This window comes from Secundilactobacillus angelensis (assembly GCF_012641075.1).
GTDB classification, from domain to species: Bacteria; Bacillota; Bacilli; order Lactobacillales; family Lactobacillaceae; genus Secundilactobacillus; species Secundilactobacillus angelensis.
In genome coordinates, this window is record NZ_JAAXLJ010000007.1 from 57,672 (window position 1) to 115,342 (window position 57,671).

The 57,671-nt window shown below is 43.2% G+C and carries 60 protein-coding genes, 2 tRNA genes, 2 other RNA genes and 1 other annotated feature (1 of these 65 only partly in view); of the genes, 47 read left to right on the plus strand and 17 right to left on the minus strand.

Annotated features, from left to right (window positions below):
• The first annotated feature begins 27 nt into the window (after positions 1-27).
• Positions 28-399, plus strand: a transfer-messenger RNA (tmRNA) gene (gene ssrA / locus HC026_RS05570).
• A gap of 64 nt (positions 400-463) precedes the next feature.
• Here the strand turns inward: ssrA and HC026_RS05575 are convergent.
• Positions 464-1,237: a Cof-type HAD-IIB family hydrolase gene (locus HC026_RS05575; RefSeq protein WP_168925008.1), complete on the minus strand. Its 774-nt coding sequence runs from the start codon at positions 1,235-1,237 to the stop codon at positions 464-466.
• A gap of 239 nt (positions 1,238-1,476) precedes the next feature.
• Between HC026_RS05575 and HC026_RS05580 the strand changes: the two genes are divergently transcribed.
• The 4 genes from HC026_RS05580 (at position 1,477) to HC026_RS05595 (ending at position 6,111) form a co-directional block, all read left to right on the plus strand.
• Positions 1,477-2,220, plus strand: coding sequence for a response regulator transcription factor (locus HC026_RS05580; RefSeq protein WP_168925009.1), 744 nt, complete (start codon positions 1,477-1,479; stop codon positions 2,218-2,220).
• Positions 2,217-3,674, plus strand: a complete 1,458-nt coding sequence (locus tag HC026_RS05585) for a sensor histidine kinase (protein ID WP_168925010.1) — start codon at positions 2,217-2,219, stop codon at positions 3,672-3,674. The genes HC026_RS05580 and HC026_RS05585 overlap by 4 nt, the downstream gene beginning before the upstream one ends.
• Before the next feature lie 155 nt (positions 3,675-3,829).
• A complete protein-coding gene (locus tag HC026_RS05590) occupies positions 3,830-4,681 on the plus strand; it encodes a GRP family sugar transporter (protein WP_168925011.1) in 852 nt (283 codons plus the stop codon).
• Positions 4,682-4,764: 83 nt separating this feature from the next.
• Positions 4,765-6,111: a glucose-6-phosphate isomerase gene (locus HC026_RS05595; RefSeq protein ID WP_168925012.1), complete on the plus strand. Its 1,347-nt coding sequence runs from the start codon at positions 4,765-4,767 to the stop codon at positions 6,109-6,111.
• Between the two features lie 61 nt (positions 6,112-6,172).
• Here HC026_RS05595 and HC026_RS05600 read toward each other — a convergent pair whose 3' ends face one another.
• From HC026_RS05600 to HC026_RS05610, 3 genes are all read right to left on the minus strand, one after another.
• Positions 6,173-6,379, minus strand: a complete 207-nt coding sequence (locus tag HC026_RS05600; RefSeq protein WP_168925013.1) for a hypothetical protein — start codon at positions 6,377-6,379, stop codon at positions 6,173-6,175.
• 53 nt (positions 6,380-6,432) lie between these two features.
• Positions 6,433-6,939, minus strand: coding sequence for a CvpA family protein (locus tag HC026_RS05605; RefSeq protein ID WP_168925014.1), 507 nt, complete (start codon positions 6,937-6,939; stop codon positions 6,433-6,435).
• Between the two features lie 189 nt (positions 6,940-7,128).
• A tRNA-Glu gene (locus HC026_RS05610) sits at positions 7,129-7,201 on the minus strand.
• 191 nt (positions 7,202-7,392) lie between these two features.
• On the opposite strand from HC026_RS05610, the gene HC026_RS05615 reads away from it, so the two are divergent.
• Positions 7,393-7,465 (plus strand) — tRNA-Gln (locus tag HC026_RS05615).
• A gap of 194 nt (positions 7,466-7,659) precedes the next feature.
• Here HC026_RS05615 and HC026_RS05620 read toward each other — a convergent pair.
• Positions 7,660-7,989, minus strand: coding sequence for a hypothetical protein (locus HC026_RS05620; protein ID WP_168925015.1), 330 nt, complete (start codon positions 7,987-7,989; stop codon positions 7,660-7,662).
• Between the two features lie 197 nt (positions 7,990-8,186).
• On the opposite strand from HC026_RS05620, the gene HC026_RS05625 reads away from it, so the two are divergent.
• Together HC026_RS05625 and HC026_RS05630 are read left to right on the plus strand one after the other, a co-directional pair.
• Positions 8,187-9,224 carry a branched-chain amino acid aminotransferase gene (locus HC026_RS05625; protein WP_168925016.1) on the plus strand — a complete coding sequence of 346 codons (1,038 nt, stop codon included), beginning with the start codon at positions 8,187-8,189 and terminating at the stop codon, positions 9,222-9,224.
• A gap of 106 nt (positions 9,225-9,330) precedes the next feature.
• Positions 9,331-10,353 (plus strand): serine hydrolase domain-containing protein, encoded by a 1,023-nt coding sequence (locus tag HC026_RS05630; protein WP_168925017.1) that lies wholly within the window; start codon positions 9,331-9,333, stop codon positions 10,351-10,353.
• Positions 10,354-10,410: 57 nt separating this feature from the next.
• Here HC026_RS05630 and HC026_RS05635 read toward each other — a convergent pair whose 3' ends face one another.
• Both HC026_RS05635 and HC026_RS05640 read right to left on the minus strand, forming a co-directional pair.
• Positions 10,411-11,115, minus strand: coding sequence for a type 1 glutamine amidotransferase (locus HC026_RS05635; RefSeq protein ID WP_168925018.1), 705 nt, complete (start codon positions 11,113-11,115; stop codon positions 10,411-10,413).
• On the minus strand, positions 11,112-12,461 hold the full coding sequence (locus HC026_RS05640) for a Mur ligase family protein (RefSeq protein ID WP_168925019.1): 1,350 nt from the start codon (positions 12,459-12,461) through the stop codon (positions 11,112-11,114). Before HC026_RS05640 ends, HC026_RS05635 begins: the two co-directional genes overlap by 4 nt.
• A 228-nt stretch (positions 12,462-12,689) precedes the next feature.
• On the opposite strand from HC026_RS05640, the gene HC026_RS05645 reads away from it, so the two are divergent.
• The 14 genes from HC026_RS05645 to HC026_RS05710 all read left to right on the plus strand — a co-directional run bounded on the left by HC026_RS05645 (position 12,690) and on the right by HC026_RS05710 (position 25,297).
• Entirely contained in the window at positions 12,690-13,277 is a 588-nt protein-coding gene (locus tag HC026_RS05645; protein ID WP_168925020.1) for a thymidine kinase, read from the plus strand.
• A gap of 10 nt (positions 13,278-13,287) precedes the next feature.
• A complete protein-coding gene (gene prfA, locus HC026_RS05650; RefSeq protein ID WP_168925021.1) occupies positions 13,288-14,367 on the plus strand; it encodes a peptide chain release factor 1 in 1,080 nt (359 codons plus the stop codon).
• Complete coding sequence (gene prmC, locus HC026_RS05655) at positions 14,360-15,199, plus strand: peptide chain release factor N(5)-glutamine methyltransferase (protein ID WP_168925022.1); 840 nt, start codon at positions 14,360-14,362, stop codon at positions 15,197-15,199. Before prfA ends, prmC begins: the two co-directional genes overlap by 8 nt.
• A gap of 39 nt (positions 15,200-15,238) precedes the next feature.
• On the plus strand, positions 15,239-16,255 hold the full coding sequence (locus HC026_RS05660) for an L-threonylcarbamoyladenylate synthase (RefSeq protein WP_168925023.1): 1,017 nt from the start codon (positions 15,239-15,241) through the stop codon (positions 16,253-16,255).
• A gap of 160 nt (positions 16,256-16,415) precedes the next feature.
• A complete protein-coding gene (gene glyA, locus HC026_RS05665; protein ID WP_168925024.1) occupies positions 16,416-17,675 on the plus strand; it encodes a serine hydroxymethyltransferase in 1,260 nt (419 codons plus the stop codon).
• 247 nt (positions 17,676-17,922) lie between these two features.
• Positions 17,923-18,552 (plus strand): uracil phosphoribosyltransferase, encoded by a 630-nt coding sequence (gene upp, locus HC026_RS05670; RefSeq protein ID WP_168925025.1) that lies wholly within the window; start codon positions 17,923-17,925, stop codon positions 18,550-18,552.
• A gap of 266 nt (positions 18,553-18,818) precedes the next feature.
• Entirely contained in the window at positions 18,819-19,538 is a 720-nt protein-coding gene (gene atpB / locus HC026_RS05675) for a F0F1 ATP synthase subunit A (RefSeq protein WP_168925026.1), read from the plus strand.
• 92 nt (positions 19,539-19,630) lie between these two features.
• Entirely contained in the window at positions 19,631-19,843 is a 213-nt protein-coding gene (atpE, locus tag HC026_RS05680; protein WP_089088992.1) for a F0F1 ATP synthase subunit C, read from the plus strand.
• 50 nt (positions 19,844-19,893) lie between these two features.
• Positions 19,894-20,397: a F0F1 ATP synthase subunit B gene (atpF, locus tag HC026_RS05685; RefSeq protein ID WP_098825986.1), complete on the plus strand. Its 504-nt coding sequence runs from the start codon at positions 19,894-19,896 to the stop codon at positions 20,395-20,397.
• A gap of 1 nt (position 20,398) precedes the next feature.
• Positions 20,399-20,941 (plus strand): ATP synthase F1 subunit delta, encoded by a 543-nt coding sequence (atpH, locus tag HC026_RS05690; RefSeq protein WP_168925027.1) that lies wholly within the window; start codon positions 20,399-20,401, stop codon positions 20,939-20,941.
• 27 nt (positions 20,942-20,968) lie between these two features.
• Positions 20,969-22,507: a F0F1 ATP synthase subunit alpha gene (gene atpA / locus HC026_RS05695; protein WP_168925028.1), complete on the plus strand. Its 1,539-nt coding sequence runs from the start codon at positions 20,969-20,971 to the stop codon at positions 22,505-22,507.
• A gap of 25 nt (positions 22,508-22,532) precedes the next feature.
• Positions 22,533-23,420 (plus strand): F0F1 ATP synthase subunit gamma, encoded by an 888-nt coding sequence (locus HC026_RS05700; RefSeq protein ID WP_168925029.1) that lies wholly within the window; start codon positions 22,533-22,535, stop codon positions 23,418-23,420.
• A 22-nt stretch (positions 23,421-23,442) separates the two neighbouring features.
• On the plus strand, positions 23,443-24,855 hold the full coding sequence (atpD, locus tag HC026_RS05705) for a F0F1 ATP synthase subunit beta (RefSeq protein WP_168925030.1): 1,413 nt from the start codon (positions 23,443-23,445) through the stop codon (positions 24,853-24,855).
• A 13-nt stretch (positions 24,856-24,868) separates the two neighbouring features.
• Positions 24,869-25,297 carry a F0F1 ATP synthase subunit epsilon gene (locus tag HC026_RS05710; RefSeq protein ID WP_168925031.1) on the plus strand — a complete coding sequence of 143 codons (429 nt, stop codon included), beginning with the start codon at positions 24,869-24,871 and terminating at the stop codon, positions 25,295-25,297.
• A gap of 260 nt (positions 25,298-25,557) precedes the next feature.
• Here the strand turns inward: HC026_RS05710 and HC026_RS05715 are convergent, their stop codons facing one another.
• Genes HC026_RS05715 through HC026_RS05725 form a run of 3 tightly spaced genes read right to left on the minus strand, consistent with a single transcriptional unit; the run spans position 25,558 to position 27,674 of the window.
• The gene (locus HC026_RS05715) at positions 25,558-26,541 is read right to left on the minus strand and encodes a lipoate--protein ligase (protein WP_168925032.1); all 984 of its coding nucleotides are present in this window, start codon (positions 26,539-26,541) and stop codon (positions 25,558-25,560) included.
• Entirely contained in the window at positions 26,538-27,422 is an 885-nt protein-coding gene (lipA, locus tag HC026_RS05720; RefSeq protein WP_168925033.1) for a lipoyl synthase, read from the minus strand. The genes HC026_RS05715 and lipA overlap by 4 nt, the downstream gene beginning before the upstream one ends.
• Positions 27,423-27,434: 12 nt before the next feature.
• A complete protein-coding gene (locus tag HC026_RS05725; protein WP_168925034.1) occupies positions 27,435-27,674 on the minus strand; it encodes a lipoyl domain-containing protein in 240 nt (79 codons plus the stop codon).
• Between the two features lie 454 nt (positions 27,675-28,128).
• Here HC026_RS05725 and HC026_RS05730 point away from each other — a divergent pair, with 454 nt between their 5' ends.
• From HC026_RS05730 to HC026_RS05815, 18 genes are all read left to right on the plus strand, one after another.
• The gene (locus HC026_RS05730; RefSeq protein ID WP_168925035.1) at positions 28,129-28,359 is read left to right on the plus strand and encodes a DUF1146 family protein; all 231 of its coding nucleotides are present in this window, start codon (positions 28,129-28,131) and stop codon (positions 28,357-28,359) included.
• A gap of 23 nt (positions 28,360-28,382) precedes the next feature.
• Positions 28,383-29,687 (plus strand): UDP-N-acetylglucosamine 1-carboxyvinyltransferase, encoded by a 1,305-nt coding sequence (gene murA, locus HC026_RS05735; protein WP_168925036.1) that lies wholly within the window; start codon positions 28,383-28,385, stop codon positions 29,685-29,687.
• 119 nt (positions 29,688-29,806) lie between these two features.
• Complete coding sequence (mreB, locus tag HC026_RS05740) at positions 29,807-30,814, plus strand: rod shape-determining protein (RefSeq protein ID WP_168925037.1); 1,008 nt, start codon at positions 29,807-29,809, stop codon at positions 30,812-30,814.
• A 23-nt stretch (positions 30,815-30,837) separates the two neighbouring features.
• Positions 30,838-31,098 carry a membrane protein insertion efficiency factor YidD gene (gene yidD, locus HC026_RS05745; RefSeq protein ID WP_408640981.1) on the plus strand — a complete coding sequence of 87 codons (261 nt, stop codon included), beginning with the start codon at positions 30,838-30,840 and terminating at the stop codon, positions 31,096-31,098.
• 19 nt (positions 31,099-31,117) lie between these two features.
• Positions 31,118-31,339 carry a DUF2969 domain-containing protein gene (locus tag HC026_RS05750; protein WP_168925039.1) on the plus strand — a complete coding sequence of 74 codons (222 nt, stop codon included), beginning with the start codon at positions 31,118-31,120 and terminating at the stop codon, positions 31,337-31,339.
• 114 nt (positions 31,340-31,453) lie between these two features.
• Positions 31,454-32,650: an FtsW/RodA/SpoVE family cell cycle protein gene (locus HC026_RS05755; RefSeq protein ID WP_168925040.1), complete on the plus strand. Its 1,197-nt coding sequence runs from the start codon at positions 31,454-31,456 to the stop codon at positions 32,648-32,650.
• Positions 32,651-32,679: 29 nt separating this feature from the next.
• The gene (locus HC026_RS05760) at positions 32,680-32,982 is read left to right on the plus strand and encodes a glycine cleavage system protein H (RefSeq protein WP_168925041.1); all 303 of its coding nucleotides are present in this window, start codon (positions 32,680-32,682) and stop codon (positions 32,980-32,982) included.
• A 370-nt stretch (positions 32,983-33,352) separates the two neighbouring features.
• The gene (locus HC026_RS05765) at positions 33,353-34,387 is read left to right on the plus strand and encodes a methionine ABC transporter ATP-binding protein (RefSeq protein ID WP_168925042.1); all 1,035 of its coding nucleotides are present in this window, start codon (positions 33,353-33,355) and stop codon (positions 34,385-34,387) included.
• 40 nt (positions 34,388-34,427) lie between these two features.
• A complete protein-coding gene (locus HC026_RS05770; RefSeq protein ID WP_168925091.1) occupies positions 34,428-35,063 on the plus strand; it encodes a methionine ABC transporter permease in 636 nt (211 codons plus the stop codon).
• 35 nt (positions 35,064-35,098) lie between these two features.
• On the plus strand, positions 35,099-35,932 hold the full coding sequence (locus tag HC026_RS05775; RefSeq protein ID WP_168925043.1) for a MetQ/NlpA family ABC transporter substrate-binding protein: 834 nt from the start codon (positions 35,099-35,101) through the stop codon (positions 35,930-35,932).
• A 341-nt stretch (positions 35,933-36,273) separates the two neighbouring features.
• Positions 36,274-37,029, plus strand: a complete 756-nt coding sequence (locus HC026_RS05780) for an ABC transporter ATP-binding protein (RefSeq protein WP_168925044.1) — start codon at positions 36,274-36,276, stop codon at positions 37,027-37,029.
• A gap of 14 nt (positions 37,030-37,043) precedes the next feature.
• Positions 37,044-38,855, plus strand: coding sequence for an FtsX-like permease family protein (locus tag HC026_RS05785; RefSeq protein ID WP_168925045.1), 1,812 nt, complete (start codon positions 37,044-37,046; stop codon positions 38,853-38,855).
• A gap of 33 nt (positions 38,856-38,888) precedes the next feature.
• Positions 38,889-39,260, plus strand: a complete 372-nt coding sequence (locus tag HC026_RS05790) for a GntR family transcriptional regulator (RefSeq protein WP_168925046.1) — start codon at positions 38,889-38,891, stop codon at positions 39,258-39,260.
• Positions 39,253-40,137: an ATP-binding cassette domain-containing protein gene (locus HC026_RS05795; RefSeq protein WP_168925047.1), complete on the plus strand. Its 885-nt coding sequence runs from the start codon at positions 39,253-39,255 to the stop codon at positions 40,135-40,137. The genes HC026_RS05790 and HC026_RS05795 overlap by 8 nt, the downstream gene beginning before the upstream one ends.
• Positions 40,127-40,906 carry a hypothetical protein gene (locus HC026_RS05800; RefSeq protein ID WP_168925048.1) on the plus strand — a complete coding sequence of 260 codons (780 nt, stop codon included), beginning with the start codon at positions 40,127-40,129 and terminating at the stop codon, positions 40,904-40,906. The genes HC026_RS05795 and HC026_RS05800 overlap by 11 nt, the downstream gene beginning before the upstream one ends.
• Before the next feature lie 79 nt (positions 40,907-40,985).
• On the plus strand, positions 40,986-41,969 hold the full coding sequence (locus HC026_RS12975) for a DUF2785 domain-containing protein (protein ID WP_168925049.1): 984 nt from the start codon (positions 40,986-40,988) through the stop codon (positions 41,967-41,969).
• 12 nt (positions 41,970-41,981) lie between these two features.
• On the plus strand, positions 41,982-43,640 hold the full coding sequence (locus tag HC026_RS12980) for a glycerophosphodiester phosphodiesterase (RefSeq protein WP_168925050.1): 1,659 nt from the start codon (positions 41,982-41,984) through the stop codon (positions 43,638-43,640).
• A gap of 34 nt (positions 43,641-43,674) precedes the next feature.
• Positions 43,675-44,247 carry a DNA-3-methyladenine glycosylase I gene (locus tag HC026_RS05815; RefSeq protein WP_168925051.1) on the plus strand — a complete coding sequence of 191 codons (573 nt, stop codon included), beginning with the start codon at positions 43,675-43,677 and terminating at the stop codon, positions 44,245-44,247.
• A gap of 64 nt (positions 44,248-44,311) precedes the next feature.
• Here HC026_RS05815 and HC026_RS05820 read toward each other — a convergent pair whose 3' ends face one another.
• From HC026_RS05820 to HC026_RS05840, 5 genes are all read right to left on the minus strand, one after another.
• The gene (locus HC026_RS05820) at positions 44,312-44,797 is read right to left on the minus strand and encodes a universal stress protein (RefSeq protein WP_168925052.1); all 486 of its coding nucleotides are present in this window, start codon (positions 44,795-44,797) and stop codon (positions 44,312-44,314) included.
• 78 nt (positions 44,798-44,875) lie between these two features.
• On the minus strand, positions 44,876-45,166 hold the full coding sequence (locus tag HC026_RS05825) for a hypothetical protein (protein ID WP_168925053.1): 291 nt from the start codon (positions 45,164-45,166) through the stop codon (positions 44,876-44,878).
• Positions 45,167-45,257: 91 nt separating this feature from the next.
• Positions 45,258-45,447: non-coding RNA, 6S RNA (gene ssrS / locus HC026_RS05830), on the minus strand.
• 52 nt (positions 45,448-45,499) lie between these two features.
• On the minus strand, positions 45,500-46,777 hold the full coding sequence (locus HC026_RS05835) for a replication-associated recombination protein A (protein WP_168925054.1): 1,278 nt from the start codon (positions 46,775-46,777) through the stop codon (positions 45,500-45,502).
• A gap of 22 nt (positions 46,778-46,799) precedes the next feature.
• Positions 46,800-47,276 (minus strand): YueI family protein, encoded by a 477-nt coding sequence (locus HC026_RS05840; RefSeq protein WP_168925055.1) that lies wholly within the window; start codon positions 47,274-47,276, stop codon positions 46,800-46,802.
• An 85-nt stretch (positions 47,277-47,361) separates the two neighbouring features.
• Between HC026_RS05840 and HC026_RS05845 the strand changes: the two genes are divergently transcribed.
• Positions 47,362-47,958 (plus strand): DUF1054 family protein, encoded by a 597-nt coding sequence (locus HC026_RS05845; RefSeq protein WP_168925056.1) that lies wholly within the window; start codon positions 47,362-47,364, stop codon positions 47,956-47,958.
• 64 nt (positions 47,959-48,022) lie between these two features.
• Here HC026_RS05845 and rpsD read toward each other — a convergent pair whose 3' ends face one another.
• Together rpsD and HC026_RS05855 are read right to left on the minus strand one after the other, a co-directional pair.
• Positions 48,023-48,628 carry a 30S ribosomal protein S4 gene (gene rpsD, locus HC026_RS05850; protein WP_168925057.1) on the minus strand — a complete coding sequence of 202 codons (606 nt, stop codon included), beginning with the start codon at positions 48,626-48,628 and terminating at the stop codon, positions 48,023-48,025.
• Between the two features lie 197 nt (positions 48,629-48,825).
• Positions 48,826-49,296 carry a GAF domain-containing protein gene (locus tag HC026_RS05855; RefSeq protein ID WP_168925058.1) on the minus strand — a complete coding sequence of 157 codons (471 nt, stop codon included), beginning with the start codon at positions 49,294-49,296 and terminating at the stop codon, positions 48,826-48,828.
• Positions 49,297-49,475: 179 nt separating this feature from the next.
• Between HC026_RS05855 and ezrA the strand changes: the two genes are divergently transcribed.
• The 6 genes from ezrA to HC026_RS05885 form a co-directional block, all read left to right on the plus strand.
• Entirely contained in the window at positions 49,476-51,215 is a 1,740-nt protein-coding gene (gene ezrA / locus HC026_RS05860) for a septation ring formation regulator EzrA (RefSeq protein ID WP_168925059.1), read from the plus strand.
• Between the two features lie 276 nt (positions 51,216-51,491).
• Positions 51,492-52,640 carry a cysteine desulfurase family protein gene (locus HC026_RS05865; RefSeq protein WP_168925060.1) on the plus strand — a complete coding sequence of 383 codons (1,149 nt, stop codon included), beginning with the start codon at positions 51,492-51,494 and terminating at the stop codon, positions 52,638-52,640.
• Between the two features lie 23 nt (positions 52,641-52,663).
• A complete protein-coding gene (gene thiI / locus HC026_RS05870) occupies positions 52,664-53,881 on the plus strand; it encodes a tRNA uracil 4-sulfurtransferase ThiI (RefSeq protein ID WP_168925061.1) in 1,218 nt (405 codons plus the stop codon).
• A gap of 164 nt (positions 53,882-54,045) precedes the next feature.
• Positions 54,046-54,555 (plus strand): thiol peroxidase, encoded by a 510-nt coding sequence (gene tpx, locus HC026_RS05875; RefSeq protein WP_168925062.1) that lies wholly within the window; start codon positions 54,046-54,048, stop codon positions 54,553-54,555.
• A 23-nt stretch (positions 54,556-54,578) separates the two neighbouring features.
• Positions 54,579-54,795: a binding site (T-box leader), on the plus strand.
• Positions 54,796-54,853: 58 nt separating this feature from the next.
• On the plus strand, positions 54,854-57,520 hold the full coding sequence (locus HC026_RS05880; RefSeq protein WP_168925063.1) for a valine--tRNA ligase: 2,667 nt from the start codon (positions 54,854-54,856) through the stop codon (positions 57,518-57,520).
• 95 nt (positions 57,521-57,615) lie between these two features.
• Positions 57,616-57,671: the beginning of a bifunctional folylpolyglutamate synthase/dihydrofolate synthase gene (locus HC026_RS05885; RefSeq protein ID WP_168925064.1), read on the plus strand. 1,255 nt of this gene lie beyond the right edge of the window; only the first 56 of its 1,311 coding nucleotides appear in the window; the start codon lies at positions 57,616-57,618; its stop codon lies off the right edge, out of view.

The window sequence follows — 57,671 nt, forward strand, 5'->3', positions numbered from 1 at the left end:
TGCTAAACTATAAACTGTAGTTTTTATGGGGATGTTAAGGATTCGACAGGTATAGGTCGAACTCAGACTGCGCTTCGTAGCGAGGGTCTACGTTAAAAACCTCACCTAATTTTTAACTGCAAATAACAGTTCAAAATCTCTTGCATTAGCTGCCTAATAAGCGCTAAGTAAGGATCCGCCTGATCTCGCCCATGGGTCTGATACGGGTCTTAAATTAAGTGGGCTTACGCTGCCGGCTCCCATCTGAAGTCGTCAGAAGAGCTTAATCAGGTTAGCTGTTCATGTTTGGCCCTGACAGGCGGCGAATTGATCAGTGAACTTTAAATAGTCTGAATATAAGCGTAGAGGTTTGGGTGGCGATATGCTTGGACGCGGGTTCGACTCCCGCCATCTCCACTAGATAATATAAAAAACCATGATTCCCATTTTCAGGGAGTCATGGTTTTTTGATGCAGTATCACGTTTAGAGGAGTTTAAAATGCTTAAGTCCGTTGACGATGCCATGGTCTACGTTAGCAGTGGTGACAAACTCAGCCGCTTTTTTTACAGGCTCGAGACCGTTCCCCATTGCAACACTGTGGTCGACGACTTCAAACATGGGCAAGTCGTTATTGCCATCACCAAAAGCATACGTTGGGATACCCTTGAATTCTGGGCGTGAAAGCAGGGTAGTGATACCAGCTTTTTTTGATACGCCGGGACCGACAACATCAATACTATATGGCGTTTGTCTGAAGAAAGTGAGTTCATCTTTAAAACTACTGGTGTAATCTTTGTCGTTCTCATCAGTGGCAATAATCAGCATCATGTGTACCGGGTAAAGTTGCCAGAACGTTGGATCAATGATTGGAATCGGACTGTTAATATAATGATAGACTTTTTTGACGTTTGCAGTCATTCGATTGATTCGATCAGTTTGATTATTCAGTGTTGCGTAAGCATCATCGTGATTTTTGACTAAGCCGGTCAGTCGCTTAATGACGTCTTTGGGGATGACCGTGACGTCGATTGGCTTGCCGTTCAACGCGATGAAGGCCCCGTTGGCAGAGACTAAAGTATCGATTTGAGTTTGTTGAAGCACGGTTTTAATTTCAAAAATGTTGCGGCCAGTTGCAATTACTGGTAACACATCATTTGCTTTTAGCTGGGTGATAGCGTCGATAACTTCAGGATCAAGTTGGGTTTGATCGTTGAGTAATGTACCATCTAAGTCAAAAAAGACGATTGCTTTTGTCATGAATCAATTCACCTTTCCTGTTACTTTATTATGTCGATTGTAGCACATTCTTATATTTGATTTGTGACGATTAACACATTTCGAGTATAATAGGAACGATTATAGAAAAATCGCAGAAGACGGCACATTTCTGGCATTGTTGATGTGTTCAAAGATGAAAGTTATACTTTAATAATGGCAACTTAAATGTTTCCGAATCAGCTTTTTGAAAAAAGTTATTGATTGACGGAGGATTCGACATGAAAATATTAATGATTGAAGATAATAAATCTGTGTCAGAAATGATGCAAATGTTTTTTAAAAAAGAAGGCTGGGACGCTCATTTTGCATATGATGGTGAGCAGGCGGTTCAAATGTTTAATGAGAGCCCAGAAGAGTGGGATATGATCACGCTGGACCTTAACTTACCAAAGATGGATGGGATGCAGGTCAGTGCTGAAATTCGTAAGTCATCACCAACTGTCCCCATTATCATGTTGACGGCTCGTGATTCTGAGAGTGATCAGGTACTCGGCTTAGAGATGGGCGCTGATGATTACGTGACCAAGCCATTTAGCCCAATAACCCTAATTGCCCGGATTAAGGCGTTAGATCGGCGTGCAAAGATTGCCGGCAACGTGGCCGAACATGAACCAATGTCATCTGGTAGTACTACCGCTGAGGAGCAGTTTGATATTGATACTGGAAAATTCCAGTTAAATAGCAAAACTCGTGAGGCATACTTGAACGGCAAGCAGATTAATGACCTGACACCCAAAGAGTTTGATTTGTTGCGGACATTGGCACAAAAGCCACGTCAGGTATTTTCCCGGGAACAGTTGTTACAACTGGTCTGGGATTATGAATACTATGGTGATGAACGAACGGTGGACGCCCATATTAAAAAGCTCCGTCAAAAAATCGAAAAGGTTGGTCCACAAGTTATTCAGACGGTTTGGGGAGTCGGGTATAAGTTTGATGATACCGGAGCTGATGAACAATGAAACTGGTCTACCAGCAGTTATTAGCCTTGTTATCAATGGTGGCAATCGTCCTGGTTTTACTTGGTCTGTCTTTTAGCAGTATGACTAAGGAGTATGTCTATCAAAATACCTGGACGAGTTTGGAAAAGTACGCCAATAGTTTGGTGGAACAGTCAGTACGAGTTTCATCCAGTAATCCGCAGCACGTTAATTTTGATTCGGAATCGCTGCTTAACAGTGAAGTCCTGCTACGCAATCAATCGGTTAATTTTACGATTTATAACCAGGATAATACGGCTATTTTCCCTGATAACGTTTATATTTCTAAGATTAAGTCCAGTGATTGGCAAAAATTACAGCGGGGGAAAATTGTTCAAAAAGTGACTGATCAACAATCACGCACAAGCGGCGGTCAAACCGAACCCGCAATGACCGATGTGTTAAAGCCTTACTTTTATACTGACCAGAGCAATCAAAAACACCTTGTCGCAGTGGTTAGAGTAGGGACATACGTTTCAAACATTAATTCCAATATTGCGGAAATCAACTCTAACTTAACGAAGGCGCTCTTAGTTGCTAGTTTTGTGGCAATGCTGCTGGCGTTCTTCATTGCCCGCTACTTAACCTCGCGAATTGAACGACTGCGAAAGGCGACTAAGCAAATTGCTAACGGTAATTATGAGGTTCAGGTCCCCAGTAAAAATCGTGATGAAGTTGACGATTTAGCAAACGACTTCAATAATATGGCGCGTTCGTTGCAGGAATCTAAGGAAGAAATTCAGCGACAAGAGCAACGTCGAAAAGAATTTATGGCGGATGCGGCTCATGAAATGCGGACACCTCTAACAACCATTAATGGCCTGTTAGAAGGTCTGGCTTACGATGCTATTCCTGAAGATAGTAAAGCCGAGAGTATTGATTTAATGCGAAACGAAACAAAAAGATTAATTCGTTTGGTTAATGAGAACTTGGATTACGAGAAAATTCGGAATAATCAAATTAGTCTGAATAAGCAGCAGTTCAACGCCATCGATACGTTGAACCGGCTGGCCGAGCAATTGGCACAAAAAGCAGCTGCCAAAAACGATCAAATTAGCGTTCAAGGTGGTACTGATATCGAGGTATACGCTGATTACGACCGCTTTGTCCAAATCATGTTTAATATCACGCAAAATGCCATTCAGTTTACCGAAAATGGTCAAATTGTTATCTTGGCGCAACGCGGTTATCAAGAAACCATCTTTAAGATTTCAGATACCGGTATGGGAATGACTAAAAAGCAGTTAGCTAATATCTGGGATCGATTTTACAAGGCTGATCCATCGCGGACTAATACTAAGTACGGTGAGTCAGGATTGGGATTAGCTATCGTTCACCAGCTTGTTTTACTGCATGATGGTAAGGTTGAAGTGACCAGCAAGCCAAAACAAGGAACGACATTTACGGTTATTTTCCCCGATCAACAAAGCAAATAAAATGAGCTCCGATTTAGAAATTGATTAAGAATAAAGGATTTTAAAGATAATCCTTTTTTTTTTGACCAAAATCGAGTAAACTAAACTAGATGAAAAGAGAATAAAGCGCTTTCAAAGATACTTTGAACGATGAAAGAGAGAACGGAGTGAATTTCATGGCAATACTTTTAGCATTAATCCCCGCGATTTGTTGGGGGAGCATTGGGTTAATTAGTGGCAAACTGGGTGGTACTTCATACCAGCAAACACTTGGAATGACAGTTGGTGCGCTCCTGTTTGGCATCTTTAGTGTGTTTTATTTTCACCCACACTTAACGAGTTTCGTTTGGTTAGTTGGAATCGCTTCAGGTTTATTCTGGGCAGTTGGTCAATTCCAGCAGTTCCAGTCGATGAAAGCAATCGGAATCTCGGTTACCGTTCCCGTTTCAACCGGGATGCAGCTTGTTTGTACAACTTTGGCAGGTGTTTTCTTGTTCCATGAGTGGACTACTACCAGAATGTTAGTTTTAGGCAGTACGGCAATGGTTGTTTTAATTGCTGGAATCGTGTTTACCTCGCTACGTGACCGGGCAAACGTTGCTAGAACAGGTTATAATGCCGCAGCAGGGGTGCGAGCCTTAATCTTCTCCACAATTGGTTATACGTTGTATACTGTGATCGTCAATTCATCAGGAGTAAATTCCAAGGCAGTTTTTCTGCCTCAATCAATCGGAATGGTGATTGGCGCGCTGTTGTTTGCTGCTAGAAACAAACCATTCGGTAAACCAATGGTCAAGAATATGGGTACCGGTTTAGTATGGGGAATTGGGAACTTCTTCATGTTTATGTCAATCCCCGCAGTTGGTTTGGCAATCAGTTATTCGTTAGCTCAAAGTGGAATCATCATTTCAACCTTTGGGAGCATTTTGCTTCTTGGGGAGAAAAAAACTGGTCGTGAAATGGCTTACATCACGATCGGGTCGATTCTGGTCATTGTTGGTAGTGTTATACTTGGAATGTTAAAATAATTAAATTGTGGTATAGTCCATTTATTTTTTCGGTGAAATCGGATATAATGGATTTTATCAAAATAAAAGTGAGGTACAGTTAAATGGCACACATTTCCTTTGACGCTTCAAAGCTTGATAAGTTTGTTCACGACAATGAACTTGGTGAAATGCAGGCGTTAGTCAACGCTGCAGATGAAGAATTAAGAACGGGTTCAGGCGCCGGCAGCGACTTTCGGGATTGGTTAACGTTACCTAAGGATTACGACAAAGAAGAATTTGAGCGAATCAAGGCTGCGGCCAAAAAGATTCAATCAGATTCAAAGGTATTAGTTGTAATCGGCATCGGTGGTTCATATTTGGGTGCCAAGATGGCAACTGATTTTCTTCACGAAACCTTTTATAACTATTTACCAGATGAACAACGTGACGCTCCTCAAATCTTATTTGCAGGGAACTCATTGAGTCCATCGTACGTCAACGATTTAATTAAACTGATTGGTGATCGCGACTTCTCAGTCAACGTTATTTCAAAATCAGGAACAACGACAGAACCTTCAATCGCTTTCCGGGTCTTCAAAAAATTGCTTGTCAAAAAATACGGTGAAGATGGTGCTAAGTCGCGTATCTACGCTACCACTGATAAACAACGTGGCGCTTTGAAGCAGGAAGCTGACGCTGCTGGTTACGAAACTTTTGTTATTCCAAACGGTGTCGGTGGTCGTTATTCAGTTCTGACAGCCGTTGGATTATTGCCAATTGCTGCTTCTGGCGCAGACATCGATCAATTGATGACTGGTGCTGCGGATGCAATGGACGCTTACGATAACCCAGATTTAACTAAGAACGAAGCTTACCAGTACGCCGCCTACCGAAACATTTTGTATCGGAAGGGCTTCACTACTGAATTGCTTGAGAACTACGAACCAAACATGCAGTACTTTGCTGAATGGTGGAAGCAGTTAATGGGTGAATCAGAAGGTAAGAACGAGAAGGGCATCTATCCTTCATCAGCTAACTTCTCGACCGATTTGCATTCACTTGGTCAATACATTCAGGAGGGTCTCCGTAACTTAATGGAAACCGTTGTGTTTATTGACAAGCCAAATCAAGATGTTGATATTCCCAAGGAAGCTGAAAATCTTGACGGTTTGAAGTACCTTGAGGGTGAAACCATGCATTTTGCCAATACAAAGGCTTTCCAAGGGGTTACCTTAGCCCATACGGATGGTAACGTGCCTAACATGAGTGTTCATATTCCTGACCAATCCGAATACACACTTGGTTACTTGATTTACTTCTTTGAAGTTGCTGTTGCCATTTCTGGTTACCTGAACGGAATCAACCCATTCAACCAACCAGGAGTAGAGGCTTACAAAACCAATATGTTTGCATTACTTGGTAAACCAGGTTATGAAGAATTAGGCGAAAAGCTTAACAAACGCCTATAATACGAAATTTAAAAAAATCCTTCGATCGTTTAAGATCGGAGGGTTTTTGAGTTTCATGAGGTTAGCTATTTGAGAACGCGGTAAATATCCAACTGCCGAATAGGACCAACACGACGATGGCGAAGATTCCGATAAAGGATGAGGCAAAGACAAAAATCAAGCCACCAACGATCAGAATCCCCAATATTCGAAACAGCCAGCCAAAGAGGCCGAAAAAGATGCGCAGTCCGAAGAAAACGATTAAACCAAGAACAATCATTGTCAGCACTTAACTTGCTTCCCTTCTTAAGTTAGATGAGTTAACTAATTTTAGAATCGATTTTAATTGTTTTGTTGCCACGATTGAATCAGCTGCTTGGACATTACTGGTGTGTTTTTAACAATATCTTGTGCTATTGGAGAGTTTTGGTACTGTGTTTTGATCCATTGGTTCGAGAAGAGCAGGAGAAGATTTAGCACCAAGAAAATTAACAAATAACGCACAATGAAGTTTAATGCAGCACCAACCAGAGCATTGACCGAATGAATTAACGGTAAGCGTGTGATGAGGTTAAGTTTTCTACCGATATGGCGGACAATGGAGTACGCAAGACCGAATAGTATGAAGAATACGACACCTGAAAGCATTCTTGGTGTCGCGATGGCTGAAGAATTAGTGGAAGTGACCGATTGAAATAAAAATTCCGCCAGCGTTTGGCTAAAAATGGTCGCAATTAGCCATGCAACGATATAAGCTAACAACGACATCACAACAGATACGAAACCTCTTCGGTAGCCTGAAATTAAGCCAAGAGCTAAAATAATAATAATGCCCCAAGTAAAAACCATAATGCCTCCATTTATAGAATCAATTTAGACTACTTTAGCAAAAATTGGTGAGAAATAGTTAAGTCTGGCAAGAACAACACAATAATTTAAATAATCCTAGATTGAACAGCCTAGTGTAAAATAAAAAAGCCTAAAACACTGTTAAATCAGCGTTTTAGAACTATCTAGCAAACCTATATTGTTGCTCTATCACCCGCACGGGGATCGAACCCGTAACTCCGCCTTGAGAGGGCGACGTCTTAACCAATTTGACCAGCGGGCAAGGTTATGAATGACACCTATTTAACTAGCTTAACACAATATAATAATCTACACGATTTCAAGGTAAAAGTCAATGTTTCTGATAGAATATTCGTTAATGATTGTTAATCATGCATTTTCTTCTGAATTCCGCCATTTTTGGTTGACAATATTTTTAAAAACCGCTAAACTGTTAACTTGTCAGATAGTTATTGGGTATTCGCCAAATTGGTAAGGCAGCGGACTCTGAATCCGTAAGTTACTGGTTCGAGCCCAGTATACCCAATTATATTTCGGCCGTCATCACTGATTCTATGGAGTTAGTGATGACGGCTTTTTTGTATTTTTTACGCTATTGCTAATTTTAGTACTTTAAATGTATAAATACTAATCGTTGAAGGGAATTTAACGACCAAATACTAAAAAAGGACTGATTCAACCTCACGGAAGAGTCAGTCCGTCTTTGCATGAAGGATTCAATCATTCAAATGACAGATCCAGCATATACATGTTTTGACGTTTTAAGTGACTAGTTGTGACCCAAACCTCTTTGAAGTCAGGCTTGGACTGTTTGGTTAACTCATAAAAGTGATTCAGAAGATCGCCGTTTTCACCAACAAATGAATCTGCTAATAAGTTTACACTTAGTCTGTCACTCGGAAAATAAATTTCCGGGTTTGAGACTTTTACACTATCAGGAATACCAACAGTGACAGCATTTGCATACTGCCGTGGCTTGAAGACAACTCGGTCAGGATGCCTCTGAACAAAGGTGAGTACGTTATAGATTGAGTCTGAATTGCTTGACAAGGAATTAACCTCTTTTCCCTCTAACTGCATTTACCTGCACTGACATTGTAGCAGATGGTGGGAGTCTGCCGCAAGACTTAGGGGGGAACACTGTTGCGGGAAATGCTTGACACCTTTCAAAAATCAGCCTACAATTTATTAAAATTAGTGAATAACACTAATTTATTTTTAATAATATCTGCTAAGGAGTGGTTCTATTGGCAAAAGCACCAGCACCATCAGAGATTGATTGGCAAAACTTAGGTTTCGAATATATGGATCTTCCATATCGTTTCTTAGCACATTATAAAGATGGCAAATGGGATGATGGCACACTTACGGAAGATGCAACGTTACATATTAGTGAAGGGTCGACTGGTTTACATTATGGCCAAGCGGATTTTGAAGGGCTTAAAGCATATCGGACTAAAAACGGCGATATCCAGTTATTCCGGCCTGATCAAAACGCTGCTCGGATGCAGAAAAGCTGTGAGCGACTTCTAATGCCAGCATTTCCGACCGATAAGTTTATTAACGCGGTGAAGTCAGTGGTTAAAGCAAATGCTGATTACGTTCCTCCGTATGGAACTGGCGGCACGCTATACTTACGTCCATTAATGATTGGCGTTGGCGGCAATATCGGTGTGCATCCAGCACCCGAATACTTGTTTACAGTGTTTGCAATGCCCGTGGGTGCCTACTATAAAGGTGGCGTTAAGCCAACTAACTTTACGACTTCGTATTATGACCGGGCGGCTCCTCATGGTACTGGTCAAAGCAAAGTTGGGGGAAACTATGGCGGTAGTCTGTTACCTGGTGATGAAGCACATAAAGCCGGGTTCTCTGATGTCATTTATCTGGATCCAGCAACCCATACTAAGATTGAGGAAGCAGGCTCAGCAAACTTCTTTGGGGTTACGAAAGACAATGAATTTGTGACGCCGAAGTCGGATTCAATTTTACCAAGTATTACCAAGTATTCGTTACTATACCTGGCCGAACATAACTTGGGGATGAAACCGGTCCAAGGTGACGTCTTCATCGACGATCTTGATCGCTTTACGGAGGCTGGCGCCATGGGTACAGCAGCCGTCATTGCACCAATTGGTGGTATTGAATATAAGGATCAACTTCATGTCTTTTACAGTGAAACCGAGGTTGGACCAGTGACGCAAAAGCTTTATGATACGCTGACTGGTATTCAATTTGGTGATGTAGAAGCACCTGAAGGCTGGATTCAAAAGGTCGAACTTTGATTTGATTTAATTTAGTAAAGATGAGGTCAGCAACTCTCCAATTTTTGGGGATGTTGCTGACCTTATGTTATTCTAGAGGAAAAGTAGTAAAGGGGTCTTAATCCAGATGTACGAGAAAACGATTGAGGCAATCAAGGACTTGGTTAACGACGGCACAGTTCCTGGTGTGAGTTATGCTTTTATTGATGATGAGCAGGTTAGAACCGGTCTTTATGGTGCAGAAGCGTTAGTTCCTGGGTATGAGCCATTAAAGGCAAACCAACTGTACGATGTGGCGTCTTTGACAAAAGTGGTTGGCACACTCAACGTCATCCTACAATTAGTTGATGCAGGGAAGCTATCACTGACGGACAGGGTGCAGGATTATCTGCCAAATTGGCAAGATACGCGGGTGACGATTCGACACTTATTGACGCATACCTCAGGGATTGTTGGTTACATTCCACATCGTGACAAGTTGACTGCCAGCGAATTGCATCAGGCACTCTTAGGGATGCACGTTGGTGAAAATTTTGAACGAAAAATGGTGTATTCAGACGTCAACTTTATCTTCCTTGGGTGGATTGCTGAAAAAATTCTGGGTGAGCCTATTCAGACATTAATCACGAAGAAGGTCTTGATCCCGCTAGGCATGAAGGACAGTACTTTTCAACCAGCTGACCCAACCCAATGTGTGCCAACTGAAGTATCGCCGATTCGTGGCCTGATTCGTGGTGTCGTCCACGATCCGAAAGCATTCGTGCTGAAATCCAGCTGCGGTTCAGCCGGACTTTTTAGTACGTTAAATGATTTAGTGACTTTTGAACAGACGATGTTATCGCGTGAAAATTTGCCAGTTGCGCAACCTGAAAAGCGTGCATTATTAGCTGACCAAACACCATTGCACGAACAGTGGCGATCGTTTGGCTGGGCACTTTTGCAGGCTAAGTTACCAGTGCCTCATCGTTGTATTTGGCATAGTGGTTTTACCGGGACATTTTTGATAATGGATTTGCAGACACATCAAGGGATGGTGTTTCTGTCCAACCGCGTGCATCCTAAAGCACCCAATGAGCCATTTTTGGCACGTCGCAACGCCATAATTAATACGTACTTAGGTGAAAAGAGTAGTGTGGCACGTATAAAATAAAAGCATCATGAATCAGCACAATTGGCTGATATCATGATGCTTTTTGCTTAATTCAAGTTAAAAAGTAGCTGCAACTGGCAGTGCTTCTTGCTGAGATAAGTCAGCTTCGGGATAGCTTCGCTTGAGGGCGGCCACAAGTAATCGCTTGGCGAGATTGCCGTTGCGAGTCAAAATTGGCCCATGGAAGTAGGAACAAAAGACGTTTTTATAAATGGCACCTTCAGTACCATCTTCACCGTTATTGCCTTTACCCTCAATGACGTTACCAAGGGGGCGTTCGTTCTCTCCTAAGAAGGTTCGGCCCTGATGGTTTTCAAACCCGTGATAAGTTTCGCCAGTTTCTTCATTTTTAATGACGATATCACCAATAAAGCGATGGTTATCTTGAGAAAGGGTGTAGTGGTCAAGAGCACCAATGCCCGGAATTTTTTCACCCTTGGCATCAACATAGTAGTGGCCTAATAGTTGAAAGCCACCACAGATAGCAAGCACCGGACCACCATCTTCGATGAAGTCGGTCAACGCTTGTTTCTTGGTCTGAATGTCCTTAGAAACAATCACTTGTTCAAAGTCTTGACCGCCACCAAAAAAGGCAAGGTCGAATTTATTTGCATCAAAATCTTGATCCAAGCTGACAACTTCCGCGTTCAACTTGACGTTCATCTGTTTAGCGTAGTAGTTCAGTGCCAAAATATTGCCAACATCACCGTAAGTGTTCATCAAGTCACCATATAGGTGAGCGACATTTAGTTCGTAGGTCATGCTCCCATCCCCTCCTTGATATAGCCCTGGTCGGCTAACAATTTACGCAATTGTAACACAGCAGTGTAGGTTGCCAAAACATAAACATGTTCGGTTGGTAAAGTCTTAATCTTTTCGACAACATTTTTAAGCTCTGGGACCACTTGATGCTTATCATCCGGCACGCCAGCAACTTTCAAACGGAAGGTGATATCCTTGTAGCGTTCACCACCAGTGATGTAAGCTGGAATGTTTAAATTTGGTAATTTTTCAAAGTTACCGTCCCAGATCCAACTGGTGTCGATACCATCAGCGTAATTAGCGTTGAGTAGACCCACAAACGAAAATGGTTTTTTGTCAGTGGCAATCATGTCCAATACTTGATTGAGACCAACGGGATTTTTAACCAAGATCAAAGTGACCTGCTTACCGTCCAAATCAATCACTTCTTGACGCCCAAAGACTTTTTTGTCTTCACTAAATGCGGTATCAATCTGTTCTGGTGTTACACCTAAGAAGCGGCCAACAGCGTATGCAGCTAAGGCATTATAAATATTGTAGAGCCCGCCAATTTCAATTTTCATTGCGTTACCATCAACTTCAAACTCAGAACTGGTCGGCGTTAAATCGGTGACTTTTGTCACGGCGAATTTTAATTCTGGTCGTGAATAGCCGCAATTCGGACAGAAGTATTTGCCGAGGTTGCTGTACGTCAGGTAGCGGTAATGTAGAATGTGTTGGCAATTAGGGCACAGCACACCGTCAGTATTCGGTTTTGCCTTGATATCTTTTTCGTCTTGCTCCTTGAAGCCATAATAAATAATGGGATTAGGCAAGTTCTTAGAGTGAAAAATTGGTGCATCACCGTTAGCGATGATCGTTGCTTCAGGTGCCAACGCCACACCATCAATAATCTTTTGGTAAGTCGTGTAGATTTCACCATAGCGATCCATTTGATCCCGGAAGATGTTGGTGAAGACGAAGGCTTTGGGTTTAATGTACTTGGTGACTTTGATCACGTTGGCTTCGTCAACTTCTAAAACCGCAATTGGCCGGGCACCCTTGACTTTTGGTGCACGTAAAAACGTGGTGACAATACCTTGTTCCATATTAGAACCAGTCGGATTAGTGAGAATATGGCTGTATTTTTGGTTTAGGACCCGCACAGTGAGGGCAGTCGTCAAAGTTTTACCGTTGGTTCCAGTAATAACGATGACGTCATAGTTCTGCCCCAGATGTTTGAGAATCTCCGGGTCGATTTTAGTCGTGATCTTGCCAGGCAGTGAACTGCCACCTTTCATGAACGTGTGCAGAAACCAGTAAGAAGATCTGCCGGCGAAGGTCGCTACGGTACTTCGTAAAGTCATTGTTTTCGCTCCTTGTCCTGTTATAACGTGAATGTTACAACAGGAACCCATTTTTTCGATTTCATCAAGCATATATTTTACCATGTTTCTGGTAAATATACGGTGAACCAGTGCTGATTTAATCAAAAAAACGATTTCACTCTGGATTATCGACGAGCAGAGGGTGAATTTTAACGCTAAATCCGCTATAATAGATGAGAAATTTGTGAAGAGTGGAGACTGAGACTATTGGCACAGTTATTTTTTAAGTATGGGGCAATGAATAGCGGTAAAACGATTGAAATTTTGAAGGTTGCACATAATTACGAGGAACAGAATAAATCCGTCATTATTATGACAAGTGGTACGGACAGTCGTGATGGCGTTGGTCTAGTTTCCAGCCGGATCGGCTTAAAACGCAAGGCAGTGCCAATTTTTCATGATGACGATGTTTTTAAGATGGTTGAAAACATCAACCCCAAGGCAAACTGTGTTTTGATTGATGAAGCTCAATTTTTGACGAAGGCTCACGTCTTTGAACTGGCTAAAATCGTGGATGAACTTAAAATTCCAGTGATGGCGTTCGGATTGAAAAATGATTTTCGCAATGAGCTGTTTGAAGGTTCAAAATACCTCTTGCTTTACGCTGATAAACTCGAGGAAATGAAGACGATTTGTTGGTTCTGCGCAAAGAAAGCAACGATGAACTTGCGCTTTCACGATAACCAACCAGTATACGAAGGCGAACAGATCCAAATCGGCGGCAACGAATCATATTACCCCGTCTGCAGAAGGCACTATTACAATCCACCGATGGACATGCTAGGCGAAGAATAGGAGAGTTAAAATGGACCAAATGTTTGATAGATTACAAGCACTGGTGGATCGTTACGATGAACTCAACGAACTCATCAGTGATCCTGAAGTGATTGCTGATACCCGGCGCTTTATGGAATTATCTAAGGAAGAAGCTGACCTTCGCGAGACGGTTGAAGCTTACCGAAAGTACCAACAAGTTACTAGCCAAATTGATGAAGATAACGAGATGCTTCGTGAAAAGCTAGACGATGATATGAGCAGCATGGTTAAAGATGAGCTCAAGGATTTAGAAGGCCAAAAAGAAAAATTGGAAGACCAAATCCGAATTTTACTGTTACCAAAAGATCCAAACGATGACAAGAACATCGTGATGGAAATTCACGGTGCTGCTGGTGGCGACGAAGCCAGTTTGTTTGCTGCTGACCTCTTTGATATGTATTCTCGCTATGCTGAAAAGCAGGGCTGGCAGGTTGAAGTTGTCGATAAAAACGAAACTGAAGTCGGCGGATTTAAAGAAATTGTTATGCTGATCAGTGGTGATAAAGTTTATTCTAAGCTGAAGTATGAGAGTGGCGCCCACCGAGTTCAACGGGTACCCGTTACCGAATCAGCTGGCCGTTTGCATACTTCTACGGCAACCGTTGGTGTTATGCCTGAAGCAGAAGACGTGGATATTGATATCGACCCCAAAGATATCCGGACCGATGTTTACCGTTCTTCTGGTGCTGGTGGCCAACACATCAACAAAACCAGTTCAGCGGTTCGAATGACCCACTTACCAACCGGTATTGTCGTTGCTATGCAGGATGAACGTTCACAGCAACAAAACCGTGCTAAGGCCATGAAAATTTTGCGGGCTCGGGTTTATAACTACTATCACGAGCAAGAAGAGAGTGCTTATGATGAAAAACGGAAGTCAGCCGTTGGGACTGGGGACCGTTCAGAACGAATCAGAACCTATAACTACCCTCAAAACCGGGTTACCGATCACCGAATTGGCTTGACCTTGAATAAATTGGATAAGATTATGAATGGCGATTTAGATGATATCATTGATGCTTTGATCCTGTATGATCAAACTCAAAAGATGGAGCAGCTTAATGAGTAATCGCACATACTATGAAGCCCTAAAATGGGCTTCTTTGTTTGTTCAGAAAAACCACTTAGACGAATCTGCGGCGACTTTTCTGTTGCAAGAGCTAAGCCATTTAGACCAGACTCATTTACTGATTAAATATCGCCAGCCAATACCTGCTGACCTGGATAGCCAGTATGTTGATGCAATCAACCAATATGTCAACGGCATGCCACCGCAGTATATTGTTGGAACTGCCGAATTTTATGGAGAACGGTTTGCAGTTAATCAGAGTGTTTTGATTCCCCGACAAGAAACTGAAGAATTGGTTGAATGGGTTTTGACAGATGAGCCGCAATCACAGTTGTCAGTCTTGGACGTTGGCACTGGCAGTGGGGCAATTGGAATTACCCTGAAGAAGCAGCGACCCAACTGGCAAGTGACACTCACTGATTTGTCCGCGGCGGCCTTAGCAGTCGCCGAAGAAAATGCGGCACAGTTGAACGTCTCGGTCACCACAGTTCAAGGTGACTTGCTGGAACCGGTCGCTGGATCTCAATTTGATGTGATCGTGAGCAATCCGCCCTATATTTCACATGCTGAAGAAAGTGAAATGGACGCAGACGTGTTAGCTAGTGAACCAACGCTTGCCCTGTTTGCTGATCATGACGGACTGGCAATTTACGAACGGCTCGCAGACCAGCTCGAGCAGGGGCTGGTTACCACGAACCAGCTGTATCTCGAAATTGGGTTTCGGCAGGGGAAAGCAGTTCGTCAAATCTTCCAACAGCGTTTTCCCAATGCCGCTATAACAATGCGTCAAGATATGAGTGGACATGATCGTATGGTTCAGATTCGGTTTTAAGCAGGTGCATCATTCTTTAAGAAGGATAGGAGCAATAATATGGAAACTAAAATTTTTAAACCAAATGAAGTGGAAGCCGCAGCGAAACTATTGAAACAAGGTGAACTAGTGGCATTTCCAACTGAAACGGTTTACGGACTGGGAGCTGATGCAACCAATGAGAAGGCTGCCAGTAACGTGTACGCCGCTAAGGGGCGTCCTAGTGACAATCCGTTGATTGTGACAGTTTCTTCCACTGAGATGGTAGAGCAGTATGCTCAACCACTGTCTGAACAGGTTAAGCGGTTAATGGCGACCTTTTGGCCGGGCTCACTCACCATTGTGCTGCCTCTTCGACCCGGGACGTTATCCAAGACTGTTACGGGTGGCTTAGACACTGCGGCGTTTCGGATGCCTAAAAATGAAGTGACTTTGAAATTGATTGCTACCGCTGGGATTCCAATTGTGGGACCATCTGCTAATACCTCTGGGAAACCGAGTCCAACGTTAGCTAAACACGTTTTTCATGATTTAAACGGAAAAATTGCGGGTATTGTGGATGATGGGCCAACTCAGGTGGGAGTCGAATCCACGATTATTGACATGTCCACGAAGACACCAACTATTCTTCGCCCAGGCGCCGTGACCGTCGCTGAGCTGGAAGAGGTTATCGGTGACGTTAAAGCTGACCATCACCACGTTGGTGCCAATGAAACACCTAAAGCACCAGGAATGAAGTATAAGCATTACGCACCTAGCGCACAGGTTGAGATCGTTGATCATATCACTGATTTTGACGCCGCAATGGCATGGGCTGGTGCGCAAAATGAAGCCATTGGTGTGATGGCTACGGATGGGGTTCTAAAGAACTTGTCAGTTCCTGCGAACGTTGAAACCTATTCCTTAGGCGAAGATATCCAGAGTGCCACCCACTTGTTATTTGCAGGACTGCGCCACTTTGATTTGGAGTCAGAAGTGAAAGTTATTTTCACTGAGGGATTTGACAATACTGGCTTTGGAGCAGCCTACATGAATCGGTTGGATAAGTCCGCTGGTGGGGTTCATTTTTCAAAATAATTTAAAATAATTGACGCTATAATAAGCGATTTGGCGTTCTTTTTACGAACGGAATGAACCAGGTCGCTTATTTTTGTTTGTGTTCTGCGGTCTAGACCCTATCTTTTTGTCGGCGAATTTGTTAAACTAAGGCATATTAAATGCCAAGGAGCTGATTGTGTTGAATTACCAAGAACAAGACCCGAAGTTATGGCAAGCTATTAGTCAAGAACAGGATCGTCAACAGCATAATATTGAGTTAATTGCGTCCGAAAACATTGTTTCCCCGGCAGTTCGTGCGGCCCAAGGTTCCGTACTAACTAATAAGTACTCGGAAGGTTATCCTTCAAAACGGTACTATGGCGGTAACGAATTTATTGATGTCGTTGAAAACCTGGCAATCCAGCGAGCTAAAGATCTGTTCCATGCGGAATATGCCAACGTTCAGCCACATTCAGGCTCTCAGGCAAATCAGGCAACGTATGCTGCCTTTTTAAAGCCCGGGGATACCATTTTGGGAATGGGCCTAGATGCCGGGGGCCATTTGACACACGGTGCCAAGGTCAACTTTAGCGGTAAGCTTTACGAAGCCTATAGCTATGGGCTGAATCCGGACACTGAATTGCTGGATTTCGACATGATTCGTGATTTGGCACTGAAAGTTAAGCCGAAGATGATTGTTGCCGGCGCGTCGGCATATAGCCGTATTATTGATTGGCAGGCCTTTCGAGATATTGCCGATGAAGTTGGCGCGTATTTCATGGTGGACATGGCCCACATCGCTGGTCTGGTCGCTACTGGGTTGCACCCGTCACCAGTGGGCATTGCTGATGTTGTGACGACGACTACTCATAAAACATTGCGTGGTCCTCGTGGCGGTCTGATCCTATCACAGGAGAAGTATGCCAAGCAGATCAACTCTGCTGTTTTCCCGGGGACGCAAGGCGGTCCATTAGAGCACGTGATTGCAGGTAAAGCAGTCACTTTCTTAGAAGACCTGCAGCCGGAATTTAAGGACTACGCCGCTCAGATCATCAAGAATGCTCAGGCGATGGCTGCTGTCTTTAATGAAGCAGACAAGGTGCGAGTCGTCTCTGGCGGGACCGATAACCATTTGATGACTTTAGACGTTAGTCAAACTGATTTAAACGGTAAACAAACCCAGGAATTATTGGATAGTGTCATGATTACCACTAATAAAGAAGCAATTCCCAACGAGAAACTGAGTCCGTTTAAAACTTCAGGCGTTCGGTTAGGCACACCTGCCATTACCACGAGAGGTTTCAAGGAAGCGGATGCTAAACAAGTTGCTCAATTAATTGTCACAGCTATTGCACATCATGACGATGAAGGGGTTCTTGCCCAAGTTCGAAAAGACGTGCGAGCCTTGACGGATGCTCATCCAATTGACGATTACATTGCCCCAATCAAGTTTGGCTAATTAACGATTTAAATTTCTTATTGCAGTAGCTCAATCATCGACAATATGGCCGATAATTGAGCTGCTTTTTTATCATGAAGAATACCATGATGATGTTACCTCTAGGCATCGTTTAGTTGCCAAGAACTTGCCCACAATGGAGCAGACATAACTTCATCAATTTTCTTCATACTCTTTTGAAATTTTTATCTTCATGCCTTCTATTGCATGGTACAATTGAAAGAAATACCAAAGGAGTGTCAAACACATGGGCAAGTTTCAGGTTATGGATCATCCACTGATTCAGCATAAGCTGACAATTATTCGAGACAAAAATTGCGGGACGAAGGTTTTTCGTGAGGTTGTTGATGAAATCACCATGCTGATGGCGTACGATGTCGCTCGAGATATGCCATTAAAGGACGTTGAGATTGAAACACCAATCGCCAAAACGACCGTTAAAACCTTAGCTGGTAAAAAGGTTGCTATCGTTCCCATTTTACGAGCAGGAATCGGGATGGTTGACGGTATCATGAAGTTGATTCCCGCCGCTAAAATTGGCCACATCGGTATGTATCGTGATGAGAAGACGTTGGAGCCACACGAGTACTTTGTGAAGCTGCCGGCTGATATTGATCAACGACAGATTTTCGTTGTTGATCCAATGCTTGCGACTGGTGGTTCTGCCATCATGGCAATCGATGCCTTGAAAAAGCGCGGCGCAACTAACATCAAGTTTGTTTGCTTAGTTGCAGCTCCAGAAGGTGTTAAGGCTCTCCGTGCGAAACACCCAGATGTTGATATCTATACAGCTGCCTTAGACGATCACTTGAATAAAGATGGATACATTGTTCCTGGCTTGGGTGATGCAGGGGACCGGCTATTTGGCACTAAGTAATTTCATATAAACACAATAATAGTCAATTAATATGAATTTGTCGGATAAGTATAAGACAATTCAAATTAATCGGCTATTTTTATTCGTATAATTTTTCGAATAGCTTTGTATTTTCATATGAACGGTGGTATTATTTTGTTTGTATTTGTAATGAAGATTTTTCATTAAAGTACTACGTTCGAAGATTTGAAATTTGACTTGTTGGTTAATGAGCGAGGCTTTTCGAAGCTTCGCGCTTAACCTAGTTTGAAAAGAGGTGATACTCTGTGGGAGATCCATCTTCAGTTGCAACCTTTCAATTCGGGGGACTTACGTTTAACGCCGCTAATATTTATTCGGGGCTAATTGCGTTTGTACTCGTTTTTTTGTTTGTATTCGCCCTTTCGCGGCATATTACGATGAAGCCAGGTAAGGGACAAAATATCCTTGAATGGTTAATTGATTTTACAAACGGAATTTTGAAGGGTTCTATCCCTGGAAATGAAGCGGGCGCATTCGGCCTTTACGGGTTCACCTTGTTCCTATTCCTGTTCATTTCTAACCAGCTTGGTTTGTTCTTACAAATTGCTGTTGGTGGGAAGGACTTTGTTAGAAGTCCAACTTCTGACCCAATCGTTACGATGACATTCTCACTAGCAACCTTAATGATTGCTCAGTTTGCCGGTGTAATGAAGTTTGGTTGGAAGAAACACTTCTCAGGTTACTTGCAACCGTTTGTTTTTTGGTTACCAATTAGTATCTTTGAGGAATTCACGAACTTCTTGACGTTAGGTCTACGTATCTTCGGTGTGATTTTCTCTGGTGAAATGTTGCTGAAGATTATCGGCAACCTTGCCTTCTCGCATGGGATTGCGACGATGATCGTGGCAGTTCCACTGGAATTGGTATGGCAAGGTTTCTCTGCATTCCTTGGTGCCATTCAAGCTTACGTGTTTGTAACACTTTCATCTGTTTACATCTCTAAGAAGATTGAGATTGGTGAATAATTCACTGTCGATTGAAGCTTGAAGTTGAGGAGTAAACGACTTACAATATTTATCTAATATATCTACATCATTTTAAGGAGGAACTACAGATTATGGGAGCTATTGCAGCAGGTATTGCCATGGCCGGTGCAGCCATCGGTGGTGGTGTCGGTGATGGTATCGTTATTTCTAAGATGCTAGAAGGTATGTCACGCCAACCAGAATTATCTGGTCAATTACGGACTAACATGTTCATTGGTGTTGGGTTGGTTGAAGCCATGCCTATCATTGCCTTCGTTGTGGCCTTGCTTGTTATGAACAAGTAATGTTTGACAACACGTTAAATTTAATTTTTAACAGAAGGAGGTGTCAATAGATGTTTTCACATTTAGCCGTAGCTAGTAGTCTTGCAATTGGAGACATGCTCTTCTATGCGATTTGTTTCATTATCTTGATGTGGTTGATCAAGCTTGTTGCTTGGAAGCCTATCAATCAAATGATGCAGGATCGTGCTGATAAGATCTCTAACGATATTGATTCAGCTGAGAAGTCGCGTGACGATGCAGCAAAACTTGCAAAACAACGTCAAGACGCACTTGCTAACTCTCGTCAAGAGGCTACTGGAATTGTTGATTCTGCTAAAAAGCAAGGTCAACAGCAACGCGATGGTATTTTAGCTCAAGCCCAAACCGATGCACAAGCATTGAAGGACAACGCTAAAAAAGACATCGAACAGGAGCGTCAAGACGCGTTGTCTAGCGTCCGTAACGATGTGGCTGACCTATCTATTGAGATTGCTTCCAAGATCATTCAAAAAGAATTAAACGCTGATGATCAAAAGGCATTGATTGATTCTTATATCGAAGGGTTGGGGAAGTAACATGAGTCTTGATAAGGTAACGGTAGCCAAGCGCTACTCAAAAGCGCTGTTTGAGTTGCTCGACCACAACGACCAATTGGACGCTGCGTATTCGGACCTCAAACAGCTTCGTAAAGTCTTCCGGGACAACCCACAATTGGGCAGTGCATTAACGGATAGCAGTTTAGCGTTAGCTAAGCGAGAAGCCTTAGTCAAGCCGTTGTTAGATAGTACTGATGGTACGATCCATAATTTGGTTAAAATGGTTTATGATTACGGTCGGATGGACGCAATGGTAGAAATCATTGATCAGTTCGAAGACTTATATGATGAGCACAACCAAACGGTTTATGCCGATGTTACTACAGCGGTCGCCCTAGATGACGCACAGCTTGATGCAATTAAATCAGGTTATGCTAAGCGGGTCGGCGCTAAACAAGTTGTTTTAACAAGTAAAGTTGATACATCAATTATTGGTGGTGTGATCATTCGTTCTGCTGGAACGATCCTTGATGGTTCTATCAAGACGAAGATTCATCGTCTACGTCAAACATTATTAGTATAGAGATCTTTATAAAGGGGTGAAACCTATATGAGCATTAAAGCTGAGGAAATCAGTGCTCTAATCAAACAACAATTAGCAAACTACCAAGACGAGATCTCTGTTGAAGAAACTGGTACTGTTACCTACGTTGGTGATGGTATCGCCAGAGCTCACGGACTTGAAAACGCGTTGGCTGGTGAGTTGCTCGAATTCGATAGCGGGGTTTATGGCATGGTCCAAAACCTTGAAAGTAACGATGTTGGTATCGTTGTCCTCGGTGATTTCACAAAGATTACTGAAGGCGATACAGTTAAGCGTACTGGTCGTATCATGGAAGTTCCCGTTGGAGATGCCATGATCGGTCGGGTCGTTAACTCATTAGGTCAACCCGTTGATGGTAAGGGCGAAATCAAAACTGATAAAACCCGTCCTATCGAACGAAAAGCGCCAGGTGTCATGCAACGGAAGTCAGTTTTCCAACCACTTCAAACTGGTATGAAAGCCATTGACTCCCTAGTTCCAATTGGTCGTGGTCAACGTGAATTGATCATTGGTGACCGTAAAACTGGTAAGACGACAGTTGGTATTGATACGATCATTAACCAAAAAGACCAAAATATGATTTGTATTTACGTTGCCATCGGTCAAAAGGAATCAACTGTTCGTAGTTCCGTGGAAACCTTACGTAAGTTCGGTGCCATGGATTACACGATTGTTGTTACTGCCGGTCCTTCAGAACCTGCTCCATTGCTCTACATTGCACCATATGCTGGTGCAGCGATGGGTGAAGAGTTCATGTTTAATGGCAAGCATGTTTTGATCATCTATGATGACCTTTCAAAGCAAGCGGATGCTTATCGTGAACTTTCCTTGATTCTTCGTCGGCCACCAGGTCGTGAAGCTTATCCTGGGGATATTTTCTACACCCACTCACGTTTATTGGAACGGGCTGCGAAGTTAAGTGATGATCTTGGTGGAGGTTCAATGACGGCGATGCCGATCGTTGAAACTAAAGCTGGGGACATTTCAGCTTATATTCCAACCAACGTTATTTCAATCACCGATGGTCAAATCTTCTTGGATAGTGATTCATTCTATTCAGGTGTTCGACCAGCTATCGATGCCGGGACTTCGGTTTCTCGTGTTGGTGGTGACGCTCAAATCAAGGCGATGAAGAAGGTTGCTGGGACACTTCGTTTGGACCTTGCTTCTTATCATGAACTGGAATCATTTGCTCAATTTGGTTCTGATTTGGATGAAGCTACCCAAGCTAAGTTGAATCGTGGTGCTCGAACCGTTGAAGTTTTGAAGCAACCATTACATTCGCCACTTCCTGTTGAAAAACAAGTTTTGATTTTGTATGCATTGACTAATGGTTATCTTGATAAGATTGAATTGGATGACATTGCCAAATTTGAAAGCGGTCTGTTCGACTTCTTCGATGCCTCACATGCCGATTTACTTGACACAATTGCCAAGACCGGTAATTTACCAGACAACGATAAGATGGCAGCAGCCGTTTCTGAATTCGCCAAATCATTCCAACCTGCCAATGATGACGATACCGAAACTGTAGCGAACAAATAAACTTGAGGAAGGATAGTGAGAGCTGATGGCTGAATCAATGAGCGCTGTTCAACACCGTATTGCTTCAACAAAGAATACACGCCAGATCACATCGGCGATGCAAATGGTTCAGACTTCTAAGCTGAACCAGATTCAAAAAGCGGCTGTAGGTTATCAAGACTACGTCAGCAAAGTAAAAGCCGTTGTCATGCATCTGGCAAAATCTCATCTATTGGATGATTCCTCGAGCGATTCTAAGCAGTCAGGTAAGACAGCATACTTGGTCATTACTTCTGATCGGGGTATGGTCGGCAGTTATAACAGTAACGTTCTTCGTGAGGCTAATGAGTTCATTGCGAGCCACAGCGGCGATGATGAACATTTGATCCTTGCAGTGGGCGGTACTGGCGCTGACTTTTATAAAAAGCGCGGCGAAAACGTGGCCTATGAATATCGTGGTGTCAGCGATGTGCCGACTTTTGATGAAGTCAGAGAAATTGTCAAGACGATCACCTCAATGTATGATAGTGGCGTTTTCAGTGAACTCTATGTTTGCTACAACCATTTCGTCAACCGGCTAGTTGCTCGGTTCCGTGGCGAAAAAATGTTGCCAGTAGACAGTGAAACGCTGAGTGGTGATGCTGCTGAGGAGACTCAAGCAGACACATTATCAGCCGCTTACGATATGGAACCTTCTGAAAAAGAAGTATTAAAAGTTGTTCTACCACAGTATTCAGAAAGTCTCGTTTTCGGTGCTATTCTGGATGCTAAAACGGCTGAACACGCTTCAAGTTCTAACGCTATGAAGTCGGCCTCAGATAATGCTGACGACCTCATTGCAGATCTTGAATTGCGATATAATCGTGCTCGCCAAGCAGCAATTACGACTGAAATTACTGAAATTACTGGTGGGCAAGAGGCATTGAATAATTAATGACGGGAGGAATTAACGAATAATGAGTTCTGGTAAAGTTGTTCAAGTTATCGGACCAGTTGTCGACGTTGAATTCCCGTTGGATGACAAACTCCCAGATATCAATACCGCGCTTCACATCAAAAAAGATGATGGCAGTTTTCTTGTTACTGAAGTTACCCTTGAATTAGGGGACGGTGTAATGAGAACCATTGCCATGGATGGTACTGATGGTCTTCGTCGTGGAATGGAAGTTGAAAACACAGGTTCTTCTATTACCGTTCCAGTCGGCGATGACACACTTGGTCGAGTATTTAACGTCCTCGGGGATCCAATTGATGGCGGTGCCGAATTCGGACCAGATGCTGAAAGATTACCAATTCACCGTGATGCACCTAAGTACGATGAATTAAATCCAACTTCAGAAATTCTGGAAACCGGGATCAAAGTTATTGACTTGTTAGCACCTTATGTTCGTGGTGGTAAGATTGGGTTGTTCGGTGGTGCCGGTGTTGGTAAAACCGTTTTAATTCAAGAATTAATCCATAACATTGCGCAAGGTCATAACGGTATTTCTGTCTTCACAGGTGTCGGTGAACGTACCCGTGAAGGTAACGATATGTACTACGAAATGAAAGGCTCAGGCGTTCTCGAAAAAACGGCCATGGTCTATGGTCAAATGAACGAGCCACCTGGTGCCCGTATGCGGGTTGCTTTGACTGGCTTAACGATTGCGGAATACTTCCGTGATGTTAAGGGTCAAGATGTGCTGTTATTTATCGATAACATCTTCCGGTTTACCCAAGCCGGGATGGAAGTTTCAGCCTTACTTGGCCGGATTCCTTCAGCCGTTGGTTACCAACCTACGTTGGCAACTGAAATGGGTCAGTTGCAAGAACGGATCACTTCTACCAAGAAGGGGTCAATCACTTCTATTCAAGCGGTTTACGTTCCTGCCGATGATTATACCGACCCTGCTCCAGCAACGACTTTCGCCCATTTGGACGCTACCACCAACCTGGAACGTTCTTTGACGCAACAAGGTATTTACCCAGCCGTTGACCCGTTGGCTTCAACTTCAACTGCCCTTGACCCACAAATTGTTGGTCAAGAACACTATGAAGTGGCCACAGAAGTTCAACACGTTTTGCAACGTTACCGTGAACTTCAAGACATTATCTCAATTCTTGGGATGGATGAATTGTCAGACGAAGAACAGACCATTGTTGGTCGTGCACGTCGGATTCAATTCTTCCTGTCACAAAGTTTCTCAGTTGCTGAGCAATTTACTGGGTTACCAGGGAAGTATGTACCAGTTTCCGAGACCGTTAAAGGGTTCAAGGAAATTTTGGAAGGTAAGTATGATGATCTTCCAGAAGATGCTTTCCGTAACTGTGGCCCAATTGAAGACGTTGTTGAAAACGCCAAGAAGATGCAGGCTAACTTAAGCAAATAAGGAGGGGTTCTAATTGGCTGATGAACAATCAGTTTTAACCGTTAGTATCGTAACCCCCGATGGTAACGTCTATGATAACGAGCAAGTCAGAATGCTAGTCGTTAAGACTCAGCTTGGTGAACTTGGTATCATGGCCAACCACGTTCCTGTGATTGCTTCGTTAGCATTTGATGAAGCACGTATCCAATCTGCCAACAGTGATCAGAAAGATGAAATTGCCGTAAACGGTGGCTTCATCGAATTTTCTGACAATGTTGCGACTATTGTCGCTGACTCTGCGGAAAAGCAAGACGAAATCGATGTTGATCGTGCTCAAAACGCTAAGAAACGGGCTGAGGCTCGAATCAAAAAAGCGCAGGAAGCTCACGACAAAGATGAACTTGCACGTGCAGAAGTTGCACTTCGGCGGGCGATCAATCGAATTAACGTTGCTGGCAAATAAACCAGCTAGCAAAGACACTATGCTATTAGCTAATGGCACAGTGTCTTTTTTGAACCTAAAAGAGGTAGCACCTTGTCATCAGGTTGACGAGGTGCTACCTCTTTTTAAAATTCTAATAATCAAATTAACTATTATCTAATGGGTTACGCCAGCGATTGGAAATAATCTCCTCAAGTATTTTCTATAAAAACCGATATTTCGGCTAGCAGTTCAATTTGTACAATCTAGCTGAATTTTTTAAAAAATATTCCACAATCATATTAAAATAATAGGTCGGTTAGTTGATCTGGTTGAAGCCCTTTAATGGGGGATTGATTCAGCTGAGCTTCAATCACTGGCGCAATCATTTCACGCTGATAGGGCTTGCCAATTAAGGCTTTTTTGAAGTGCTGCAAATTAATGTTGCTGAAGAAATCACCAGAAAGCTTGATGTCTGCTAATCGTTGTTGTTGATCAAGATCAAAGGCTACTGAAACAACACCGATACCCGTTAAGTAATTTTTATGAACGTGGTCGTACGGCCGCTGTTCACTTTTCCAAACTGACTTTTCGTTGAATTGGCTTGCCGCAATTTGCCGCAAACGGTCCTCTTCAACACTTTTTAAGTGGCCAATTTTGGCATGAGTAAGGTTAAGGAGTGTTCTTTCAAGTTCCTTTTTGAATTTCTCAGCATCCCAATCTGGCTGTTGATCGATCAAATTTACCGTTCGCTGACGAACAGATTGGATGTGCTTAGCCTTCATTTTATCTGGATCGACCTTCAGTGCCTGTGCCATCCAGTCAAGGTTAGCGTTAAACAATAAACTGCCGTGATGCAACCGGTAGCCATCGGTCAGATACTGTGCACTACCAGAGACTTTTCGACCATCAACTACCAGATCATTTCTACTGTCGTCTTGAGCATTGATCCCAATTTGGTTTAGGGCTTGGGTGACAAGGTTTAAACCCGATGAAAAATCGATCGTGGCATCGTCAGTCGGGGTGATCAGGGTAAATTGACAGCCGCCTTGATCGTTATAAATGGTGCCACCGCCTGATAGACGTCTAACCGCAGTAATGTGGTGTGCTTCAATAAAGGGGCGATTAAGCTCGTTTTTGGCCGTTTGGTACTTACCAAGCATGACGGTGGGAGTGGTCGACCACAACAGCAGCACTGGTTCAGTGGGGCGCTTTTCAGTCATTAAATAGTACTCTAAGGCAAAGTTGTGACGGACGTCTAGACTATTGACCGGGAAGTAAATCATTGGTTTTCCACCGCTTCAAGTTCTTCCTTAGCCTTGTAAGAACTACGTACTAGAGGTGAGCTGGCAACGAATTTAAAGCCACGCTTCATCGCTTGTTTGTAGTATTCCTGATACCGTTTCATTGGTACCCATTCGCGTAAAGTGTAGTTTTTTGGACCTGGTTGAACGTATTGACCGATCGTCAGGAAGTCTACGTCAATTGCACGCAAATCATCCATTAATTGGTAAACCTCGTCGTCTGTTTCGCCAAGGCCCAGCATGATACCAGTTTTGACGTACATTGTCTTAGGCGCGTGTTCTTTAACGTATTTAAGCACGTGCAGTGATGTGTCATAGGTGGCACGGTTACGAACTTTTGGTGTGATACTCCGAACGGTTTCCATGTTGTGGTTGAAAACATCGGGGCCCGCAGCAATCACCTTGTCCAGGCAATCTTCATGCCCCTGAAAGTCAGGCGTGAGTACTTCAATTGTTGTGTTAGGATTAAGTTTTTTAATGGCGTTAATGGTTCTAACAAATTGATCTGCACCTAAGTCTGGCAGATCGTCACGGTCAACGCTCGTCACGACCACGTGGGTCAATCCCAGTTTTTTGGTTGCCTGCGCAACACGCAGCGGTTCCAGTAAATCGACGGCTTTAGGATGACCGTGAGGGATGTCGCAAAAGCGGCAAGCACGGGTACAGTTGGGACCTAAAATGATGAAGGAAGCTGATCCGCTACCGAAGCATTCGCCTAAGTTGGGGCAGTTAGCTTCAGCACAAACTGTGTTTAAGTTTAGTCCGGAAAGCAAATCGGTCATTTTATCAACTTTCTTTTGATCGTAGGTCACCTTCAACCAGTTTGGCTTGACTGGTGCAGTTGTTTCACGTTCTGTTTTCATTTGGATATCCTCCTAACCAACTTCAATCTTAGCAACTAGATCGCCGACTTTAGTAGCATCGCCAGTGGCGACTTCTTGAGCTTTTAAGATGCCATCCTCTTGGCTTTCAACTTGACTGATGGCCTTCTCAGTTTCTACCTCAAAGAGGACGTCACCAGTTTTAACGGTGTCACCGGGTTGTTTATCCCACTTACCGAAGAAGTACTCATCAGATTTGGGACTAAGCTTTGGCATATGAACTTCTTTAATCAAAATAATCATCTCCATGAATGGTATGTTTAAGTTAACGACTAAAGATTACCATCGATCAATGATATTGTGAAATAGCCCAAATATTCTGGGCGGTCAGCGCTTACAAACACTAATACAACAGCAATTTGCATCGTAAATCAAACTTCACAAGGAATATGTCTGATAGTCGTAAATTAGGTAAAATTACATGGCATTATGAATAATTGAACATGCCAAAATTAGATGAATGATATTGGCCATCATGTGAACCATTACACTACCAAAATTAGGTGAGAAGTTACTCGTTCATTCCAGATGTATTTAGTAAATAGTAATGAATTACATAAGTATTTTTATCCTTATTTGTGAAAAAAGGTTGCTTTGTAAAACGTAATATTACAAATGCAATAGAATGGGGGACAGAGTGGCCGAAATATGCTATATTTTACTGGTAATGCAGAAAGGAAAGTGACACATGAAAACTATCGGTGCTCAGGCCCTAATGACCTTGATCAGTCATTTTGTCTTTATTTTCGTGGCCTTTTGGAGTATTCAAAAATTACACATTGAAAATGTCATGCGACTATACCCTAGTCAAGCACGGGTACTGATTGTTTTGTTGTCGGTAACAGTAGGCTTTACCTGCAGCGAATTTTTCTTGAACTTTATAGATAATGTCAGAAATTTAATTTTTCTTGTTAAATAACGTAATACGTGGAGGAAATTTCTTTGGAAAAGATTATTGTACATGGCGGCCGCGAATTATCGGGAACTGTACATATTGAAGGTGCGAAGAACGCTGTCTTACCAATTTTGGCGGCGTCAATCTTAGCTGAACACGACGATATGGTTTTAACTAACGTTCCGATTCTATCCGATGTCTACACCATGAATAACGTACTCAAGTTTTTAAACTTGGACGTGGATTTTGATGAAGACACTAATACGGTACGCCTAAATGCAGCTAAAACGCTGTCCACTCAGGCACCGTTTGAGTACGTTTCTAAAATGCGTGCTTCAATCGTAGTGATGGGGCCGCTTTTGGCGCGCTACGGTCATGCAAAAGTTGCGATGCCTGGTGGCTGTGCAATTGGCTCTCGGCCAGTTGACCTCCATTTAAAGGGGTTTGAAGCACTTGGCGCCAGTATAGATCAGCATGATGGCTATATCGAAGCCACTGCCGATCGGCTAGTTGGTGCGAATATCTATCTAGATTTCCCCAGTGTTGGTGCAACTCAAAATATTATGATGGCTGCTACATTGGCTGAAGGAACCACGACGATTGAAAACGTTGCACGTGAACCGGAAATTGTCGACTTGGCTAACGTCTTAAATAAGATGGGCGCCAAAGTGCGTGGTGCAGGTACTGAAACTATCCGAATTGAAGGGGTAACCAGTATGCATGGAACTGACCATTATGTGGTTCAGGACCGGATAGAAGCTGGTACTTTCATGGTAGCTGCAGCGTTGACACACGGCAATATCCTAGTTAAAAATGCGATTTCGGAACATAACAAACCATTGATTTCTAAATTAGAGGAAATGGGTGTTACAGTTTTGGTTGAAGATGACGGTGTTCGGGTGATTGGACCGCAATCGTTAAAGCCAACTAACGTCAAAACGCTCCCACATCCTGGATTCCCAACGGATATGCAACCACAAATGACCGTACTTCAGCTTAGTGCTAACGGCACAAGTACGTTAACGGAGACGGTGTTCGAAAACCGGTTCATGCACCTAGAAGAGCTTCGTCGAATGAACGCTAAGTTTAAAGTTGAAGGTCGTTCGGTTGCTTTGTATGGCCCAACTAACTTCAATGGGGCCGAGGTGGCTGCAACCGATTTACGTGCGGCGGCTGCACTCGTACTTGCGGGATTAGTTGCCAATGGTTATACCCAAGTAACCAACTTGCAGTATCTTGATCGTGGTTATTACGATTTCCACTTGAAACTACGTGCATTGGGTGCGGAAATCGAACGGGTAAAAGTACCAGCACAAGAAGAAGTTATTTTAAAGTCTAAAACCAATGACTAATGCGAAGCGAAAAGTTCGGGACAACTGGTCTGTTCCGAACTTTTTTCACCTAACTCTTCTTAAGGCGGGTATGCTATAATTAACGGTTGAGATAATAAGTTCAGGAGGAATTCAATAGGATGGCAAAAGATATTGGTATTGACCTTGGTACCGCCAATGTTTTGATATATGCGGTTGGCAAGGGAATCGTTTTAAACGAGCCCTCAGTTGTGGCGGTTGATACAAAGTCTAATCAAGTTTTGGCGGTGGGCTCAGAAGCTTATAAAATGGTTGGTAGAACTCCCAGCAACATTCGGGCAATTCGGCCTTTAAAAGACGGTGTAATTTCTGATTTTGATGTCACAGAAAGCATGCTATCGTATTTCATTAGTAAATTAAGTGTCAAGGGGTTCATGGCAAAACCAAACATTATGATTTGTGCGCCAACCAACATTACTGAGATCGAACGCCGAGCAATTATTCAGGCTGCGGAAAAATCCGGTGGTGGGAAAGTTTATTTGGAAGAGGAACCTAAAGTTGCTGCCGTTGGTGCTGGCATGGATATTTTCAAGCCCCAAGGTAACATGGTGATTGATATCGGTGGTGGAACTAGCGATATTGCTGTTTTGTCATTAGGTGATATTGTCGCCAGCAAGTCAATTCGAATTGCCGGTGATGAATTAAATGCAAACTTGATTAACTTTTTAAAGACTCAGCATAATTTACAAGTCGGCGAACGCACCGCCGAAGCCATCAAAATCAAGATTGGCTCCGCTTATCCAGATGATGATCACAATGAATCAATGGAAGTTCGTGGCCGCGATTCCGTTTCCGGGATGCCTCGGTCAATCGAAGTGACCTCCAAGGATATTTATCCTGCAATTAGCAGCGTCATGGCCCAGATTGTCAATGCTGCCAAGGAAGTGCTTGAAATTGTACCTCCAGAATTAGCTGCGGATATTATTGATCGTGGAATCATGCTCACTGGTGGTGGTGCCTTATTACACGGTGTCGATAAACTTTTGATTGAACAATTGAAGGTTCCCGTTGTAATTTCTGAAAATCCATTGGATAACGTTGCTAAGGGTGCCGGTATTTTGCTTGAACACATGAACGCAGCGACCACTAAAAAGCACGGTCGCGGATAGGAGTTTGCTTGAAAAGGTTATTGATGATGCTCGTGCGTGGCTATCAGCGCTTTATATCACCATTATTTCCGCCAACTTGTCGTTATTCGCCAACCTGTTCAGCTTACATGCTAGAAGCACTCAAGAAACACGGTGCAATTAAGGGTACTCTAATGGGCCTCGCAAGGATAGGCCGGTGTAATCCCCTTGTCCACGGTGGCTATGATCCCGTACCTGATCATTTCAGTTTAAAACGTAACAAAAAGGCTGAGATGGCTTATTTAAAAGAGATGAACTTAAGATAAAAACGAAAAGGAGCTTTCCATGTCTAAAAAGAAACAACCAGTCGGTGTGGCAATTGACGATGTCACAATTAAGGGTGTTGATGGCTTACAGCTATCCATCGATAATGAAGTCATCGGGACTGTTTTGCCACTTGAAAACGGCTCTTTCGAAGCTCAAATTGGTTCTGATCGTCCTGTTAAGATTAAAACTCAGGACGAAGCCATTGAGTATTTGATTCAAGCTTACAATTTACATCACTAATTTCTCACGATGTTGTTTTAGACCTAAAAAAACGGTTAAGGATAACTAAATTACTTCGAGACGGCTTTCAAGCCGTTTATAATAAATTCGTGAGTGAGAGGAGGATATGATGCAATGAGTGAGCGTCGCGAAGAAGATTCGGAATCGCGAATTGATTATGGTGTTATTTTTTGTGTACTAATGTTGGCATTGATTGGATTGGCTTCAATCTACGTTGCTGCTGTTCATGATTCCAGTGCCACTAATATTACAACGCTAATGGTGTCACAGGTGGCTTGGTACGTGATTGGGACAATCGCTGTTATCATTATTATGCAATTTGATTCAGAACAATTGTGGAAAGTGGCGCCGTTAGCCTATTGGTTCGGTATTTTCCTGTTGGCCGCGGTGTTGGTATTTTATAGTCGGTCGTACGCTGCTTCTACTGGTGCCAGGTCCTGGTTCGCAATTGGCCCCTTGACCTTCCAGCCATCTGAAGTGATGAAGCCAGCCTTCATCTTAATGCTCGCGCGGGTAGCTAGTGACCATAATCACACTTATTATGAACATACCACGCGCTCGGACTGGTTATTGCTGGGGAAGATGATCCTTTGGACATTGCCCATTGTTGTGTTGCTACGGCTACAAAATGACTTCGGGACTATGCTGGTCTTTTTTGCAATCCTAGCAGGGGTTGCATTAGTTGCAGGTATTACTTGGCGAATTATCGTCCCAGTTGCAGCGGTTGCCGCTGCTGTTGGTGGTGGTGCCTTAGCCCTGGTTGCAACCACTGCTGGCCGAACTATTTTAGGTCATTTGGGGTTTGCATCGTATCAATTTGCCCGAATCGATACATGGTTAAATCCTGCAAGCAATACATCTGATCAAGGCTATCAACTCTGGCAAAGCATGAAGGCCGTTGGTTCTGGCGGTATTTTTGGGACTGGTTTCAACGTGTCAAGGGTATATGTACCCGTTCGTGAATCTGACATGATTTTTTCCGTTATCGGTGAAAATTTTGGCTTTATCGGTAGCTTGATACTGATTTTGCTATACTTTATGTTGATTTATCAAATGATTAGAGTGACATTTGACACAAAAAACGTTTTTTATGCATATATTTCAACCGGCGTTATTATGATGGTTTTATTCCATACCTTTGAAAATATTGGGATGAGTATTGGTTTGTTACCGCTAACTGGGATTCCCTTACCATTCGTTAGTCAAGGTGGATCTGCGCTGATTGGGAACATGATAGGTATTGGATTAATCATGTCGATGCGGTATCATAATAAGAGTTACATGTTTAGTCGTAACGAAGACTTTGAATAAAGTCTAATAAATTGGTATGAGGTGAAAGTATGAGTGAAGAAGCAACTTATTTCTGGACAAAAGTAATGGATGGCAAGACCCGTCTTGGCTTAACGAAAGCAGGGCAAGATGAACTTGGCACCATTAAGTTTGCTCACCTACCAAGTGTTGGCGACAAAGTGAACAAGGGCAAGACATTAATTAGTGTTGAAGCAGAAAAGGCCGTTTCGGATATTGATAGTCCGGTTAGCGGTGAAGTTGTTGCTGTGAACCCACAGTTAGACAACGACTTTGACAGCTTAAACAGTGAAGAAGAGGCTGATGCTTGGCTTGTTGATATTAAGGAAGCCTAATTGCAGTTTGATTAGATTCTAAAATTTCGATGACATTTTTCCTTGACAGCTCTCATTCAGATGGCTATACTTTTGTCATTGACTTAATTGAATAAGAGATCGGCAAAATGAGTAAGTGTTGAGTGGTCGTTTAGAGAGTCCCAGTTGGTGAAAAGGGATCGGCTCAATACGCTGAAGATGGTTTTGCATAGAGAGGTTACGGTGAACTTAAGCAAGCCGTGACTGGTTAACGGCCACTATCCCGTTGAGTCTTCGGACTCTTTGAGGTTACTGTTGTGAGACAGTAACGAATCTAAGGTGGTACGCGATAAGCTTCGCCCTTACTTAAGTAAGGGTGAGGCTTTTTTATTTGAAAAAGGAGGTAACCGCAGTGATTGAATTTAAAGACGTGACAAAAACATTCACCACTAAAGATGGTGATTTGACAGCTGTCTCTGATGTGAACTTAAACATTGATGACGGTGAGATATACGGCATTGTCGGTTATTCCGGTGCTGGGAAGAGTACGTTAACCCGGATGTTAAACGGGCTAGAAACGCCCAGCAGCGGCGAAATTGATATCAACGGTGACAAGATTACCGCACTCTCGGGATCACAACTTAGAAAAAAACGGCAAAAAATTGGGATGATTTTTCAACATTTCAACTTACTTTGGTCTCGGACGGTGATTCAAAACATTATGTTTCCACTGGAAGTTGCAGGTGTCTCACGCAAGGAACGTCAGCAGAAAGCTCAGCACTTGGTTGACCTGGTTGGCTTGACCGGTCGGGAGCATTCCTATCCGTCCGAGTTATCAGGTGGTCAAAAGCAACGGGTGGGTGTCGCAAGGGCACTGGCAAACGATCCTGAAATTCTGATTTCTGATGAAGCAACCAGTGCTTTGGATCCACAAACCACCGATGAAGTTTTGGATTTGCTGCTGGAGATCAATAAGAAGATGAACTTGAGCATTGTTCTTATCACTCATGAAATGCACGCCATCAGAAAGATTTGTGACCACGTGGCTGTGATGGATGATGGCCGAGTTGTAGAGCAAGGAACCGTCTTCAACGTCTTCCGTAATCCCAAGCAGGAGATTACCAAGCGCTTCGTTAGTGAAGAAGTTGATCCAGCTTTGACAGATACTAACAGTATCGTGGAAGACCTGATTAAGAGCTATCCTGAAGGGATCATTGTTCAGTTGGTCTTCCATGGTGACCAAGCGAAACTGCCAATTGTCTCTGAAATGATTCACCAGTTTCCTAAACTTCAGGTCAGCATTATTGAAGGGAGCATTCACCAAACGCAGGAAGGATCCATTGGCTCGCTATATCTACAAATTACTGGTGAGAAGGAAAGCCTAGATGGTGCCTTGGAGCTGCTGAAGAAAATGCGTGTGGAAACGGAGGTGATTCACCGTGACTAATGGCTCATATTTCGCATTTAAAACAGTTGATTGGGCTAACATGGGTGGAGCGACTTGGGAAACCATTTGGATGACCGTCGTTTCGATGATTGTCGTTGCAATCTTAGGTGTTTTGTTAGGTTTGCTATTATTTGAAACAACGGCAAGTGACAATGTTGGTGTTAAGGTGCTTAACGCAGTCGTTTCTTTCTTGGTTAACGTCTTCCGATCAATTCCATTTATTATTTTGATCATGTTGTTGCTACCGATTACCAAAAACTTGGTAGGAACCATCATCGGGCCCACAGCGGCATTGCCGTCATTAATTGTTTCAGCGGCACCATTTTACGCACGGATGGTTGAACTAGCTTTCCATGAAATTGACCGTGGTGTGATTGAAGCGGCCGAAGCAATGGGTGCTAACAAGTGGCAGATCGTCTATAAGGTACTCTTACCTGAAAGTATGCCGGCACTGGTTTCTGGTGTAACGGTTACCACTATCTCGCTGATTGGTTATACCGCAATGGCTGGTGCTATTGGAGCTGGTGGGTTAGGTAACCTAGCGTATATCGATGGTTTCCAAGCTAATAACAACACCATCGTGCTTGTTGCCACAGTCATCATTGTTGTCATCGTCTTTGCATTTCAATTTATTGGGGATTTCCTGGTTCGTCGAATTGATAAGCGAACCTTATAAAAATTATTATTCTATATTTTTGGGAGGAATTGTTCATGAAGACTTCGAAACGGATTTTAGGTATTTTAGGAATTGCTGCAACAACTGTGTTATTAGCCGCTTGTGGGAATAATTCAAGTAAATCAAAGACCACCACGATTACGGTGGGTGCTTCAGCTATCCCCCATGCACAAATTTTAAAACATGTTCAGCCACAACTGAAAAAGGAAGGCGTCAACTTAAAGATCAAGGTCTTCCAAGACTACGTAATGCCTAACAAGGCTTTAGCAAGCAAGGAATTGGATGCCAATTACTTCCAACACATCCCATTTTTGAACACTTGGAACAAGGCTAACCACGGTACTTTGGTCAGCGCCGGTGGTGTTCACTTGGAACCAATTTCAGCTTATTCAAAGAAAGTTAAGAACTTAAAGGATGTCAAGGATGGTTCAACTATCTTAGCAAGTTCCAACACGCCTGACTATGGCCGTATCCTAACCATTTTACAGGATGCTGGTTTGATCAAGGTCAAGAAGGGCATTGATATTACCACTGCTAACTTCTCAGATATTACCTCAAACCCTCGTCATTTGAAGTTCAAGCACAGCTACGAACCAAAATTGATGCCAAGTATCTACAAGAACGGTGAAGGTGACGTGGACTTCATTAACGCCAACTATGCTGTTCAGTCAGGTTTGAACCCATTGAAGCAAGCCATTGCAACTGAAAAGTCATCATCACCATACGTCAACATTGTTGCTGTACGGAAGGGTGACCAAAAGAAGCCAGCCATCAAGAAGTTGATGAAGGCACTGCAATCAAAGAGCACGCAAAAGTGGATCTACAACCATTATAAAGGTGCTGTATTACCAGCAAAGAGTTACAAATAAGAGAGCGTAAAAAGGGACGTTTAGCCCCCAGAGTATAACAGAAATGACCCTATCACCCCGAACTTGAGTGGTAGGGTCATTTCTGTTATACGGCCGGGGGCTGTCCCTTTTTACGCGTGTAGGCTAGATAAGAGGGCCCCCTCGAACTTGGGTGGTAGGGTCCTTTTCGTTATATGGCCGGGGGCTGTCCCTTTTTGCGCGTATAGGAAAGGTAAACCAACTATTTTACAAGAAAAGCTAATTTCTAATTGACAAGTAACTGTGTTGCCTTTATAGTTAGCTACATGAGTAACTAACCAAATAACAAGCCAAGATCGTTATTAATCAATGGAGGAGTAATTATGACAATGACACCAGTTGTTTCCGTCAGAGACTTGCACAAAACCTATGGTAAGACCGGTCAAAAACAGTACGAAGCATTGAAGGGGATCAGCTTTGACGTGGAAACAGATGAATTTGTTGGCATCATGGGTGCCTCGGGTTCTGGTAAAACTACTTTGCTTAATATTTTAGCAACACTGGATGCACCTACGTCCGGTGAAGTGGAAATTAATCAACAAGTATTGGCCAACTTAAAAGGTAATCAAATTGCTGATTTTCGCGCTAAACAAGTTGGCTTTATTTTCCAAGATTTTAATCTGTTGGAAAATCTAACCAACTACGAAAATATTGCTTTGCCACTGTCACTACAAAATATTAGTCGCAAAAAAGCGCAGCCTGAAGTTCAACGGATTGCTAAACAGTTGAACATTGAATCACTATTGGAGAAATATCCCACGGAGATCTCTGGTGGTCAAAAACAGCGTGTGGCTGCGGCACGAGCATTGGTTTCCCACCCAGCGATCCTTTTTGGTGACGAACCTACTGGGGCGCTGGATTCCAATAGTGCCCGCGACTTGCTGGAGATGTTAAACACCATCAATCACGATCAACAGGTACCGATATTGCTGGTGACCCATGATCCATTTTCAGCTAGTTATTGCCAACGTATCCTGTTTATCAAGGATGGCAAAATTGGCCAGGAAATCAAAAAGGGAACACACACCCGTCAGCAGTTCTATCAGGCCATTCTTGATACGCTTGGCACGTTTGATTAAGGGGGGACGCCAACATGTTAAATAAACTTGCATTTGCCGGTGTTAAGAGCCGGCTGAAGGATTATGTTGTGCTGTTTTTCGGCTTAATCATGTCCAGCGCCATTTTTTATATGTTTGAATCATTGGCAACCAATAAGGCGTTTATTAAAGCTAATGCCCAACAAATTACAGGAGCAAACTTTATCTTTTTGTTTGGGGCGATCTTATTGACCATCATCACGCTGGTGTATGTATTTTACGCAAATTCATTTTTGATGAGCATGAGGCGTCATGACTACGGTCTCTTTATGATGCTTGGTGCAAAACAATCAAAAATTGGTCAGCTGATCTTAGTGGAAACAATGGCCATTGGCACGATTGCCAGTGTGATTGGGACCATTATTGGCTGGGGATTTACGGCGTCAGTGGGACCGTTTTTAATGAGTCGGATGATTGGCAATAAATTGCAGCATTTTAATGCTTTTTATGTTCCTGCAATCGTGACAACGATTGTGTTGTACCTCATCTTATTTTTAATTGCTGGTATCATTAACCGGCTGGCTTTAACGAAGACTTCTGTCCTGCAACTATTAAAAGGTGATAGTCAGCCAAACAGACCGGTCTTAAAGCCTGTGAGTCAATTGTTACAAGTTGTAGTGGGCGTCTTATTACTGATGTTGGGTTATTACGCCATGAGTCACGTTGAAAAATTTGCTTTGAGCACGATTCCCATTGGCTTGGTAACCATTGTGTTGGGCACGTACTTCTTATTCAACGCAATTTTTGTCTGGTTGATTTTGTTATTAAAGCGCTCTGGTTGGGCCAGTCTCGGATTAAGAAACTTTACGCTGTCACAACTCAGTTTCCGACTTCATAACTACACTAAGATTTTATCAGTCGTTTCCATTCTCATCGCGTTGTCACTGGGGGCCATCACGGTTGGCATTGGTATGCAAAAGCAAGTAACGGCTTTATCAACTGCTAGTGAGGCCTATACCATGGCAATTAAAAACCCATCGCGACATACCAACCATTTAATCGATAAACTGACGCTGGACACTAAAGTGACCTATCAGCAAAAAGAAACCAGTAAGATAATTTATTATCGTGCTGATCAATTTAAAGACCGGCCATTAGAGTTTACCGGCTTTCAGTCACCGTTAAATTCAAAACAGAAGAATCGATTAGCATCACCCACCTATCAGAATCTCACTAGCACCCAATTAACTCAGCATCCTGAAAAGTTAATGGCACTGCAACCCAATGCGCCTCAAAAACCTTTCCGATTAGTTTCGAGGACCACTTTTAATAAGCTACCAGTTCACGCTCAGCGATTAACTCTTTTCAGAGTTAAAAACTTACAAGCGGATAAGACAGATTTGAAGCACATCGTGACCAGCATGGGTAATCCAGCGGTTGACACGGTCCCGGGTGCTTACGGGACGTTTGTGCTTGCTACGGCCATGTTTGGTGGCCTTGAGTTTATGGGCTTCTTTTTAGGAATTGCTTTTCTGGCGATGCTTGCCAGCTGCCTCATGTTTAAGATTCTCAGCGGCGCAGCAACCGATAAGCGTCGTTACGAGATGCTTAATAAGATTGGTGCTCGACCATCACGATTACGGGCTTCAATTGCTCGAGAAATTCTGGTTTTATTTGTATTGCCCGCAATTGTTGGGGTTGTCCACGTTTTATTTGGTCTCCTTATGTTCAAAGTTTTGATGCTTAATCCTTATTATCAGATATGGTTACCATTTACAATTTTCTTTGTCTTGTATATGATTTATTACATTATAACCGTTCGACTTTACGAGCATATCGTTTTACCGAAGCTCAGAATTGATAACTAGTTTGCGGTGAAAGGAAGGATTGGCTGGTGGATCATGCAATTTGACTTTAATAGTACTGAACCACTGTATCTTCAAGTTGCTGAGCAGATTGAAGAGGCAATTTTTACAAACAGCTTTGAAGAGGGGACTCAGGTGCCCTCAACAACTGAGGTATCTAAACAATTTCACATCAATCCTGCCACGGTTCTTAAAGGGATGAATATTTTGGTCAGCGATGGCTTTTTGGAAAAAAGGCGTGGCCTCGGGATGTTTGTGGTAACGGGTGCCCACGCTAAAATCCGGGAAAAACGTCAGACGGAATTTTATGAAGATTACGTGGTTAACTTGGTTAAAGAAGCTAAAAAATTAAGCTTGCCAGAAACGACTATTCTCGAAATGATAAAAAGGGGGTATAACAATGGCTAAACTTAAGCCAATTAAAATTAACCACGTCAGTAAATATTTTGGTAAACAGCAAGTTTTGGACGATATCGAGTTGACCATTGAACCAGAGACTATCTATGGTTTATTAGGTCGAAATGGCGCTGGAAAGAGTACGTTATTCAATATCATTACTGACCGGATCCCGTTAAGCGACGGAGAAGTGACCATTGCTGGGCAGCCGGTAACCGACAATGATGCTGTACTCAACCGGATTTACCTGATGAGTGAGGCAAATCTTTATCCTTCACGGATGCGTGTTAAGGACATTTTTCAATTAACAGCACAACTTTATCAAGGGATGGACATGGCGCTGGCACAAACCTTAGCTGAACAATTCGAACTGAATATGAGTACCCGCTTCAATAAATTGTCCACGGGGTCTCGTTCCATCATGAAACTGATCATTGCTTTGGCGGTTGATGTTGATTACGTCTTTTTAGATGAGCCAACTCTGGGGCTGGATGCCAATCATCGGCGCCTATTTTACGATGCTTTGCTGGACAGTTATGCCAAGCGACCACGCAGTTTTATCATTTCGACTCATTTAATAGAAGAAGCCAGCAATTTAATCGAGCGTGTCTGGGTATTGCAAAATCAGCACATTATTATTGATGAATCTACTGAAAGCGTATTGAATAAGGGCTTTGCTGTAACCGGGCCAACGGCGGATGTTGAAGCTTATACGGCTGGTCTAAATATTATTGGGCATGAAGCACTCGGTAATTTGATGGTGCACTATATTTACGGTGAATTGAAGGGTGATAGGCCAATACCGGATACAGTGTCAATCAGCCATATCGATTTGCAGCGTTTATTTATCTATCTGACTAACCAGGAGGTGTCCACCGATGAGAATTAAGGCAGCATTTTCATATCAGCTTAAAAATTACTTTAAATCTTTCGGCTGGGTTTATCTGTGGTCAATCGCCGTTGTGGTAATTCTCCCCTTTGCAATTTCTCTCCTGTTGGGACGAATTAACATCTATGACATTAACGACTACTTACCTCAGTTTTTACCATCGTTGATCCTGAGTTTTTACCTGTTTGTGTTTGGCGGTATCAGCTATGATGGGTTTAAGCTATTCATTCAAAATGGGTTGGGGCGAAAGACTTATTTTCTGAGCAAATTATCCGCGTTGACTGTGATTTTATTAGTGGGAGAGGCAATTAATGTGCTGTACGGGTTGTTCTACCACCACTTCATTAATCCCAAAAACAATCCAATCATGACTTTTAGTGTCCTGTATGGTCATTACTTCAACTCGGCTGCTGCTAATACGGTATCGGTGTTGATCATCACGATGTTATTTACGGCTTGCATTATGGTCACTGGAATGGTCATTGGTTCGAGCTTAGGGCTGTTCAATAGGCGAGTGCAACGGATCAGTATTATTGGGATGCCAGTCGTGCTCTTTGTGTTGCTGGCAGTGTTGGTGATGCTAAATGATCAAACCAGTTTAAAGCTGACTTGGATCGGGGATGTCCTACTGTTTATCGTTGGCATGAAGCAGCCAGTTAGCACGGGTCACTTTGTCGCCTATGCACCAATGATATCTGGAACTATTTATATCATGGTGATGTTGTTTATTAGTTACCGTCTGACTTTAAGATTCCGCGTACCCCGATGATTTGGTGGTTGAATCCCATTTTCTCGTCAGTCATAAACGTGCTAAAATAAGAACATGCTTAAAGATCGGAGCGAGAAAAGTGGAAGCCACTAATCAGATTAATGACATACGTGAAGAGCTCAATGAACTACGCAGTCAGGTCAATGCTGGTGAATTATTTCAATCACTCGGCAACCGGCTTGAATCGTTGGTTACGTCAGTAAAAAGTGATCCAACTGTCACTGCGGTGCAATTACCCGATGACAATGATGGTATCCGAGAGTTATTAACCCAGCTGAATGATCAGCTCAAAGACGAATCCCTGGCAGTTTTAAGTGACCAGCAGGTGCTCCAACTGATTTCACACATTGGGTCACCAGATCCAAGCGTTCGTGATAAGGGCATTTATTTCTTATTTAATGACTTAATCCAGCAGAATTTACTATCGAATCAGCAAATGACAATGATCGTTCGTTATTTGACCCGTGACACGGTGCTTTTTGCTCACATTCTTGAGCCTGAAAACGACGCTGTTTATCAACGGGCATTTGCCGTGTTGCTGCTATCGGTGTTACTTTATGCCGATCGAGCTGGTTATCATTTCTTAGACCAGCAGCTGGTCAACCAAGTTGTTGACCAGTTAGCCTTGTACATGGTGCTTGAATCCGATACTCGTGGATTTATTAAGACGAACGGTTGGGCACATGCCTTTACCCATGTCGGTAATTTATTGGATGAATTATCCGAACGGGAACGATTGACACGTGCTGACAAGTTATTTTTAATGGCCATCATGATCGAACGTTATAAGACACTGGATGGGCCACTAATTTTTGGTGAACCCCAACGGCTAGCAGGCTATCTTGCACGCTTAACGAATAAAAATCAATTGTACGCGGATTATTTCTTAAAGCAGCTGAAGCACTGGCGACAAGAACTGGTGATTGTTCAACAACAGGAAAGTCAGGCGGGTTGGAATCGAATCTATAACCGAGGTCGGCTGATTGAATCAATGATCGTGCGGCATGATTTTAGTGACGCCATCATGCAATATTTACGTTCGGTGATTGATTTTCTAGCTTAGGACTTTGAAAGGGTGAAACCAATCAATTATTATCGTCGTTTATTTCAAACAAGTTATCAGTTATTAAGAGTGCGACCGGTAAATCTTGGCTGGCTGATGCTACTGGCAATTTTAGTCACACTGCATATTCTCATGTTAAATCCGGGGTTAGTTGCTATTAAAGTGGTGCTGATCCTTGGCTTTTTAGCGGGATTAATTTTCGAGTTAAACTTAATCTTAACCGTCTTTACGACTAATAAGACCATCTTAAATCAAACGGATCTCTTGATGTTAACGGCTTGGCACCGATTGTCTAAGCGTTGGCTGCAATTAGTCGGGCTAGTCGTTTTAATGGCGATTCTTTGGTTGCCATTTGGCGATGCTGGTTTTACAGCGTCCGTTTTAAATTTAGTTAAGGTGCCCATTAACTGGGTGGATACCGTTGTTTTACAGAGACGTATCGCGGTGGCCATTCTTGTTGTTTTGTATGGCATTTTGCTCTTCAGCTTTCTAAAATTGCTGGGGTACTTAAGGATAACAGTCAAGCCAGAATTGGTCTCGATTAATGGCTGGCATCGACTCGTTTGGTTTTGCCGACCGTTAATTGCGATTTGGCTACCGATGTCCATTATCGACCGAGTGGCTGTCCGCGGGTTGCGAGCATTAAGCAATCAGTTATCAAATGGTGTTGGCAATGGCACTAGTCTAACAACCTTGGTTTTGCTGGTTGCCTTTTCACTGATTGGCTTGAGTGTGTTTTTAATTGCTATTATTTGGGAGTCGATTGCGCAACCAGAATTCCAGCCAGAGTTTTCCGAGGAGGAAGCACATCTGCATAGTATGGCTTGGTTTCCCACCGGGCTGGTTATGCTTCTGGTCATTCTTTTTGGATTTCAGGCTTTCCACTTTGGTTCCATTGCCGCAACGCCAAGTTTGACGATTTCTCATCGAGGCGTAATTGGGGATAATGGGATGCCAAACTCATTGTCGGCTTTTCGTCGCACAGTTAAACATCAGCCCAATTTTGTGGAGGTTGACGTTCAGGAGACTAAGGATGGTCAGTTCGTTGTTTCTCATGGTCAGGATATCAATTTAAAGACCGAGGCGGGTAAAAAAGTCGGCAACATTCAAAAATTAACTTTAGCGCAAATTAAAAAACATTCGGCTGAGAAAAATGGTCATCACACGAACATTGTGAGTCTGGCTAGTTATTTAAGAACAGCCAAAAAGCAAAATCAGCGGTTAATTGTAGAAATCAAGGTTACGCCGCAAGATAGTCCGGATATGGTTCAGCGTTTTGTGGATCAGTATGGCAGTCAATTAGTTGCTAATCATGATTTTGTCCATACAATGAGTTATCAGACGCTTTTGAAGTTAAAACAGCTCAACTCTAATTTGATTGTGGGATACATTGTTCCTTTAAATCTCATTTCAATTAAAAATCTGCCAGCTGATTTTTACTCTTTGCAGGCTATTGGTCTCAATACGACCATGATTAGACAAGCACACTCAATTGGGGCACCAGTATTTGCGTGGACGCCTGATAAATTAACTGATATGCAGGTCATGCGGGTTTTAGGAGTGGATGGTCAGATCACCAACCAACTAACACGACTTCAACAAGTCAATCGTCAGCCCATCAAACAGTTTAATTGGGCAATTGTTGAAAATGTTGTGAACCAGTTTTGCTGATTTTTCGTATTTAGCTCTATAAGGAGCTGATGAAATGACCACAAGATGTTCGTGGGCGGAGAAGAGCCCTCAGTTATTGATCTATCATGATTTAGAGTGGGGCGTCCCCGTTTATGACGAGCGCCAGTTATTTGAAAATCTGTCGTTAGAAATCTTTCAGGCAGGCTTAGCTTGGCACCTGATTTTAAAGTACCGGGAGGCTTTAAGGGTTTCCTTCGACCAGTTTGATCCTGATAGGTTGGCTGGCATCACACCTGCACGTCTTCAGGCGTTGTATCATGATAAAAGAATCATTCGTAACCAGCAAAAAATCGATGCGGTGATTGAGAACGCTAAAGTGCTTACCAGCTTGCATGAATTAGGCTGGACTCTGAGTGAGACCCTTTGGCAGCAGGTGAATGGCATGCCACTGGATCACCACTTAAAAGCAGACGAGGCGTTAAGCAGCGACTTATTTGTGGCAGAATTATCGCAGACACTGCGACAACTTGGGTTTAAACGGATCGGCCCCAAGACGTGTTATTCATTGTTGCAGGTTTCTGGAATTGTGAATGATCATTTAGCGGCATGTTATCGACATGATGAAATATCAGAAACAATCAGCTAAATAAAAAACGTGACCACCCAAATTGTTTGAGTGGTCACGTTTTTATTTAAGGATAGTAATTAAATTAATTCTCGGCTTTCTTTGCGGGATGTTTAGCTGGCTTATTTTCTAAGTCCGTCCGAACAACCAGAACGTCAGAAATTGCAGTCCGAGTAACGTATTCTGTGACTGATCCAATCAGTAACCGTTCCACAGCGTTTAAACCAGTGGCACCAATCATGATTAAATCAATGCCAAGTTTCTTTGGCATGTCGCGGGCAATAATGGTCTTTGGTGCACCATATTCAATCGAGTAGTCAACGCTGCTAACGCCAGCATCTTTTGCTTGTTGAATATACTTATCCAAGGTTTTCTTGGCCGTATCGGTTACTTCTTCAACCATTGTTGTATCGAAGCTAGAAATATTTTGAAATGCCCGAGTGTCCACAACGTGAACCAGATGCAGGTCAGAATCATTTCTTTTGGCAACTGCCACAGCTTTTTCGAATGCTAACTCGGCTTCGTAAGAACCATCAACTGGAACTAAGATGTGTTTGTATTGTTGTAACATGATGACTCACCTCTCTCTACTTGTTAACTCTATTTTACGTTATTTTAGACCAAATAAAAAGAGAAATGTAAACCGTTTTCATTTAATTTTCGGAAAGAAGTGGACCAGCATTAATTGAATCGCCAGAATATCAAGCACACCAACCAATAATGTCATGGAAATAAAGACATCGTTTTGCATGATGGTAGCGACTGCAGCAATTATTCCGACAACGAATAATGACCAGCCAGCGAACTTAACAATTCCTGCTAAATTTCGGTTTTCTTCGGGATGGAAAACCAGAAACGGTCTGTTCGTATGGGTGAGAAAGAACCACCCGAGGAAAAAAGTCAGTAACACGTATAGAATCATCAAAATATTAATAACCACAAGGAACCTCCAAGGCTTTACGCCGGTTTATTCTCATAAAATAAAAAAGCTGACTTACAATGTGCAAGCCAGCCCCAAAGTGTTGCCACTTTGAAGATCTAATAGTGCCGTTAATTGTCCGATAGGTTTTGGCCCGCTGATAAGCAGGTGGGACGGGTATATCTGCGTTCATGCTACCAAGTGTAAAAGGCCTGCAATCCGGAAGAGTTAACCCATGTCCCAATGTAACATTAGTTGTTCGGCAAACACGTATGTGGACAACGCGCACACCCTAGAACTCATCTATATATTAGCATATTTCAGCCGTTTTTACCATTTTGACTCTTGAAGCCGTTAATCTTTCGCCTGTTGGGCTTTTCGTAAGCGCTCATACTGCTGAGCAAGAGCCGACTCAAACTTACCGTTGGTTTTTGGTTCGTAGTACTGAGCGTTTTTGATTTTATCTGGCAGGTACTGCTGTTTGACCCAGTCGTTTTTGAAGCTGTGGGGGTATTTATAGTCAACACCGTGGCCCAGATCAGCTGCCCCCTTATAGTGAGCGTCTTTCAAGTGATCGGGAATGTCGCCGTAGTGACCTGAGCTGATGTCTGCCATGGCAGCATCGATTGCCATCATGCCGGAGTTTGATTTCGGTGATAGACACAGCTCAATGACTGCATCAGCTAATGGAATCCGTGCTTCAGGGAAACCTAAACGCTGAGCAGCAGTGACCGCTTCAACGACTCGAGCAGCTGCGGGCGGATTGGCCAAACCGACATCTTCGTAAGCAATGACGGTTAGTCGCCGGGCAATGGTTGGCAGATCACCAGCAGTGACCAATCTCGCCAAATAGTGTAGTGCAGCATCGGTGTCGCTACCCCGGATGGATTTTTGAAACGCAGAAATCACATCATAGTGGGCATCGCCATCCTTATCATGGCTGAAAGCCTTTTTTTGTAGGCACTCTTCAACGACAGGTAAAGTGAGGTGAATGACACCATTTGATGGGTCAGTCGACTTAGCCGCCAATTCTAGGCTGTTCAGTGCGCTTCTGAGGTCGCCGTTGGTAGCAGTGGTCAGCAGGTTCTCCGATTCCGGTGCCAAATCAATGTTTTGATTACCCAGTCCGTTGTCTTTATCGGTTAAAGCCCGGTCAATTGCGGTTCGGATGTCGTCTGGCATCAGTGGCTTTACTTCGAAAATTTGTGTCCGGCTGCGAATAGCTGGATTAATACTGATGTAGGGATTCTCAGTAGTTGCTCCAATGAGTACGATCCGACCGTTTTCCAAATGGGGCAGTAAAAAGTCCTGCTTGGTTTTGTCCAACCGGTGAATTTCATCGAGTAGCAGAATAACGGTGCCACTCATCTTAGCTTCTTCGGCAACAATCTGAAGATCCTTTTTAGAATCAGTCGCAGCGTTTAATTTTCGAAAAGCATATTTTGTTGAGCCAGCGATGGCACTGGCAATACTAGTTTTGCCAGTGCCAGGGGGACCATATAAAATCATGGATGACAGCATTTTAGCTTTGACCATTCGGGAGATGATTTTTCCGGGGCCCACTAAGTGTTGCTGCCCGACCACGTCTTCAATCCGCTGTGGCCGCATGCGGTAAGCTAAAGGTTGTGGCATAGTTTGACTTCTTTCAATTAATTTAAAGACCGAGGTGTTTCTTCATCTTAGCCCAGAGCGTTGTTTGAGCCGGTTGAGCCTTAGCCTCCGGTTGTTCAATTGCCGGCTCTTGGGCAGCTTTATCTTCAACTTTAATCGGGTACTGGTTGATTGCTGTTTTTGAGATCACGACTAATCCTGAATCGGTGGGTTTATTCCCATAAAAATCGTCTTGAACGATGGTGAATGCCCGTTGAAGTTGACCGGCGATTTGTAAATAGGGCTTTAGAGCGGTCATTCCGGTGTGACCGTTAAAAATTACCTGGTAATCTGGATGAGTCTTCAATTCCGCTTGAAAAGCCGACAAATATTCAGTCCCTTGAAGCTGTTGGATTGACATCAGCAGTGACACTCGTTCGCGAAACGTGCCTAGGTAAGTTCGTTGCTCGTCAGGATGCAGTTTTGGTGGTCCGTATATGGCGTTATCCAAGTGAGACGTCATTTGATCTTTGTCAGGCATTGCGTAACACCAACTTTCATTAATAGTAAGACTATTGTAACATGTCTGTATGAACACAGACACCATGAAGAACGGGGGAGCGACTTTGTTTAATGATTCTGATTTTCAGGTTTTTGAGGACCCAACTTTAGGGGGACGGATGGCAGGTATTCGCGGCGAAATCGACCCTAAATTTGAAGCCTTAGCACCGCTCGTGATTGAAACGCTAGGTTTTCAAACGCCAATTTTTGCCCACGTTGCTAAACATTTACGCCGGCATAAGAACCCACCGATGAATACGTGGATCGCTTTTAGTACCAACAAGCGTGGTTATAAAATGAATCCGCATCTCATGATCGGTTTTTGGGACGACCGGTTGTTTGTTTGGCTGGCTAGTCTAGCTGAAGCAAAAGAGCGAGCGCAAATGATTCAGCGGTTATCCATGATGCTGCCTGAACTGGCTAAACTTAATGATTATTATGATATTAGTCCTAACCACATGGCGAAAATCTCTCACACGATTTCAGCAAAAGGGTTAGATCAGCAACTCGGACATTATCAGCAGGTAAAACAGGCTGATTTCTTAGTCGGCCGTCAGTGGTTGCGTGGTGACACGATTTTTGCTGATCCTAAGCAAGTTGAGCAGACGGTCTTGACAACTGTTTCAGATTTACGGCCATTCTTTAAACTACTTATTAAATAAAGGGACAAAAAAAGCAATTTGCACGTTATGTGCAAATTGCTTTTCTTTAGATAAACAACGCTTATTAACGGTTGTAGAATTCAACGATAAGAGATTCGTCAAGGTCTGCATCCAATTCTTCACGTTGTGGTAAACGAACAAGTTTACCTTCAAGCTTGTCAGCATCGAACTCAACGTATTGAGGACGACCAACAACGGCTTCAACGGCATCCTTGATGATTTGCATACTCTTTGACTTCTCACGAACGCTGATCACTTGACCAGGCTTAACTTCGTATGAAGGAATATCAAGACGCTTGCCATCAACGGTGATGTGACCATGGTTAACCAATTGACGGGCTTGACGACGAGTAGTAGCCAAACCTAAACGGTAAACCACGTTGTCTAAACGACGTTCCAGTAAGATCATGAAGTTAACACCATGCTTACCTTCGCGAATCTTACCTGCGCGAACGAATAAGTTGTGGAATTGACGTTCAGTCAAACCGTAAGTGAAACGCAGCTTTTGCTTTTCACGTAATTGGGTCCCATATTCGGAAAGCTTTGAACGACGGCCTTGGCCGTGTTCGCCGGGTGCGAATGGACGACGTGCTAATTCTTTACCAGTACCTGAAAGTGAAACGCCAAGACGACGTGAAACACGCCAGCTTGGTCCTGTATAACGTGACATAGATAGTTCCTCCAAAAATTTTAGTTGGAGTAAAATAATTTGACGTGAGTTTGATATTCGTGCAGATCCCTTTGCGGTTTTCGCCCTGTGCAGCCGCAGGTTACTTACCGAACCACCTTTTGGCAGTGATCTGTTGACGAGCTTACCGCTCACCGCTGCATTATTTTACACAATTGCCAGTGTATCGCGAAGTGCTACTAATTGTCAATATGTTTCAGTAAGATTGAGGCGAATTGTTCAAGTTCTGTGCGGTCATCTTCTGTAAAACGGCCAATCTTTGGTGAGTCAAGATCCATCACACCGATTTTAACGCCATTCTTAGTCAATGGGATGACTACTTCACTGTTGCTGGCTGAATCACAAGCGATGTGACCAGGAAATTGGTGAACATCTTTGACTAGCTGAGACTGCTGCGTTTGAAAGGCAGTGCCGCAGACACCGGCACCGTTCTTAATGTGAACACAGGCGACGTTACCTTGGAATGGTCCGAGCAAGAGTTCATCTTCCTTGGGCTGGTACAGATAAAAGCCTGCCCAGTTCAAATCAGGCATGGTTTGTTTCAATAAAGCTGAAGCGTTTGATAAGTTGGCAATCAAATTCGTTTCATTGTATAAAAGTGCATCTAGTTGCTGACTCATCATTGAAACAGTGGTATTTGTTTCCGTCATTTTTGATTACCTCTCACTTATTAGTTTATGAATCTTGAAATTCGGGTGAAGCCTTTTCACAAGGTATGCTATAATTTAAGCTGGTATAGATTTTAATGGGTATTTGATGAAAAATCAATCATAATCTATCTAATGTACATAATAAAAAATGTATTTTGGTAACGAAGGATGGGGATTAGATGTTTAGGATATTAATAGGAGTCATTATCCTGGCAATTGTCATATACGCCGGTATATTAATCTACCAGCAGTATCTGATTAGACGGTTGAAGGGAATCGATCAACAAAGAGAAGATCTGTCACTTGACGAACTGAGCAATTCAGTTGACCAGGTACAAGCCATGAGCTTGACAGGCAAGACGCTGGAAGAAGTGCAACAGCTAACGACAGATTTTGGTGACTTAGAAGAAAACCGTCTGCCGAGGCTTAAGCAGCAAGTTGATGACGCCATTAATAGCGCTAAGCAATACCGGATCTTTTCGGCTCAGCAGGAAGCCAAGAAAGCTGAAGCTTCGTTAGATGTTGCTAATCAGGCCATTAAGCAGGTCAAAGACCAAGTTTCCGAACTCAAGCAGATCGATGCTCAACATAAGCAAGCGGTGAAGACGCTGGAAGCACGCTATCAATCACTACGCAAAACGTTATTAGCGAAAAACTTTATGTATGGTGATGCCATTGATGGCCTTGAAACCCAGTTAGGCAAACTGGAAGATGATAACGATCATTTCCGTGAGGTTACCAGTAAAGGTGATCATGAAGAAGCCGCTAAATTATTGCAGCGGCTTCAAGCTGATACTGATCACTTAGATGAAATGTTAAAGGCGATTCCACCGTTAGTGACTAACCTCGAAACTGAATTTCCGACTCAAATCAAGGAATTGAAACAGGGTGAAAGCGAATTAACAGCGCAGGGGTACCAATTCCCTGAGGCAGATTTTAAGGATCAAATTGCTGCTTTATCGGCTGAAATCACCAAGAGTAAAGAATCGCTGGCAAAGCTGGATGTGGATGCTGTGAAACAGGCTGATACAGCCTTATCCACTAAAATTGATCATTTTTACGACGTCATGCAAAAAGAAATGACTGCAAAGGGTAAAGTTACTAAAAATCTTGATTATCTTGCCAAATTTATTAGTCATGCCCAAAACCAAAATAGTCTGCTTATGCGTGAGCTAGAACGGTTGAACCATAACTATACCTTAGATCACCAAGAGTTAGAAACGACTCGCGAATTTACCGAACAGCTTCGCAATATCGAAACAGCTTATCAAAAAGACGTGGAAAACATTCACAGCAATGATGCGATATACACGGAAGTCGATGCTCGGCAAACACGCCAAATTCACGATTTAACCCAAATTGAAAAACAACAACAAGAAATTAACGATTCGGTGGCAGGACTAGCCAAGGAAGAGGAACAGGCTAACCAGAACCTCCAGCAGTTTGAATTTAAACTGCACAGCATTCGTCGTGAGGTTGAAAATCTGAATCTGCCCGGAGTAGCTAAAAGCTATCTGGATTATTACCAAGTTGTCAGCGATGAGATTGACAAGTTAACTGATGACATGAATCAAGTTCAGATTGACATGGAAGACATTACTAAACAGTTGATCATGATTCAGTCTGATTTGGATATTTTGACGGAAAAGACTAACGATTTAATTGATAGTGCCAAGTTGGCGGAACAATTAATTCAGTATGCTAATCGTTACCGAATGACCCATGATGAAGTTGCTACTGCTAGCCAGGAAGCACAACGTCTGTTTGATGAAGAATATGATTACGCTAAGAGTCTTGAAACGATTGCAACGGTCTTGGATGAAGTTGAGCCAGGGTCGTACAAACGGTTGGAAGACCGCTATTATCAAAGTAAGCAACCGATTGCTGATGAAGATGATAGTGAAGTTGCAGATAAGTAACGCTTATAATGAAGCACCGCAATTCCTTTTGGGGGATTGGGGTGCTTTTTAATTTATAGGGCTGAATTGGGTTACAGCGGGCAGAGACTTGCATCTAACGGGCCGATGACTAAAATCCAAAGTTCGGGATTTTTGTCATCGGTCCGTTAGACTCCAGTCTCTAAACGCCCGCTTTCACACCTTATACTTGCTTCCCCCCTTTATATCCTATATAATCAACCCCAGTCTATTTGATTGGAGTCGAACCAATCTAAAACGCAAAGAGGCAGAACATACATGACTTATTTTGATAATAGTGCAACAACGAAGGCCGATCCCGAAGTCGTTTCTACTTACGACAAAGTCAGTGAAAAGATTTGGGGTAATCCTTCGAGTTTACATCAGTTTGGTGAAGAAGCTTTTAACCTGCTGGAACAGTCCCGCAAACAGATTGCTGATTTACTTGGCGCATCTCAAAGTGAGATTCTGTTTACCAGTGGTGGTACAGAGGGTGACAACTGGGTTGTAAAGGGGACTGCCATTGAAAAACGGCAATTCGGCAATCATTTGATTACAACGGCGGTTGAACATCCTGCCATTCATAATTCAATGGAACAATTGAAACAGCTTGGATTCGAAGTCACTTATTTGCCGGTTGATGAACACGGTCGGATTTCAATCGATGATTTGAAAGCCGCCATTCGGCCGACCACGATTTTAGTTTCCATTATGGCTGTGAATAACGAAATTGGAACGATTCAGCCGCTAAAAGAGGCCGCTGAGGTGTTGAAGGATTATCCTAAAATCCATTTTCATATTGATGCTGTTCAAGGCATTGGCAAGGGCATTCAAGAGATGATCATGAACGACCGGGTGGACTTTGTGACTTTTTCTGGGCATAAATTCCACGCACCAAGAGGCATTGGCTTCATCTATGCCCGTCGCGGTCGCAAGATTGCACCCTTATTGACGGGTGGCGGTCAGGAGCGGAATTTACGAAGTGGAACCGAAAACCTGCCAGCAATCGCTGCTATGGCGAAGGCTTTACGCCTATTACTGACGGATGAAAGACAGAAGGTCGCTAAAGAAGCTGCAATTAAGCGGCGAATCTTTGATCACGTTCAACAATTCCCGTTAGTCACCACTTTTTCTGAGGATAACGCCGGGTTCGCACCGCACATTCTCTGTTTTGCGATTCAAGGTGTTCGTGGTGAAACCATCGTGCATGCTTTTGAGGAAAAGGGTATCTATATTTCAACCACTAGTGCTTGCAGTTCTAAAAAACACTTAGCTTCAAGTACTTTGACGGCAATGCGCATTCCGGAGAATCTTTCTACCAGTGCCATTCGAATCTCGTTAGACGACCATAATACGTTGGCAGAAGCTGATGAGTTTAATCAAGTTTTTGACCAGTTATACGACAAATTTAAAATTTTATCAGCGTAAGATTAATCGAAAAGGGGACCCATATGCAATATTCTGAAATTATGGTGCGATACGGGGAACTTTCCACCAAGGGAAAAAATCGGAAGGATTTTATCCGCCAACTTGGCCGAAATGTTCGTCATAGCCTTCATGGATTTGAGGGCTTAGATATTCGTGCACAATACGATCGACTACACGTGGCTCTGAACGGTAATGATTCAACCCAAGTCATCGATCGCTTAAAGGGTGTCTTTGGAATCGAAAACTTTTCTCCGGTGATTAAAGTGGAAAAAGATTTTGAGGCCGTTAAGGATACCGCACTTCAAATGATTCAGGCACAATATGAATCAGGCATGACGTTCAAAATTAATACGCGTCGTCAGGACCACCAATTTGAATATGACACTAACCAGATCAACGACAAGCTAGGTGGTCATATTCTCCGTAACGTTCCGGGAATCAAAGTTAAGATGAAGAATCCTGACATTACCTTACGGGTGGAAGTTCGCCTAAATGGGATTTTTCTCAGCAGTGAAACCATCCCTGGTGCTGGTGGATTGCCCGTCGGTACAGGTGGTAAAGCCACCATGATGCTTTCTGGCGGGATCGATTCCCCGGTCGCAGCTTACCTTGGCATGAAGCGTGGGGTTAAGCTCGACATGGTGCACTTCTTTAGTCCGCCATATACCAGCGAACAGGCGCTTGCAAAAGCCAAGGAACTGACTTCAAAGATTGCTGGCTATGCTGGCAGTATTAACTTTATTCAAGTCCCTTTCACTAAGGTCCAGGAAACGATTAAAGAAAAGGTGCCTGAAGGTTATTTGATGACCATTCAGCGCCGGATGATGCTGCGAATTGCTGCTGCCATTACGTTATCTCGGGGTGACAAGGGCGTCTTCACCGGTGAATCACTTGGACAAGTGGCTTCTCAAACACTTGAAAGCATGATGGCCATCAACGATGTGACCACTTTGCCGGTATTGCGTCCGTTAGTCTCAATGGATAAGACTGAGATCATTAAGATTGCTGAAAAGATTGATACTTATGATTTATCTATCCTACCATTTGAAGACTGCTGTACAATTTTTACACCGCCAGCACCTAAGACGCGACCTGACTTGGAAAAAACGCGGAACTTTGAAAAACTAATCGATGTGGAAGGTTTGATGCAAGAATCACTCGATGGGATTGAAGTAACCGTGATTCATCCAGGTGAGAACTTCATGAATCAAAGCGAGGAAGTCTTTGCTGAATTGCTTTAAAATCAGTTAAATAAAGGGACGTCTGTATAATCGTTGCTGTACGATGAGTAGCCAGTTATACGGGTGTCCTTTTGTTTTTCCTAAGAGCTTGAAATCTGCTTGCAATTTTAAGTGCGACGCTGTAAATTTAAGCTATAGTTGCACCCAAAAGGAGTGTTTAATTGATGAAGGTTAAATTTAATGGTGAAGAAGTTGAATTAGAAGGTAACCCACCTCAAGTTGGGGATCAATTGCCGAAGTTTAAGTTGTTCAATCAAAATGGTGAGAAGGTTAAGATGGCACAACTGATTGGTAAGCCCCTGATGCTGTCAATTGTACCGGATTTACAAACTCCTGTTTGCAGTACGCAAACGCATAAGTTTAATCAGCAGGCTGACCACTATCCAGATGCAACCTTTGTTACGATTTCCAACAATACCATTGCACAGCAGAAAAACTGGTGTGCAGCTGAAGGCGTCATCAACTTACAGATTCTTTCTGATGAAGAATTGTCATTTGGCTACGCAACTAACTTATATTTGCCCAACATGGGTGTTTTGACCCGTGCAATTCTAGTGGTTGACGCTGACGGCAAGATTACCTACGAAGAAATCGTGTCAGACGTTGCCCATGAGCCAGATTATCTAGCAGCGTTAGATGCCTTAGAAAAATTAACATCTAGAGTTGACGAGTAGCCGAAAAATGGCTATCATATCGAGTATAAGCATTGAGCAAGAGAGTCGATTAAATCGTATCGTACAGAGAGAAAGTCCAAGGCTGAAAGACTTTTCCAACGATTGATCGGTGGTAGCTTGCGAGCTGTCAGACTGAACATCTAGTAAGTCTGACCGGAGTGACATCCGTTAAAGATTGTTATTAAGAGGGGTTTAAAAGCCCAATTTAGGTGGTACCGCGAAAAGCACTTCGTCCTATTATTATAGGACGGGGTGCTTTTTTCTTACATAGCAATCGAATAAGAAAGGGAGAGATTAAATGACAGATAAATCGACAGAAATGCCACCCAAGTACGATCCGCAAGCCGTTGAGGCCGGTCGTTACGACGAGTGGTTGTCAGAAGGGCTGTTTAAGCCCAGTGGAGATCAAAAAGCAAAACCATATTCAATTGTTATTCCACCGCCAAATGTGACTGGTAAATTGCACTTAGGTCATGCTTGGGATACGACTTTACAAGACATGATTATTCGGCAGAAACGGATGCAGGGTTTTGACACACTGTGGTTACCCGGAATGGATCATGCCGGAATTGCCACACAGGCAAAGGTTGAAGCTAAACTCCGTGAACAAGGCATCAGTCGTTATGATTTAGGCCGTGAGAAGTTTGTCGAAAAAGTCTGGGAATGGAAAGATGAATTTGCCAGCACCATTAAGACGCAATGGGGCAAACTTGGCCTTTCGCTGGACTATTCCCGTGAGCGGTTCACCTTGGATAAAGGGCTGTCGGACGCTGTTAAGAAAGTGTTCGTTCAACTTTACCGTAAGGGCTTGATCTACCGTGGTGAATACATTATTAACTGGGATCCTCAAGCACGGACTGCCTTGTCCGATATCGAAGTTATCCATAAAGATGATAAGGGTGCTTTTTACCACGTTAAATATAAATTTGCCGATGGTAAAACCAAGTTAAACGGCAAGGACTACATCGAAATTGCGACTACCCGTCCGGAAACGATGATGGGTGATACTGCCATTGCCGTTAATGCCAGTGATGAGCGGTACAAGGACGTTGTGGGCAAGAAGGTTATTTTACCGCTTGCCAACCGTGAGATTCCAATCATTACCGACCAGCATGCCGATCCGGACTTTGGGACTGGGGCCGTTAAAATCACGCCTGCCCATGACCCGAATGACTTTCTGGTTGGGAACCGTCACAACTTGGAACGCATCAATACCATGAATGAAGACGCAACGATGAACGAAAAAGCCGGTAAGTACGAAGGCTTGGATCGTTTTGAAGCACGTAAAGCCATGGTTAAAGATTTGCAGGATCAAGGCTTGATGATTTCCATCGAACCAATCGTCCACTCCGTTGGCCACTCAGAACGGACTGGTGTTCAAGTTGAAGCCCGGTTATCAACTCAGTGGTTTGTTAAGATGAAGCCACTTGCAGAACAGGCTTTAAAGAATCAAAAGGGCGACGATAAGGTTGACTTCGTCCCAGAACGATTTGAAGGAACCTTTACTCACTGGATGGAAAACGTTCATGACTGGGTGATTTCCCGTCAGCTCTGGTGGGGTCACCAGATTCCAGCCTGGTACAACAAGAAGACCGGTGAAATCTACGTTGACGAGCAGCCACCAAAGGACATTGAAAACTGGGAACAAGATAAAGATGTTTTGGATACTTGGTTCTCTAGTGCTTTGTGGCCATTCTCAACCATGGGCTGGCCTAATACGGATGCACCAGACTACAAGCGCTACTTCCCAACCAACACCCTGGTAACCGGCTACGATATCATCTTTTTCTGGGTTTCACGGATGATTTTCCAATCACTTGAATTTACTGGTCGCCGGCCGTTCCAGCACGTGTTACTTCACGGCTTGATTCGTGATGAACAGGGTCGCAAGATGAGTAAGTCACTTGGAAACGGGATCGACCCAATGGACGTCATCGATAAGTACGGTGCCGATGCACTTCGTTGGTTCCTATCTAACGGGTCAACGCCTGGTCAAGATATTCGGTTTACCTACACCAAGATGGATGCTGCCTGGAACTTCATCAACAAGATCTGGAACGCCAGTCGTTATGTCATTATGAACCTTGGTGAAATGAGCAAGCCAGAGTTACCTGATCGAAGCGAATGGGATTTGGCTGACAAGTGGATTTTAAGCCGTCTTAACAGGACTGTTGCCCAAGTCACTGAGCAGTTTGATAAGTTTAACTTTGGCGAAGCCGGTCGGGCACTTTATGATTTCATCTGGAACGATTTTTGTGACTGGTACATTGAAATGAGTAAGGAAATCTTGACGGGTGACGATGAAAAGGCCAAGGCTAATACTCGCAATATTCTAGCTTACGTATTGGATCAGACCTTACGCTTATTGCATCCAATCATGCCATTCGTCACCGAAAAGATTTGGTTAACGATGCCGCATGAGGGTAAGTCACTGGTAACTGCCAAGTACCCCGTTTTGCATGATGAATTCGAAAACGCACAGGCTGAATCACAAATGGCTAACTTAATCGAATTGATCAAGGCGGTTCGGAACATTCGGGCGGAAGCTAACGCACCGATGTCATCTGAAATTGACGTGCTGATCAAGACGGATAACCACGAGTTGGCCAACGTGTTTGAAACTAACCGTGATTACATTGACCGGTTTATTCATCCAAAGGAATTGACAATTGGGGCTGATGTCACGGCACCTAAACTTGCCATGACTGGCATCATTACGGATGCTGAAGTCTATGTACCACTGGCTGAATTAGTTGATTTGAAAGACGAAGCAGCACGCTTGAACAAAGAAATTAAGAAGTTTGAAGCTGAAGTTGATCGCGCAAAGAAGAAATTAGGCAACGAACGGTTTGTTGCTAACGCGCCAGACGATGTCGTTGAAGGTGAGCGTCAAAAGCAAGCTGACAACGAATCTAAACTCAAAGCAACACAGGATCGGTTAGCTGCATTAACAGCTGAATTGTAATCGGTTCGCGTGTTATAATACATTTCAGAATCAAAGGGACGGGATCAGTATTGATTCCGTTCCTTTTTAATTGAGAAGAGTGGAGATTGATAGTTATGGTGGAGAATTATGATGACGCATTAAGTTTTATTCACGGACGAACTAAGTTTAA

Coding starts and splice junctions, on each gene's coding strand:
- HC026_RS05575 (WP_168925008.1), bottom strand. CDS start 1,237: ATGACAAAAGCAATCGTCTTTTTTGACTTAGATGGTACATTACTCAAC.
- HC026_RS05580 (WP_168925009.1), top strand. CDS start 1,477: ATGAAAATATTAATGATTGAAGATAATAAATCTGTGTCAGAAATGATG.
- HC026_RS05585 (WP_168925010.1), top strand. CDS start 2,217: ATGAAACTGGTCTACCAGCAGTTATTAGCCTTGTTATCAATGGTGGCA.
- HC026_RS05590 (WP_168925011.1), top strand. CDS start 3,830: ATGGCAATACTTTTAGCATTAATCCCCGCGATTTGTTGGGGGAGCATT.
- HC026_RS05595 (WP_168925012.1), top strand. CDS start 4,765: ATGGCACACATTTCCTTTGACGCTTCAAAGCTTGATAAGTTTGTTCAC.
- HC026_RS05605 (WP_168925014.1), bottom strand. CDS start 6,939: ATGGTTTTTACTTGGGGCATTATTATTATTTTAGCTCTTGGCTTAATT.
- HC026_RS05630 (WP_168925017.1), top strand. CDS start 9,331: ATGTACGAGAAAACGATTGAGGCAATCAAGGACTTGGTTAACGACGGC.
- HC026_RS05635 (WP_168925018.1), bottom strand. CDS start 11,115: ATGACCTACGAACTAAATGTCGCTCACCTATATGGTGACTTGATGAAC.
- HC026_RS05640 (WP_168925019.1), bottom strand. CDS start 12,461: ATGACTTTACGAAGTACCGTAGCGACCTTCGCCGGCAGATCTTCTTAC.
- prfA (WP_168925021.1), top strand. CDS start 13,288: ATGGACCAAATGTTTGATAGATTACAAGCACTGGTGGATCGTTACGAT.
- prmC (WP_168925022.1), top strand. CDS start 14,360: ATGAGTAATCGCACATACTATGAAGCCCTAAAATGGGCTTCTTTGTTT.
- HC026_RS05660 (WP_168925023.1), top strand. CDS start 15,239: ATGGAAACTAAAATTTTTAAACCAAATGAAGTGGAAGCCGCAGCGAAA.
- upp (WP_168925025.1), top strand. CDS start 17,923: ATGGGCAAGTTTCAGGTTATGGATCATCCACTGATTCAGCATAAGCTG.
- atpE (WP_089088992.1), top strand. CDS start 19,631: ATGGGAGCTATTGCAGCAGGTATTGCCATGGCCGGTGCAGCCATCGGT.
- atpF (WP_098825986.1), top strand. CDS start 19,894: ATGTTTTCACATTTAGCCGTAGCTAGTAGTCTTGCAATTGGAGACATG.
- atpH (WP_168925027.1), top strand. CDS start 20,399: ATGAGTCTTGATAAGGTAACGGTAGCCAAGCGCTACTCAAAAGCGCTG.
- atpA (WP_168925028.1), top strand. CDS start 20,969: ATGAGCATTAAAGCTGAGGAAATCAGTGCTCTAATCAAACAACAATTA.
- HC026_RS05700 (WP_168925029.1), top strand. CDS start 22,533: ATGGCTGAATCAATGAGCGCTGTTCAACACCGTATTGCTTCAACAAAG.
- atpD (WP_168925030.1), top strand. CDS start 23,443: ATGAGTTCTGGTAAAGTTGTTCAAGTTATCGGACCAGTTGTCGACGTT.
- HC026_RS05715 (WP_168925032.1), bottom strand. CDS start 26,541: ATGATTTACTTCCCGGTCAATAGTCTAGACGTCCGTCACAACTTTGCC.
- lipA (WP_168925033.1), bottom strand. CDS start 27,422: ATGAAAACAGAACGTGAAACAACTGCACCAGTCAAGCCAAACTGGTTG.
- HC026_RS05730 (WP_168925035.1), top strand. CDS start 28,129: ATGAAAACTATCGGTGCTCAGGCCCTAATGACCTTGATCAGTCATTTT.
- mreB (WP_168925037.1), top strand. CDS start 29,807: ATGGCAAAAGATATTGGTATTGACCTTGGTACCGCCAATGTTTTGATA.
- yidD (WP_408640981.1), top strand. CDS start 30,838: ATGATGCTCGTGCGTGGCTATCAGCGCTTTATATCACCATTATTTCCG.
- HC026_RS05750 (WP_168925039.1), top strand. CDS start 31,118: ATGTCTAAAAAGAAACAACCAGTCGGTGTGGCAATTGACGATGTCACA.
- HC026_RS05755 (WP_168925040.1), top strand. CDS start 31,454: ATGAGTGAGCGTCGCGAAGAAGATTCGGAATCGCGAATTGATTATGGT.
- HC026_RS05760 (WP_168925041.1), top strand. CDS start 32,680: ATGAGTGAAGAAGCAACTTATTTCTGGACAAAAGTAATGGATGGCAAG.
- HC026_RS05770 (WP_168925091.1), top strand. CDS start 34,428: ATGGGTGGAGCGACTTGGGAAACCATTTGGATGACCGTCGTTTCGATG.
- HC026_RS05775 (WP_168925043.1), top strand. CDS start 35,099: ATGAAGACTTCGAAACGGATTTTAGGTATTTTAGGAATTGCTGCAACA.
- HC026_RS05780 (WP_168925044.1), top strand. CDS start 36,274: ATGACAATGACACCAGTTGTTTCCGTCAGAGACTTGCACAAAACCTAT.
- HC026_RS05785 (WP_168925045.1), top strand. CDS start 37,044: ATGTTAAATAAACTTGCATTTGCCGGTGTTAAGAGCCGGCTGAAGGAT.
- HC026_RS05790 (WP_168925046.1), top strand. CDS start 38,889: ATGCAATTTGACTTTAATAGTACTGAACCACTGTATCTTCAAGTTGCT.
- HC026_RS05795 (WP_168925047.1), top strand. CDS start 39,253: ATGGCTAAACTTAAGCCAATTAAAATTAACCACGTCAGTAAATATTTT.
- HC026_RS05800 (WP_168925048.1), top strand. CDS start 40,127: ATGAGAATTAAGGCAGCATTTTCATATCAGCTTAAAAATTACTTTAAA.
- HC026_RS05815 (WP_168925051.1), top strand. CDS start 43,675: ATGACCACAAGATGTTCGTGGGCGGAGAAGAGCCCTCAGTTATTGATC.
- HC026_RS05820 (WP_168925052.1), bottom strand. CDS start 44,797: ATGTTACAACAATACAAACACATCTTAGTTCCAGTTGATGGTTCTTAC.
- HC026_RS05835 (WP_168925054.1), bottom strand. CDS start 46,777: ATGCCACAACCTTTAGCTTACCGCATGCGGCCACAGCGGATTGAAGAC.
- HC026_RS05840 (WP_168925055.1), bottom strand. CDS start 47,276: ATGCCTGACAAAGATCAAATGACGTCTCACTTGGATAACGCCATATAC.
- rpsD (WP_168925057.1), bottom strand. CDS start 48,628: ATGTCACGTTATACAGGACCAAGCTGGCGTGTTTCACGTCGTCTTGGC.
- HC026_RS05855 (WP_168925058.1), bottom strand. CDS start 49,296: ATGACGGAAACAAATACCACTGTTTCAATGATGAGTCAGCAACTAGAT.
- ezrA (WP_168925059.1), top strand. CDS start 49,476: ATGTTTAGGATATTAATAGGAGTCATTATCCTGGCAATTGTCATATAC.
- HC026_RS05865 (WP_168925060.1), top strand. CDS start 51,492: ATGACTTATTTTGATAATAGTGCAACAACGAAGGCCGATCCCGAAGTC.
- thiI (WP_168925061.1), top strand. CDS start 52,664: ATGCAATATTCTGAAATTATGGTGCGATACGGGGAACTTTCCACCAAG.
- tpx (WP_168925062.1), top strand. CDS start 54,046: ATGAAGGTTAAATTTAATGGTGAAGAAGTTGAATTAGAAGGTAACCCA.
- HC026_RS05880 (WP_168925063.1), top strand. CDS start 54,854: ATGACAGATAAATCGACAGAAATGCCACCCAAGTACGATCCGCAAGCC.